52 protein-coding genes (2 of these 52 cut by a window edge) are annotated in these 57,671 nt (G+C 38.1%); 42 read left to right on the forward strand and 10 right to left on the reverse strand.

Features of this window, described 5'->3' with window-relative positions; all coding sequences use genetic code 11:
• The 5 genes from ISU02_RS09345 to ISU02_RS09370 form a co-directional block, all read left to right on the forward strand.
• Positions 1-311: the 3' portion of a beta-glucoside-specific PTS transporter subunit IIABC gene (locus ISU02_RS09345; RefSeq protein ID WP_194701564.1), read on the forward strand. 1,552 nt of this gene lie to the left of the window's left edge; only the last 311 of its 1,863 coding nucleotides appear in the window; the start codon falls outside the window, past its left edge; its stop codon occupies positions 309-311.
• Between the two features lie 10 nt (positions 312-321).
• Positions 322-1,746: a 6-phospho-beta-glucosidase gene (ascB, locus tag ISU02_RS09350; protein ID WP_194701565.1), complete on the forward strand. Its 1,425-nt coding sequence runs from the start codon at positions 322-324 to the stop codon at positions 1,744-1,746.
• 379 nt (positions 1,747-2,125) lie between these two features.
• Positions 2,126-2,605 (forward strand): 23S rRNA (pseudouridine(1915)-N(3))-methyltransferase RlmH, encoded by a 480-nt coding sequence (gene rlmH, locus ISU02_RS09355; protein ID WP_194701763.1) that lies wholly within the window; start codon positions 2,126-2,128, stop codon positions 2,603-2,605.
• A 345-nt stretch (positions 2,606-2,950) separates the two neighbouring features.
• Complete coding sequence (avs4, locus tag ISU02_RS09360; protein ID WP_194701566.1) at positions 2,951-7,630, forward strand: AVAST type 4 anti-phage nuclease Avs4; 4,680 nt, start codon at positions 2,951-2,953, stop codon at positions 7,628-7,630.
• A 570-nt stretch (positions 7,631-8,200) separates the two neighbouring features.
• Positions 8,201-9,184 carry a Fic family protein gene (locus ISU02_RS09370; RefSeq protein WP_194701567.1) on the forward strand — a complete coding sequence of 328 codons (984 nt, stop codon included), beginning with the start codon at positions 8,201-8,203 and terminating at the stop codon, positions 9,182-9,184.
• Between the two features lie 6 nt (positions 9,185-9,190).
• Here ISU02_RS09370 and ISU02_RS09375 read toward each other — a convergent pair whose 3' ends face one another.
• Both ISU02_RS09375 and ISU02_RS09380 read right to left on the reverse strand, forming a co-directional pair.
• A complete protein-coding gene (locus tag ISU02_RS09375) occupies positions 9,191-10,129 on the reverse strand; it encodes an FAD:protein FMN transferase (RefSeq protein ID WP_194701568.1) in 939 nt (312 codons plus the stop codon).
• Between the two features lie 2 nt (positions 10,130-10,131).
• Positions 10,132-11,070, reverse strand: a complete 939-nt coding sequence (locus ISU02_RS09380) for a LysR family transcriptional regulator (protein WP_194701569.1) — start codon at positions 11,068-11,070, stop codon at positions 10,132-10,134.
• A 166-nt stretch (positions 11,071-11,236) separates the two neighbouring features.
• On the opposite strand from ISU02_RS09380, the gene ISU02_RS09385 reads away from it, so the two are divergent.
• The 7 genes from ISU02_RS09385 (at position 11,237) to ISU02_RS09415 (ending at position 19,686) form a co-directional block, all read left to right on the forward strand.
• Entirely contained in the window at positions 11,237-11,836 is a 600-nt protein-coding gene (locus ISU02_RS09385) for an NADPH-dependent FMN reductase (RefSeq protein ID WP_194701570.1), read from the forward strand.
• Positions 11,837-11,844: 8 nt separating this feature from the next.
• The gene (locus ISU02_RS09390) at positions 11,845-14,268 is read left to right on the forward strand and encodes a flavocytochrome c (RefSeq protein ID WP_228727777.1); all 2,424 of its coding nucleotides are present in this window, start codon (positions 11,845-11,847) and stop codon (positions 14,266-14,268) included.
• 678 nt (positions 14,269-14,946) lie between these two features.
• Positions 14,947-15,402, forward strand: a complete 456-nt coding sequence (locus ISU02_RS09395; RefSeq protein WP_194701571.1) for a zinc ribbon domain-containing protein — start codon at positions 14,947-14,949, stop codon at positions 15,400-15,402.
• Positions 15,403-15,416: 14 nt separating this feature from the next.
• The gene (locus tag ISU02_RS09400) at positions 15,417-16,448 is read left to right on the forward strand and encodes a zinc ribbon domain-containing protein (protein WP_194701572.1); all 1,032 of its coding nucleotides are present in this window, start codon (positions 15,417-15,419) and stop codon (positions 16,446-16,448) included.
• Between the two features lie 335 nt (positions 16,449-16,783).
• Positions 16,784-17,260, forward strand: a complete 477-nt coding sequence (locus tag ISU02_RS09405) for a hypothetical protein (protein WP_194701573.1) — start codon at positions 16,784-16,786, stop codon at positions 17,258-17,260.
• A 94-nt stretch (positions 17,261-17,354) separates the two neighbouring features.
• Positions 17,355-18,656: a CapA family protein gene (locus ISU02_RS09410; protein WP_207736244.1), complete on the forward strand. Its 1,302-nt coding sequence runs from the start codon at positions 17,355-17,357 to the stop codon at positions 18,654-18,656.
• A gap of 13 nt (positions 18,657-18,669) precedes the next feature.
• Positions 18,670-19,686 carry an asparaginase gene (locus ISU02_RS09415; RefSeq protein WP_207736245.1) on the forward strand — a complete coding sequence of 339 codons (1,017 nt, stop codon included), beginning with the start codon at positions 18,670-18,672 and terminating at the stop codon, positions 19,684-19,686.
• A gap of 10 nt (positions 19,687-19,696) precedes the next feature.
• Here the strand turns inward: ISU02_RS09415 and ISU02_RS09420 are convergent, their stop codons facing one another.
• Positions 19,697-19,855, reverse strand: a complete 159-nt coding sequence (locus ISU02_RS09420) for a hypothetical protein (RefSeq protein ID WP_194701575.1) — start codon at positions 19,853-19,855, stop codon at positions 19,697-19,699.
• 166 nt (positions 19,856-20,021) lie between these two features.
• Between ISU02_RS09420 and ISU02_RS09425 the strand changes: the two genes are divergently transcribed.
• From ISU02_RS09425 to ISU02_RS09495, 15 genes are all read left to right on the forward strand, one after another.
• The gene (locus ISU02_RS09425) at positions 20,022-20,159 is read left to right on the forward strand and encodes a hypothetical protein (protein WP_194701576.1); all 138 of its coding nucleotides are present in this window, start codon (positions 20,022-20,024) and stop codon (positions 20,157-20,159) included.
• Positions 20,160-20,180: 21 nt separating this feature from the next.
• Entirely contained in the window at positions 20,181-20,333 is a 153-nt protein-coding gene (locus ISU02_RS09430; RefSeq protein WP_194701577.1) for a hypothetical protein, read from the forward strand.
• Positions 20,334-20,413: 80 nt separating this feature from the next.
• Positions 20,414-20,770, forward strand: coding sequence for a YciI family protein (locus ISU02_RS09435; protein WP_194701578.1), 357 nt, complete (start codon positions 20,414-20,416; stop codon positions 20,768-20,770).
• Between the two features lie 184 nt (positions 20,771-20,954).
• The gene (gene thrC, locus ISU02_RS09440) at positions 20,955-22,454 is read left to right on the forward strand and encodes a threonine synthase (protein WP_194701579.1); all 1,500 of its coding nucleotides are present in this window, start codon (positions 20,955-20,957) and stop codon (positions 22,452-22,454) included.
• Positions 22,455-22,705: 251 nt separating this feature from the next.
• Complete coding sequence (locus ISU02_RS23910) at positions 22,706-25,021, forward strand: LuxR C-terminal-related transcriptional regulator (protein ID WP_194701580.1); 2,316 nt, start codon at positions 22,706-22,708, stop codon at positions 25,019-25,021.
• 136 nt (positions 25,022-25,157) lie between these two features.
• Positions 25,158-25,796 carry a hypothetical protein gene (locus tag ISU02_RS09450; RefSeq protein ID WP_194701581.1) on the forward strand — a complete coding sequence of 213 codons (639 nt, stop codon included), beginning with the start codon at positions 25,158-25,160 and terminating at the stop codon, positions 25,794-25,796.
• Between the two features lie 159 nt (positions 25,797-25,955).
• Positions 25,956-26,297 (forward strand): DUF3870 domain-containing protein, encoded by a 342-nt coding sequence (locus ISU02_RS09455; RefSeq protein ID WP_194701582.1) that lies wholly within the window; start codon positions 25,956-25,958, stop codon positions 26,295-26,297.
• A gap of 531 nt (positions 26,298-26,828) precedes the next feature.
• On the forward strand, positions 26,829-27,644 hold the full coding sequence (locus tag ISU02_RS09460) for a beta-keto acid cleavage family enzyme (protein ID WP_194701583.1): 816 nt from the start codon (positions 26,829-26,831) through the stop codon (positions 27,642-27,644).
• Between the two features lie 104 nt (positions 27,645-27,748).
• Positions 27,749-29,071: a short-chain fatty acid transporter gene (locus ISU02_RS09465; protein ID WP_194701584.1), complete on the forward strand. Its 1,323-nt coding sequence runs from the start codon at positions 27,749-27,751 to the stop codon at positions 29,069-29,071.
• 408 nt (positions 29,072-29,479) lie between these two features.
• Entirely contained in the window at positions 29,480-29,650 is a 171-nt protein-coding gene (locus tag ISU02_RS09470) for a hypothetical protein (RefSeq protein ID WP_207736246.1), read from the forward strand.
• A gap of 45 nt (positions 29,651-29,695) precedes the next feature.
• Positions 29,696-30,223, forward strand: a complete 528-nt coding sequence (locus ISU02_RS09475) for a flavin reductase family protein (RefSeq protein WP_194701586.1) — start codon at positions 29,696-29,698, stop codon at positions 30,221-30,223.
• A 534-nt stretch (positions 30,224-30,757) separates the two neighbouring features.
• A complete protein-coding gene (locus tag ISU02_RS09480; protein ID WP_194701587.1) occupies positions 30,758-31,546 on the forward strand; it encodes an EFR1 family ferrodoxin in 789 nt (262 codons plus the stop codon).
• A gap of 163 nt (positions 31,547-31,709) precedes the next feature.
• Complete coding sequence (locus tag ISU02_RS09485) at positions 31,710-31,892, forward strand: S-layer homology domain-containing protein (RefSeq protein ID WP_407646432.1); 183 nt, start codon at positions 31,710-31,712, stop codon at positions 31,890-31,892.
• Positions 31,893-31,960: 68 nt separating this feature from the next.
• Positions 31,961-32,665 carry a LytR/AlgR family response regulator transcription factor gene (locus ISU02_RS09490; protein ID WP_194701589.1) on the forward strand — a complete coding sequence of 235 codons (705 nt, stop codon included), beginning with the start codon at positions 31,961-31,963 and terminating at the stop codon, positions 32,663-32,665.
• Positions 32,662-33,921: a sensor histidine kinase gene (locus tag ISU02_RS09495; protein WP_194701590.1), complete on the forward strand. Its 1,260-nt coding sequence runs from the start codon at positions 32,662-32,664 to the stop codon at positions 33,919-33,921. Before ISU02_RS09490 ends, ISU02_RS09495 begins: the two co-directional genes overlap by 4 nt.
• Here ISU02_RS09495 and ISU02_RS09500 read toward each other — a convergent pair.
• Together ISU02_RS09500 and ISU02_RS09505 are read right to left on the reverse strand one after the other, a co-directional pair.
• Positions 33,911-34,075: a hypothetical protein gene (locus ISU02_RS09500; protein WP_194701591.1), complete on the reverse strand. Its 165-nt coding sequence runs from the start codon at positions 34,073-34,075 to the stop codon at positions 33,911-33,913. The genes ISU02_RS09495 and ISU02_RS09500 overlap by 11 nt on opposite strands.
• Before the next feature lie 81 nt (positions 34,076-34,156).
• The gene (locus ISU02_RS09505; protein WP_194701592.1) at positions 34,157-34,726 is read right to left on the reverse strand and encodes an accessory gene regulator B family protein; all 570 of its coding nucleotides are present in this window, start codon (positions 34,724-34,726) and stop codon (positions 34,157-34,159) included.
• A gap of 295 nt (positions 34,727-35,021) precedes the next feature.
• Here ISU02_RS09505 and ISU02_RS09510 point away from each other — a divergent pair, with 295 nt between their 5' ends.
• The 8 genes from ISU02_RS09510 to ISU02_RS09545 all read left to right on the forward strand — a co-directional run bounded on the left by ISU02_RS09510 (position 35,022) and on the right by ISU02_RS09545 (position 43,704).
• Positions 35,022-35,429, forward strand: a complete 408-nt coding sequence (locus ISU02_RS09510) for a hypothetical protein (RefSeq protein ID WP_194701593.1) — start codon at positions 35,022-35,024, stop codon at positions 35,427-35,429.
• Positions 35,430-35,494: 65 nt separating this feature from the next.
• The gene (locus ISU02_RS09515) at positions 35,495-36,175 is read left to right on the forward strand and encodes an ABC transporter ATP-binding protein (protein WP_207736247.1); all 681 of its coding nucleotides are present in this window, start codon (positions 35,495-35,497) and stop codon (positions 36,173-36,175) included.
• Positions 36,168-37,472 (forward strand): ABC transporter permease, encoded by a 1,305-nt coding sequence (locus tag ISU02_RS09520; protein WP_194701595.1) that lies wholly within the window; start codon positions 36,168-36,170, stop codon positions 37,470-37,472. The genes ISU02_RS09515 and ISU02_RS09520 overlap by 8 nt, the downstream gene beginning before the upstream one ends.
• On the forward strand, positions 37,469-38,287 hold the full coding sequence (locus tag ISU02_RS09525; protein ID WP_207736248.1) for an FtsX-like permease family protein: 819 nt from the start codon (positions 37,469-37,471) through the stop codon (positions 38,285-38,287). Before ISU02_RS09520 ends, ISU02_RS09525 begins: the two co-directional genes overlap by 4 nt.
• Positions 38,288-38,459: 172 nt before the next feature.
• A complete protein-coding gene (locus ISU02_RS09530; RefSeq protein WP_194701597.1) occupies positions 38,460-40,352 on the forward strand; it encodes a 7TM diverse intracellular signaling domain-containing protein in 1,893 nt (630 codons plus the stop codon).
• A complete protein-coding gene (locus ISU02_RS09535; protein ID WP_228727785.1) occupies positions 40,342-41,214 on the forward strand; it encodes a response regulator in 873 nt (290 codons plus the stop codon). The genes ISU02_RS09530 and ISU02_RS09535 overlap by 11 nt, the downstream gene beginning before the upstream one ends.
• Positions 41,215-41,262: 48 nt before the next feature.
• Complete coding sequence (locus ISU02_RS09540) at positions 41,263-41,433, forward strand: hypothetical protein (protein ID WP_194701599.1); 171 nt, start codon at positions 41,263-41,265, stop codon at positions 41,431-41,433.
• A 27-nt stretch (positions 41,434-41,460) separates the two neighbouring features.
• Positions 41,461-43,704: a U32 family peptidase gene (locus tag ISU02_RS09545; protein ID WP_194701600.1), complete on the forward strand. Its 2,244-nt coding sequence runs from the start codon at positions 41,461-41,463 to the stop codon at positions 43,702-43,704.
• A gap of 243 nt (positions 43,705-43,947) precedes the next feature.
• On the opposite strand, the gene ISU02_RS09550 is transcribed toward ISU02_RS09545, so the two are convergent.
• The 4 genes from ISU02_RS09550 to ISU02_RS09565 all read right to left on the reverse strand — a co-directional run bounded on the left by ISU02_RS09550 (position 43,948) and on the right by ISU02_RS09565 (position 49,728).
• A complete protein-coding gene (locus tag ISU02_RS09550) occupies positions 43,948-45,501 on the reverse strand; it encodes a hydantoinase/oxoprolinase N-terminal domain-containing protein (protein ID WP_194701601.1) in 1,554 nt (517 codons plus the stop codon).
• Positions 45,494-46,591, reverse strand: coding sequence for a DUF917 domain-containing protein (locus tag ISU02_RS09555; RefSeq protein ID WP_194701602.1), 1,098 nt, complete (start codon positions 46,589-46,591; stop codon positions 45,494-45,496). Before ISU02_RS09555 ends, ISU02_RS09550 begins: the two co-directional genes overlap by 8 nt.
• A 23-nt stretch (positions 46,592-46,614) precedes the next feature.
• Positions 46,615-47,937 carry a cytosine permease gene (locus ISU02_RS09560; protein WP_194701603.1) on the reverse strand — a complete coding sequence of 441 codons (1,323 nt, stop codon included), beginning with the start codon at positions 47,935-47,937 and terminating at the stop codon, positions 46,615-46,617.
• A 141-nt stretch (positions 47,938-48,078) separates the two neighbouring features.
• Positions 48,079-49,728, reverse strand: coding sequence for a PucR family transcriptional regulator (locus ISU02_RS09565; protein WP_194701604.1), 1,650 nt, complete (start codon positions 49,726-49,728; stop codon positions 48,079-48,081).
• Positions 49,729-49,936: 208 nt separating this feature from the next.
• Between ISU02_RS09565 and ISU02_RS09570 the strand changes: the two genes are divergently transcribed.
• From ISU02_RS09570 to ISU02_RS09595, 7 genes are all read left to right on the forward strand, one after another.
• The gene (locus ISU02_RS09570) at positions 49,937-50,632 is read left to right on the forward strand and encodes a FadR/GntR family transcriptional regulator (protein WP_194701605.1); all 696 of its coding nucleotides are present in this window, start codon (positions 49,937-49,939) and stop codon (positions 50,630-50,632) included.
• A 56-nt stretch (positions 50,633-50,688) separates the two neighbouring features.
• A complete protein-coding gene (locus ISU02_RS24130; RefSeq protein WP_267459421.1) occupies positions 50,689-50,817 on the forward strand; it encodes a hypothetical protein in 129 nt (42 codons plus the stop codon).
• A 72-nt stretch (positions 50,818-50,889) separates the two neighbouring features.
• Positions 50,890-51,678, forward strand: a complete 789-nt coding sequence (locus ISU02_RS09575; RefSeq protein ID WP_194701606.1) for an electron transfer flavoprotein subunit beta/FixA family protein — start codon at positions 50,890-50,892, stop codon at positions 51,676-51,678.
• Positions 51,679-51,687: 9 nt separating this feature from the next.
• Positions 51,688-52,872: an electron transfer flavoprotein subunit alpha/FixB family protein gene (locus ISU02_RS09580; RefSeq protein WP_194701607.1), complete on the forward strand. Its 1,185-nt coding sequence runs from the start codon at positions 51,688-51,690 to the stop codon at positions 52,870-52,872.
• Positions 52,873-52,881: 9 nt separating this feature from the next.
• A complete protein-coding gene (locus ISU02_RS09585; protein ID WP_194701608.1) occupies positions 52,882-54,282 on the forward strand; it encodes an FAD-binding oxidoreductase in 1,401 nt (466 codons plus the stop codon).
• Between the two features lie 129 nt (positions 54,283-54,411).
• On the forward strand, positions 54,412-55,599 hold the full coding sequence (locus tag ISU02_RS09590) for a MalY/PatB family protein (protein WP_194701609.1): 1,188 nt from the start codon (positions 54,412-54,414) through the stop codon (positions 55,597-55,599).
• Between the two features lie 127 nt (positions 55,600-55,726).
• Positions 55,727-57,163, forward strand: coding sequence for a hypothetical protein (locus ISU02_RS09595; protein ID WP_194701610.1), 1,437 nt, complete (start codon positions 55,727-55,729; stop codon positions 57,161-57,163).
• Between the two features lie 82 nt (positions 57,164-57,245).
• Here the strand turns inward: ISU02_RS09595 and ISU02_RS09600 are convergent, their stop codons facing one another.
• A protein-coding gene (locus tag ISU02_RS09600) for a LysE family translocator (protein WP_194701611.1) crosses the window boundary here: on the reverse strand, positions 57,246-57,671 show its 3' portion. Its footprint extends 189 nt past the window's final position; 426 of the gene's 615 nt are visible here — the last part of the coding sequence; the start codon falls outside the window, past its right edge — the gene reads right to left on this strand; it ends in the stop codon at positions 57,246-57,248.

Genomic DNA, 57,671 nt, shown 5'->3' on the forward strand with positions numbered 1-57,671 from the left:
GTGAAGTGGTCACGGTTTTTAAGACGAAGCATGCTATTGGTTTAAGGAACAATGATGGGGTAGAATTGCTCATTCATATAGGCATTGACACGGTGGCGCTGGAAGGCAAATACTTTACGGTCCATGTGAAAGATGGCGACGCTATAAAGAAAGGCGATTTGCTCATGACATTTGATAAGGCTATGATTGAGCAAGAAGGCTATGATTGTATATCCCCAATTATTGTCACCAATACGCAGGTGTATGCTGAGGTGTTTAGTGTGGATGAAGGTTCTGCTGATGCAGGCGATAGAATTATAACGGTAATTTAAGGCGGTGTTTATGAATTTGAAAGAAGACTTTTTGTGGGGCGGTGCCGTTGCGGCGAATCAATGTGAAGGCGCTTACCTAGAAGATGGCAAAGGGCTATCTCTAATGGATGTTTTGCCATCAGCAGAAGAAGGTCGAAAAGAGGCAATGTATCATCCCGAAGTGGCTTTGAAAAAAACTTATAAATATTATCCAAGCCATGAAGGCATTGATTTTTACCATAGATATCGAGAGGATTTAGCTCTGCTCAATGCAATGGGGATAAAGGCTTTTAGGACTTCTATTTCTTGGACGAGAATCTTTCCAAATGGGGATGAAGAAATGCCTAATGAAAAAGGCCTCGAGTTCTATGATCGCTTATTTGATGAATGCTTAAAATATGGGATTGAGCCTGTTGTGACCATTAGTCACTTCGATATGCCCATCCATTTAATCCAAAAATATGGTGCTTGGTCCAACAGGAGAACGATCGATTTTTATCTCAATTACTGTAAAGTTCTGTTTGAACGCTATGGGCAGAAAATTAAATATTGGATTACTTTTAACGAGATCAATATGATTACACATATTCCCTTTTTCGGTGGCGGCGTAACCGTTGGGGCAGATGAAAATGCCAATCAAGTGACATATCAGGCGGCACATCATCAATTGGTGGCAAGTGCACTTGCTACAAAAATGGCAAAGGGTATCAATCCGGAAATTCAAGTGGGATGCATGTTGGCGGCAGGTTCTTTTTATCCCTATAGCTGTGCGCCAGAAGATGTATGGGCGGCGACAGAAGCCAATCAAAACATGTACTTGTTCATAGATGTGCAGGTGCGCGGTAAGTACCCGAGCTATGCGGATCGAATCTTTAAAGCAGAAAATGTTGTGATCCGTAAAGAAGAGGGTGACGACGAAGTTTTAAGGGAAAATACGGTGGACTACATCGCTTTCAGTTATTATTCCAGCAGACTCATAGGCGTTGGACCAGAGGCGCTTAAGAATGTTGCAGATGGCAATGCAATTACAACGCTCAAAAATCCGCATCTCGATATTACCCCTTGGGGTAGGCAGATCGATCCGCTTGGACTGAGAACAACGATGAATGATTTATACGGCCGCTATGAAAAACCGCTCTTTATTGTGGAAAATGGCTTAGGGGCATTTGATCAAGTTAGTGAAGCGGGACAAATTGAAGATGATTATCGAATCGATTATATGAGAAAACACATTATTGCCATGAAACAAGCCATGGAAGATGGTGTAGAGTGTCTAGGCTATCTCGTTTGGGGCTGTATTGATTTGGTCAGTGCAGGTGGTGGCGAGATGGAAAAGCGATATGGCATGATCTATGTGGATCGAGATAATCGTGGCCACGGCACATTGGAAAGGAAGAAGAAAAAGTCCTTTTATTGGTATCAAAAGGTAATTGAGACGAATGGAGAAGTGCTTTAGTAAAATAGAATACAAGTTATTATGGGCTGATTCCTGTGTTTAATGGGGATCAGCTTTTTTATCGCTTTCGTTTTTTGTTCGATTTAGAGGAGGCTTGTTCAACCTGCTCATTCTATCTATTTTGTTGATCTTGCTCAGCCCGTTCTATGCGGTTAGATATTAAAACAACAAAATTTGAGCCAAAAGATCTTCTAAGAAGCTTCAATCAGCAAAATCATCAGAGAAAATGATTTCACGAATGAGTTGGTTTATTGATGATGCATATGATGGTTTCATGCAGGGGAGCTATATGAATATATTAAGGACGGCCCCCTGTTGAAGAGGGGTGGAATCTGATATAATGATCATTAAAGAGATGTCGGATGAAAGGAATTTAATAATGAAGATCACCCTTATAACCGTAGGTAAAATTAAAGAAAAATATTTTATCGGCGCCATCAATGAATATGCAAAACGACTTACGAAGTACTGTACGCTCAATATGATTGAAGTGCCCGATGAGAAGGCACCTGAGATGCTAAGTGAAAAGGAAATGGAACAGATCAAAGATAAGGAAGGCCAGCGTATTCTGAGTAAAATTAAGGAAACACAGTATGTGATCACGCTTGAGATCAAAGGCAAGCAATTGACTTCAGAAGGTCTATCGGAAAAGATGGCGGCACTTGGGTTAGAAGGCAATTCAGATGTAGTGTTCGTGATCGGCGGGAGCCTAGGCTTATCTAATCTCGTGCTGAATCGATCGAATTTTGCTCTGTCGTTTTCAGAGATGACATTTCCACATCAGCTGATGAAGGTGGTACTGTTGGAGCAGGTTTATCGGGGGTTTAGGATTCTTAAAAATGAACCTTATCACAAATAACTGCGGTTTTTTCAATAGTGTATGGGGATGTATTTGGTATATTGAATTTAGGAGAGAATATTCTGGAGCATGTTGCACCACGGTACACTTGAACTAGAATATTCAGATGTAATGGCAAGGTGACATTCCATTGGCAAATGACCATAATAAGGTTATAAGTCTATAACAGATATTTGGAGATAGTGGGGTATGGTTATTCCATACGGTTAGTGCACTCTTTTCGATAATCCAGTGCAGACCATCAGACGATTGAGTCCGGGTCTTCAAAGTTATACTATGCTCAGATTTATAAGTATAGAATAGATTATTGAAGGAATGGATAAGCATAAATCAAAGGAGGTTGTGATGATAAAACCTAATTGGGACATATTTAATGCAAAGTTTAGTGACTCAACGACAAGTGATTTCGAGTGGTTCTGCTATTTGCTGTTTTGCAAGGAGCATGGTATAAAAAACGGTATCTTTAGATACCTTAATCAGGCTGCAATTGAAACAGACTTGATCGAGGTGGATGCACAGCATATTGGATGGCAGGCAAAGTACTATAGTGGAACACTTTCAACTCATGCAGATGAGTTGGTCGAGACAGTAGAGAAAGCGAAGAGGCTTTATCCTTCAATTGACAGGTTGGTTATATATACCAATTCTGAGTGGGCTCAAAACAAAGGCGAAGAGCCGGTAGGTTTTAAAAGGGTTAAGGAAGCAGCTGCAAATAATAATATTACTCTGGAATGGAGAGCAAGATCTTATTTTGAGAGTGAATTTGTTACAGCGACGGCGGAGAATATTTCTAGATACTTCTTCACGCTTGAAGAGGGGGAAACGGAAGAACTAAAAAGACGTATGAGCCATACAGAAAATCTATTGGCAGAAATCAAGAACTCTATACCCTATAAGGAAAGTGAGATACATATACCGAGACAGGAAATATTGGACGAGATTAAAAAGTCATCACAACAGGTTGTTGTCTTAAGCGGTAATGGTGGTGTTGGTAAGACGGCTGTTATCAAGGATTATCATAGCGGCTTAGAGAAGGACTCTGTATTACTGATGTTTAAGGCCACTGAGTTCGAACTGTCCAATGAGGAGCATATGTTCAGGTCTACGAGCTTTGATAAGTTCTTTGATATGTTGAAAGAAACGGAAAAAAAGATTGTTGTGATAGATTCAGCAGAGAAACTACTCGACCTGAGGAATACGAATACATTTAAGGTATTCCTTACCAGAGTTATAAAAGATGAGTGGAAAATTGTGTTCACATCAAGAAACCTGTATGTAGACGACCTAAACTATGAGTTCTTGGATACTTATGGTGTTGCACCTATGAACGTTCACATTGATGATGTTTCAGAAGTAGAATTACTGAAGCTCTCAGAAGAGAATGGCTTTAAGTTACCTAAAGACTATAAGCTGGTTGAGCTAATCAGGAACCCATTCTATCTAAAAGAGTTTCTGAAGTATCATGATTTCAGAGATTCATGGGACTATGTGAGTTTTAAGCAAAACCTTTGGTCCAGGAATGTTAAGAAAGCAAAGCCGGTAAGAGAGCAAAGCTTTATTAAACTGGCCCATTTACGTGCAAACACCGGGCAATTCTTTTTGGAGCCGGAAGGTGATCTAGCAATTCTGGATGAAGAGTTTATTCCTGATGGACTAGTTGCTTATGAGACAGCAGGCTATTTTATTACACATGATATATATGAAGAGTGGGCATTGGAGAAGTTGATTGACAAGGCTTTTATAAGATCAGCGGATACTGCTGAGTTCACCAAGATGATTGGTGATTCTATAGCGGTCAGAAGGTCTTTCAGATCTTGGTTATCAGATAAATTGTACAGTAGCCCTGAAGATGTGTCTTCGCTAGTAGACGGCATAATGAAAGAGGAAAGTCTAGAAAAGCATTGGAAGGATGAGCTGATTGTGTCAATTATGCTGTCTTCCTATTCAATCACCTTTTTTGAATCCTATAAAGATTCTTTATTGATAAATGACATGCAGCTTCTGAAGAGAACCGGCTTCCTTCTAAGACTGGCCTGTAAAGAAGTGGATGATAGATTTCTTGAACTAGATGTGACAAAGATTCCTGATTTATTTAGCGCCTCTTTGGTTTTCACAAAACCAAAAGGTTTAGGTTGGGCTTCCTATATAGAGTTTGTTTACAATAATCTGGATGAGGTTGGCTGTGATAGGCTTTTGTTCACCATTCCAATCTTAAAGGCATGGTCAAGTGATATTGGCAGGACAACAGAACTGGCAGGCAAAATAGCCCTTAAAATTTATGAGTACTGTACCTTCGACAGTCAAGTCTATTTGGGAAAGGATACTGAGGAAGAACTGATAAGTATCATCTTCAACTCCGTTAAAGAGAATAAGCAATTGCTAACAGAAATTGTAGATAAGATTATTGAAAATCAGTGGTGGGAGACAAGTGAACCGTATTATACCTTCAGTAAAGCCATGACGACTGGTAAGTATGGAAATATTGTAGCAAGAGTGATCCCCAGAAGTGTTATGGCTGTTGTCAAACTCTTCTGGATGGCGCATGAAGATAAATCATCTTATGGATACTATCGTTCTCATTCGCTGCATAGAAGTGAAACCAGCTTTGGACTTTCAAGTGGTTCGGATCGTTACTTTCCATCAAGTGCATTACAGACACCTATGTATGCTTTGCTGCATGCTGAACCAAGAGAATCCATTGATTTTATCATAAAATTTATGAATGTATGTGTAGAACGCTATGTGAAAAGCGGTTATGATGCAGGTGTCTACAAAATCCAGCTTCACCTAAGTGATGATGAAGTCAGTGAACAGTATATTGGTAATGCTCTCTGGAATATGTATCGTGGTAACGGATCACCTGTGAGCCCTAATTTACTTCAGTCAGTTCACATGGCACTCGAGAAATTCCTGCTAATTGTAGCTGAGAAGACAGAACAGAAGGTATTGGAAGACTTATTCATCCATATGCTGAGAACTTCAAAATCCGCCTCAATAACTGCGGTAGTTACCAGTTTAGTTCTTGCATACCCAGATAAGCTCTCTAAAATTGCCCTAATTTTGATAAAGACGTATGACATACTGAAGTATGATGGTGGTCGATGGGCAGGCGAACGTGGTCTTCGATCTTTGTACTCTATAGGATATGGTTTGAATTGGAAAAACGAAGTATACCAAAGAGAAAGAATTGATACCCTTGAAGAGGTACACAGAAATAAGTCTCTGGAGCAGATCATTATTAACTACCAGTTTTTTGCCAAAGAAGGATCAGATGAAGGCGACTTCTATGACAGACAGAAGACTGTGTGGGACATTTTAGATGCATATAATAAAGAAATTGAGACTTCGGATACGACCGAAGAGTTTCCGATGAAGGAGCTCTTAATCAGACGGATGGACCGAAGAAACATGGAACCGAAGCTTGAAGAGATCGATAATCAACAGTGCATTAGCCTAACCCCAAAGCTTCCGGATAGGCTAAAGAAAGAGGTTGAGAGATCAAGAGAAGAATCAGATGAAAAAATGAAATATATGGCCTTGAATCTATGGGCAGAATTCAAGCATGACCATAATGAACAGGCTAACAATTATAGAGAGTATGATGAAAATCCTCAAAAAGCACTTGAAGAGCTTAAAAGCTTGATGGAAGATTGGGATAAAGAAGGGTGCGAAGATTATCATTTGCTTTATCGATCTGTCTTGCCGAATGTCAGTTCATTGCTTGTAAAAGAGTATTCTTCAGAATTATCGGAAGCGGATTATGCCCTTTGCAAAGGATTAATACTGGAATTTGCAGGAGCGCCTGTAAGAGAGAATTATACTTATCAAATTGGTGATGGGGTTGAGGGGGCTGTGAAAGCCTTGCCATACCTTATAGGTGAAGAAGGTGGTATGGATGATGCAGCTATCTTTACATTGATGATGCTTCTTCTGAACACAAGGGAAATTGGTCAGTATAAACGGATATGTGATTTTGCCATTGAAGCTATAAACGAATCTCTTTGGGATAAGTACCCAGAAGATACGAAACTCTTGGTGCTTTCACACCTGAAATTATCAGAGGCGTTCGAAAGCTATGTTGAACAGATTAGGACAGAACGTTTTGATCATGACAGTTGGAATGATAATTCAGTTTATATGAGATTTATGGAGCACTGTGAGTCAGATTTTGATGAATTGATCGTAAGTGAAGCATCATCTTTCGATATTCAGAGTATAAATCCTTCACTAGAACTCTCTGCAAGTATACTTGCTTTAATACCGGTAGGAACATCTGATGAGCAATTACTGGGATTGGTAGAGAAGATACTTGAAATTATGGCAGAAGGTGTGTTCCGGAAGTCAGATGCTAATGTGTATTCTGACAAATTGAGATTATTTAAAACTTACAGCAGTTTTATTCTGGCAAGAGAAAAAAGTGAAATTGAACGATTTAATCATTACTTTGTCGAGGCGTTCGAGATGAACGAAGAAGCGGATCATTTGTTCAGTGAACTATTGCTGGCTGAAGATCAACTTGCAACCCATGGTGTGTTTTGGAAGTTATGGTGGTCCTATTATGATGTAGTAGTCAATAGTATAAAAGATCGAAGACACTATTACCGTGAAGAAGCACTTCATTCATATTTACTTGACTTCAGGTTTTGGCGCTCTGGGGTAAAGGAATGGCACAGTCTTAAGGACGAAAATGTTGAATTCTACTGGCGAATAACGTCAGACTTATCAAAAAATCCAGATGTGTTAGCTGCTGTGGCGAAAATTCTACACTCAATCGGCTCAGGATTCCTTAATGAAGGTGTTGGCTGGATTTCTAAAATGATTGCAAGTAATACAGAGGTACACCAGAAAGAAATGGACTCCAACACTAGATTTATTATAGAAACTATATTGAGGAAATACGTAAACGTCAACAGAGAATTGCTTAAGATAAACATTTCAAAAAAGACAGAGATCTTGGTTATTTTGAACTGCTTGATTGAGAATAATTCTGAAGTCGGTTACTTAATTAGAGAAAGATTGTTGTAGATCGTTGCATTGGACAGGAGTGAAGTATCATTCTAATCTTATAGATAAATGATATTATGAGCAGTAATTGCATATTTCAGTTTCAGTATTCTCCACCCATTGTTTACTTATTGTCTTGATGGAGTCTATGACAAAAGACCGGCAAATAGATTAGCTTCGGAACTTCCACATACAAGAGAGAGTCGAGAAGTAATCCAACCTCTAATTCAAAAAGGTCTAACAGAAAGCGAAATTGATGAGAATATAGAGAACATTCTGCTTGCAGATGGAAAAGGGATTTGGTAATTGCGAGAAGAGTTTTAGTTCATTTGGGCTGCTTTGTGCAGAAAATATACTACTCTAAATTTTCAAGTATAGAATTTATGTTGCATAGAAAAAAACGCAGTTTAGTACAGTACGGTGAACCGTATCATAAGTAACGGTAAACCGCGGATTCACCCATGATGATTATTAAAGCAATAAGAACTTGATTTCAAATTTTGAAGTTGATTTTCATAAATAAAACTTTTTTAGTTTATTGTTTTATACTTATACGGTATAATTAGAACAAGTAAAATTTGGAGGTGAATCATGACTTATAATCCCCCGTATACAATCACTGAAAAAACAGTAACTCTAATTGCAGATATAATGGAATTGATTACTAAGATTGCGATGAGTGAAAAAGTTGAAATTAATCCGAAATTGAGACGAATATATAGAATTAAGACCATTCAAGCCTCTCTTGCAATTGAAAACAATTCTTTATCCATTGATCAAGTAACGGCAATCGTCAATGGGAAAAGAGTTCTTGGCCCGGGGCAAGATATAAAAGAAGTACAGAATGCATATGAAGCATATGAAATACTGTTGACTCTTGATCCATATGACATTAATTCATTATTTACAGCCCACAAAATATTGATGAATGATCTAACAAAGGAAGCTGGTAGATTTAGAAATGGTAATGTAGGTGTTTTTGCAGGCGAACAGTTAGTTCATATGGCACCGCCAGCACATTTGGTTCCAGAACAGGTTAAAGCACTAATCCAATGGGTTATGTCATCTGAAGCTCACCCATTGGTGAAAAGTTGTGTATTTCATTATGAATTTGAGTTTATTCATCCATTTTCAGATGGAAACGGGCGGATGGGTCGCATGTGGCAGACGTTGATTCTATATAAATGGAAAAAAATATTTGGGTGGTTGCCAGTGGAATCCTTAATCAAAGAAAGACAAGATCAATATTATGAAGTGTTGGGTATATGTGATAAATCCGCTGATTCTGGAAAGTTTATCGAATTTTTACTTCAAGCCATTTATGATACCTTATGTGACCTTGGACAAACCGAACAAGTCTGCGTACAAGTAACGGAACAAGTCTTAAAGTTACTTGAAGCTATGGAAAATGAACCGTTAAGCACCAGTGAATTAATGGAGCGTGTCGGGATTAAACACAGACCAACATTCAGAAATAATTACCTTTTGCCTGCTATGGAAAAAGGAATGGTTGAAATGACGATACCAGATAAACCAAATAGTAGCAAGCAGAAATATATTAAAACTAAATCATGAGATGACTCAAACGCTGCTGTAATGGATTTTCCCCTTAAGATTATGGGTATGTGCCATCCTACCATCTGTAGTGATGACGATTGCCGCCATGCCCTCAATATCATTTACCTTTTGTAAGATTGTACGGATATCAAGGCCAAAAAATTTTGTCGTATAGAGATCACAATCTAAGGAATGATTGGTAATGATGGTCAGTGAGGCAATATTCGTTTCTATTGGATAACCCGTTTCACTGTCGAAAATATGGTGGTAGGTCTTTCCATCAATTTCAAAGGTGCGCTCATAAATGCCTGAAGTGACCACTGATTGATTTCTAACGCTGACACTGGCAACCAAATTGCCCCTTGGTAGAAAGGGGTTTTGAATCCCAACTTGCCATTCTGCATTGCCTTTAGGAGAATCGCCATAGACGAGTACGTTTCCCCCTAAATCGACCATGGCTGAAACCGCATCATTTTCCTTAAAAAATGCCATAACTTTATCACAGAAATAACCCTTGGCAATGGCGCCGAGGTCTATTGTCATGCCCTTTTTCTTAAAAAAAACAGTTTCATTTTCTTCATCTAGGGAGATATTTTCTGATTTTATGAGATTTAGCACGGCTGCAATCTCTTCTTGGCTGGGGACGCAGGCGTCTTCAAAGCCTATATGCCATAGTTTTGTAAGGGGTCCGATTGCAATGTTTAAAAGGCTATCCTCTGCTTCACTGTGTGTTTTGCCAATCTTTATAAGGTCAAATAAGTCGGAATCTACCTTCTGGGGGGCTTTGTAAGCGGTCTCTTTTAGGTTGGCAAGTGGTGAGGTGTCACTATTGGCACTAAAGACCTGTTCGAATCGACTCAGCATCTTTGAAGCCTCATCTATGAGTGCTTCAGCACCTTGGCTTGTTAAGTAGAGTTTAATGACTGTGCCCATGAGGTAAAGTGTTTTCTTAGAAGTTTCCATACTTATTCTCCTAAACTGAAAGCATTTTCTGTGTCAATAGAGAATGCGTTTATGAGTGCCAAATCTGTTTCTGAGAGTGACCTGTCTGAGTGATAGGCTATAAAAAAATCCAAACTCAGCTCATCTACTGGCAGTGTGTAGAGGTTGTATTTTTCTGGACAGGGTGATACGCGAATGCTCTCAGGGACGAAAGTTAAGCCTATATTGTTCATAGCAAGTCTTTGAATGGTGTAAATTTCAGTGCTTTCCAGGATAATTTTAGGTGTGATTTTATAAACACTCAAAAGCTGATCTATTTGACTTCTTATGGAAGACCCCTTACGGGTTAAAATGAGGTTTTGGGAGAGCAAGGTCTTCATATCATAAGTCCCTGCATCAATAATGGCAATCCCTTCTCTATAAAGCGCACACGAGCGCGGGATAATGACACTGTAGCTGTTTTTTCCCAAAATGGTCGAGCTCAGATTTGGAGAGATGTTTCTAGAGTTTTGTCCTATCCAAAAATCCAGTTCACCACTTAATGTGCGTTTTTCATTTTTTTCAGGTAAATCTTCAAAGAGCTCAACTTTGCAGGTCGGATGGGTTTTAAAAAAATTTGGGAGTAGTAACGGCAAGAGGTAAGTCCCAAGACTCGGGAGAATCCCAATTTTAATCACCTGCTTGTCTTGGCCAGCAACAGCTGCTATTTCACGTAAAAATCTCGAATAACGATTTTCTAGTGAGGTTAAGTACTCATAATATATTTTACCCTGTTCTGTTAAGCGATAAGGGAGTTCGCTTCTGTTAATGAGTTCACATTCAAGTTGCTTTTCAATGCGTTTGATAACCTGTGTTAGGTAGGGCTGAGAGACATAGAGTGCCTTGGCGGCCTTACCATAATTGCTATATTTGAGTATAGCGTCAATGTAATAAAGGGTGTTCTGAGGACTATTTTGTGACATATGTACCGCCTCTCTTTAAGGATGGGTAGATTTTATTTATAACTGATGATAACAAATTTGTTATTAAAGTTCAATATATAACTATTAGATAGACTTTTGTGAATGTGTTAAAATTATATCAATAAAATGCAATGGCTATTATTTGCCATACAGAGAGGGGAAACCAATGAAATATTTAGCAATTGTAGGCACAAATGCGGATGTATCGACGAATCGTATGTTGCTTCAATTCATGCAAAAGCATTTTGCAAGTGATGTAGACATAGAGCTTTGTGAAATCAAGGCATTACCTGCTTTCTACGAGCCAGAAGGTGAAGAAGTGCCTGAAACCGTCGTGGAATTATCGAAAAAAATCATAGATGCGGATGGCGTTATCATCGCAACACCAGAATATGACCATGCTATTCCAGCAGTACTGAAGAGTGCACTTGAATGGATCAGCTATACAAGTCAGGCGCTCACAGACAAACCGGTTTTAATCGTAGGGGCGTCTCATGGTGTTTTAGGGTCTTCTAGAGCACAAGCTCACCTCAGACAAATCCTTGACTCACCTGAACTTGCAGCGAGAATTATGCCAAGCAGTGAATTCCTTCTTGGCAAATCACAAGAGGCATTTGATTATGCAGGGAAGTTAAAATACCCTGATAAATTAGCAGAGCTCAATGAAGTTTTTAGAGAATTTTTACTCTTTACCAAAATCACTACAGAGTTATTAGCAGAAAAAGCAGTCATTAAAAAAGATAAAAAATATACTTGGCAAGAATAGGAGAGCACATGATGAAATTTATTGCGATTGCTGGAACGAGTGCGAAAAAATCATATAACCGTTCACTCCTTCAGTTCATGAAAAAGTATTTTGAACAAAAAGCTGAAATTGAAATTATGGACATAGCAGATGTCCCTATGTTTAACCAATCAGATGACCAGTCTAATACAGAAATTCTACAGATGTTTAATGATAAAATCACTGAGAGCGACGGGGTGATCATTGCAACGCCAGAATATAACCACTCAATCCCATCAAGCCTCAAGAGCCTTATCGAATGGCTTAGCTTTGAGCTTCATCCGCTTGTGGGAAAGCCCGTGATGGTTCTTGGAGCGTCAAGAGACGTACAGGGGTCGTCACGTGCACAGTTACATCTTCGCCAGATCTTAGATGCACCGGGTGTGGATGCTAATGTCATGCCGGGTTACGAGTTTTTACTCGGGAATGCTCACAAGGCTTTTGATGAAAACGGAGATCTTAATAGCGAAAGAACAATTGATTTCTTAGAAATATGTTTCTTGCGTTTTATGCGTTTCTCAAAAATATCCAACCTTTTAAATGAAGAAGAAGAATTTGAGTTTAACCCAGGAGATTATGAAGTCAGTACACTGGGACATGGTGGCAGTCTACCCATGAAGGTGACTTTCAGTGAAAAGCGTATTGAGACGATAGAAATTGACAGAGAAGGTGAAACAGAAGGCCTTGCAGACGTTGTTTTCACAAGAATTCCTGATCGTATTATCGAAGGACAAACTCTGAATGTCGATGCACTTTCAGGTGCTTCGGAAACGAGTAATGCTGTACTTGATGGCGTTGCAAAAGCGATTAAACTTGCAGGGGTTAACCCTGATATCTTAAAGAGACGCCCTAAACCACCAAGTGCTCTAAAGAGAGAGGATGAAGAATATACCTGTGATGTGGTAGTCGTAGGTGGGGGTGGTGCAGGACTTAGTGCTGCGGCTACAGCTCTTCAAAAGGGTGCAAATACAATTGTTATTGAAAAGTACCCAGCAGTGGGCGGTAATACCATCCGTTCAGGTGGTCCGGTCAATGCAGCTAATCCAGAGTGGCAATCTGGATTTGAGGAAAATCCAGGTGAGAGAACGACTATAGAAGGCCTGCTTGCCACTGATGAAAAATTGATTCACGCTGAGTATTTAGAAGACTTTAGAGCTCTAAAGAAAGAATTTGAAGCCTATGAAGAAAAGTTTAAAGGCACAAAAGGACATCTCTTTGACTCACCGCTACTTCACAGAATGCAGACTTATTTTGGCGGCAAGCGAACAGACCTTAACGGCAATGATATTTACGGTCAATATGATTTGGTAAAAATTATGACAGACCATGCGCTTGAAAGTGTCAAATGGCTTGAAGAAATTGGTGTTGAATATGATAAGAGTATCGTTTTTGCACCAGTAGGCGCATTGTGGCGTCGTGGACATAAGCCTGTTAAGAGCTATGGTACAGCATTTATTTTAGCCCTAAGAGATTATGTTGAAGCCAGCTCTGGCAAAATCATAACAGATAGTCCTGTAAAAGAATTCATCCTAGAAGATGGCGAGATTAAAGGTGTGATTGCAACAGGGGAAAATGGTCAAAAGATTACAATTCATGCTAAAAAAGTCGTACTTGCAAGTGGTGGCTTTGGTGCCAATACAAAAATGCTTAAAGAATACAACACATACTGGCAAGAAATTGACGACAATATCAGAACCACAAACTCATATGCAATGACTGGCGATGGGATTTTACTTGGACAATCAGTGGGCGCGGCACTTACAGGTATGGGCTTTACACAGATGATGCCAGTTTCTGATCCAGAAACGGGTGAACTCTTCAGTGGTATTCAAGTACCTCCTGAAAACTTTGTGATTGTCAATACAGAAGGCAAAAGGTTTGTCAACGAGTTCTCGGGCAGAGACGTATTGACCAAAGCGGCAATTGAACAAGGGGGCTTATTCTACCTCATAGCGGACAGTGAAATCAAGAAAACGGCTGCCAATACAAGTGAAGAAAAATTAGAGCTTCAAGTGGCAGCAGGAACACTCTTTAAAGCAGATACAATTGAAGCACTTGCTGAGAAAGTAGGTATGAATCCAGAGAGCCTTGCAGACACTATTAAAAAATACAATTCATATGTTGATGCAGGTTTTGATCCGGAATTCCACAAAGATACTTTCAGCTTAAAAGTAGAAAAAGCACCTTTTTATGCAACACCGAGAAAACCAGCGGTTCACCATACGATGGGGGGCTTAAAAATTGATACGTCTACGCGCGTATTAGATGAAAAAGGCAATCCAATTAAAAACCTATATGCGGCTGGAGAAGTTGCAGGTGGCATCCATGCGGGTAACCGTCTTGGCGGCAATGCACTCACCGATATCTTTACATTTGGTAGAATCGCTGGAAGAACAGCAGTTGAAGAAATGTAATAGAGAGCTCTAAAAAATCATAAAATAGTCAATAGCTTAAAAAGTTCTGATCGTAAGATATGATCAGAACTTTTTTTATATAAATAAGTGATAGGTCCTATTTGGCATTTATAGGATGCTATGTAACTTACATTCACATAGATGGATTTGTCCATAATGCCGCGAGTTATTTTGAAGAGCGGAAACTTGGATGACGAATAGATGATGTTTAAAAGTCTTCTACAGAAGACAAAAATCTAAATATTGAACAAAAAGTCTTTCACAAAAGACTTTTTGTTGGTAGAAATCATTCATTTTATTTTGCACAAATAAAACAATTGTATATAAATAATCATAATAATATATTGATATTTCTTAGAGCGTACAATATACTATATGGTAACAACTGTTAAAACATGAAAATGAATGGAAATATGTGTATCTACTAGGAGATTGCATTGGTATTTCGATCAATAAAATACTGTAAGGTTAATTTTGAATTTTTTATTTATACATAAAATTACAATTTTGACATTGACAAGATATAAAGTTATATATTATGATTATAGAAATAAAATTACAATTATTTTGTTGAGCTGTTTTGAGAGGTTAACAGAGGGGTTGTAGAGCCTAAGATACGGGCACTTTGTTATTAATTGGATGATTTCAAAGAAAAAGAAAGGAAAGAGAGGAAAATTCATGTCACTATTTAATACGCTGAATACTTTAGCTAAAAGCCTTGGTGATGTAACCAGTGATGCGCTTGAGGGCAACAATGTGGGTAGTAAGTTGAGCAAAGAAAGAGCAGAAAGAGCTGATATTTTGGCTGAAATTGGTGGATTCTATTACGAGCAGTACCAAGAGGGTGCTCAATTTGATGGTGTAATTCTAGATTTTATGAAAAGGGCTGATGTGCATACGGCAAATATTCAAAACTTAGAAAGTCAACTTAGTGGATTAAATAATCGAAATCAGCGTCAAGGGGTTAAATGTAATTCTTGTGGGAGTATTAACAGTGAAGGCAATAAATTTTGTCGGGAGTGTGGGGGCAATTTAATTCTAGAACCAGCGCCAATGAAAAATTGTCCGAGCTGTGGTGTTGTTGTGGCAAATGAGTCCGCTTTTTGTGGCGAATGTGGCACTAAAATTGAATAAAGGGGGAATTGAAAATGAATGCAAAACAAATTTACAATCAAACGATGCCTTTTAATATGGCTAAATTGGTATTAGGTCTTATTACGGTGGGGTTGTCTTTGATTCTTTTGGCAATACTTGAAGGCATCGGTTGGTTGTTTGGAAGTAGTGGCATAGTCGTTACATTTTTTTTATGGCTAGCAGGTGCAGGTGCCATACGTTTTTTTATCATGCATTATATGGGCTATTTGGTCAAAGCCGGTCATATCGCTGTTGTTACTGAAGCCGTGATCAAAGGCGTGATTCCAGAAAATCAAGTAGAATATGGTAAGCAAAAAGTGACCGAGCGCTTTGTGACATCCAATGCGTTTTTTGTGATTGATAATTTGGTCACTGCATCTGTTAGACAGATACAAAGAGGGATTGAAAAAATGGGTGGTGCACTTGATTTCATTCCTGGTATTGGAGTAATAACAAATCTTGCACAATTCTTTGTATCGATATCACTTGGATATGTTGATGAATGCTGTTTAGGTTATACATTTTATAAGAAGGAACAAGGCGCGTTTGAAAGTGCTACAGATGGTGTTGTTATATATGCTCAAAATTGGAAAGAGTTACTCAAAAGTGCTGTAATCACAATGATTAAAGTTCTTGTTACCCTTTTAGTTTTAACCTTACTGACTTTCCTCGTAATTGGCATGTTATTTAAAGCGCTTCATTGGAGTACTCTCATAGCCTTTTTAATAGCTTGCTTGATCGTTTGGGTAATTAAATTTGCCTTTATTGATAGCTACATAATGATAAACATGATGACGACTTATATGAGTACAGCAGAAACGACAGAGATTTCTTATGATCTTTACGATAAACTTTGTGGACTTTCTGGGAAGTTTAAAGAGCTGTTTAATAAAGCCAAGAATGAATCCGTTGGTAGTAGATCTAGTGAGAATAGCTTCGTTGCTCAAAACTCACAAAAAGATACTAATACTAAATTCTGTGGAAAATGCGGGGCAAAAAATAGTTTTGAAACAAAATTTTGCACGGCTTGTGGAGATAAGATATAGATGTCTGGCAGTTAACCCATATAAATAATTGAGTTGTTTTAAAGTGATTTCCAATAAACCAATGACTAGAACGGAGGAAACTAGATTTGTTCTAGTCATTTTTATATCATAAGGATTGTTTGCTTTGCTTCAATTAGAAGTGCAAATGATCATTGAGCAGTGCATTTGGAAGAGAGTTGTTTATTTTTATAATTCCAAATTATATGTTGATGATTTCAGAGAGAGCTTAAGGTGGTTGATATAGCAGGAGAGCATATGGTTTCTAAAAAATCAAAAAAAATAGAAAAGAAAATAAAAAAAGAAGAGAAAAGAAAAAAAGAATATGGGAGAAAAAGATGTTCTCACATTTTAAAAAGGAGTTCCATTTTTTTACTAAGCGTTCATTGGAAGTCGTTGGGTTAACAAGGCTTAAATGTAAACAAGGGGAATATTCATACGGTGGCAAAAGCGATATTGAATTTTTAGAGGTCGTTTCTCAAGAAAATGATTTTGAAGGTATATTGGTGCGACTGAGCAAGACAGCAGAAGAAGACATAAAGCCAGAAGCTGATCTGGGCACTTTTTATGTAATAAAAAATAGAAGAGGCGATATTAGATTTGTAGAAATTGGTATTGAGGATGATCCCATTTGCACTGTTGTTAAAAGAGCAAGAATTTGTTATTTTCTTTACATCGTATTACCACGTATCCTTTTGGGGACCGCTTTTGCGCATATGGCACTAGTTGTTTATTTTTCACAAAAAATTTTGGACAGACAACATTCCTTTTATATTAAATGGCATGATTTGAGCATATTAAAGACAGAAAATTAGGCGTAAAGTAAAGTTAAAATAAAATGCTTACTGCCATAAGCGTTACAGCTATGGCAGTAAATTTGCGTTCATGCTTGAAAAAAGGAGGTATATAATGGCAATTTCTATTATTGCAACTGGGGACACCTTATTGACACAGCGTTTGCCTCATACAGATGAAGAATGTTTGAAGATAAAACGCATGTTTGAAGCGTCCGATGTTAGGCTGACCAATTTTGAACTTCTGCTTCATGATTTTGAGGTTTCTCCGTCGGCTGTAAGTGGGGGAACTTGGGTAGTTGCACGTCCTCCAATTATAAAAGATTTAAAATGGTTAGGCTTCAATATGTTTTCATGTGCGACTAATCACTCTCTAGACTGGGGACATGAGGGACTTCTCACGACAATGAAGCATTTAGATCATGCAGAGTGCATATATGCGGGTATAGGAAAAAACATGGCTGAAGCATGTCAGCCACAGTATTTGGATACCCCCGAAGGGCGAGTGGCCTTAATCAGCGTATGTTCTACGGGCAAAGACTGGCATATTGCAGGGGAACAAAGACCCGATGTGAAGGGGCGTCCTGGCATTAACATGCTCAGGTTCAACAGTATACACTATTTGCCTAAATCAGATATAGAAGCTTTGAAAGATATTGTGAATAAGACAGATGTCAATGCGAGACGGATGCAGTTGGAGCGAGAAGGATTTGTTAAACCGGAGACGGGTTTTGCTATAGGCAATACCCGATTTGAAGTTGGAAATACGGGCACAGTTACGACATATAATCAGAAAGATGCAGATCGTATAGTCAAAGCAATTGATGAAGCGAAACGTCAAGCAGATGTCGTTCTGGTGAGTCATCATGTTCATGAGTTCAAAGGCCCAGAAAAAGATATCTCTGCAGATTTTGTCCGTGACTTTGCAAGATTATGTATTGATTGCGGCGCACATGCGTATATTGGACATGGGCCACATATTTTGAGAGGCTTTGAGGTATATAAGCAGCGTCCGATATTTTACAGCTTAGGTGATTTCATCATTCAAAATGATTCGGTTGAAAGACAACCAACGGAGTTCTATGATATTTATGATCTGGACTCTGGGCATACACCATCAGATGCTTTTGATGCACGAAGTAAAAATGGTACAAAAGGGTTGGCTGCCAATCGCAAGGCCTTTGAGTCTGTCATAATCTCTTTTGAAGTTGAAAACAATGCTATTGATTGTGTAAAAATTATGCCCATCACACTTGGCTTTAAAGAGAAGCGTTCGAGAAAAGGCAGACCGACCATTGCAAATGAAACAGATGCAGTTCGAATTTTAAACGATTTAATTCAGCTTTCTGATGAATATGGCACTATAATTGAAATTGTAGATGGCTGTGGCTATATTAATTTGAATGCTTTTGAATAGGAGGAGGCTGATCATGCACGCAAGAGAGCAGAATAAACCCAATATAAAAATTGTAGCTACAGGTGGAACAATTGCAAGCCGAGGTTCTAACAGTTTGTCACTTACCGACTATGGTGCTGGACTTGGACTGCAACCCATTGGAATTCAAGCTTTAATAGATGCAGTCCCTGAAATAGAGGCATTCGCAAATATTTCTGGTGAGCAAATCTTCAATGTAGGCAGTTCTAAATTGAGTATTGAGAATTTGTTGGCGCTTTCAAAACGTTGTAACGAATTGCTTTCTTCAGAAGCTGTAGATGGAATGGTCATTACGCATGGCACAGATACATTAGAAGAAACAGCCTATTTTTTGAACTTGGTTGTTAAAAGTGACAAGCCCGTTGTTCTGGTTGCTTCAATGCGTCCAGCTACTGGATTGAGTGCAGATGGCCCTTTAAATTTGGTCAATGCAGTTGCGCTTGCCGCGAGTGTCGAGTCAAAGGGCAAAGGTGTTTTAGTATGCATGAATGATCAAATTTGTAGTGCTTTTGGTGTATCAAAAGCGCATACAACGAACGTCTCCGCGTTTCAATGTCCAGATACAGGTTTTCTGGGGTATATGCAGAACTCAAAGCCTTTCTTCACCTCAGCACCTTTAAAAAGACATACGTATCAGTCAGAGTTTGATATCTCAAATCTGGATACGTTGCCACGTGTAGAGGTAAACTATACAACCCTTGGTTCAGATGGCCTAATTATTGATGCAGTTGTAGCTTTTGGCGCTAAAGGGATCATCAATGCAGGTGTAGGGCATTCCAATATGCCTGATGCGACATTGAAAAGTCTCGAACAAGCACGTGAGAAAGGGGTTATTGTTGTAATCGGTTCAAGAACAGGCGCTGGGATTGTGACGCCAATGGGCAAATATGACCAATTCGATTTTGTAAGCGCAATGATGCATAATCCTCAAAAATCTCGAATTTTATTGATGTTGGCACTTACCAAGGCAAGCGATACAAAGGCAATTCAAAGGATATTTTCAGAGTATTAACATACACGTGTTAGACATCACCTTTATAAAATAGTGGTATGCCGCCCTCTATCGTCTGTAACTGCAATTGCAATAGCTCATCCATTTTTTTCAGCCTCAGCCTCAGCTGCGCTGGAAATTTTTTTGCGACTTCAAGTGTCAACATGGCCTTCATATATAATTTTTTCATAATGATTCCTCCATATACTTTATTACCGATCGGTGCACTTATTAGCAGTCGTAGGATTGCTTATTATAGGATTTGCTCTTCTAGTAATCTTCAGATTTGTGCTGAGGATTTCAGATATATGATACAATTAGGTATAACATCCAAAGTCGGTATACAAGGAGTTCAAATGATAAAGATATCATTGAGTAAAAAACAGAAAAAAGAGCTAGAAGATCTGCATTATAAATGGTTTGAAGACTACAAAGTATCCGGCTATACGAAGCTTGTTAAAAATGTGAAAACCAGCATTTCCAAAGCTCTTTAAGAGTAAGCTTGAGCGCTTGCCATGCATAAGATCGACAAACTCATTGCTCTACTGGATAAAGAAGAATTGAGTTCGGAGGAAAGACAACAGTTAATAGATGCAATTGGAGAACCATTGGTTAGAAATAAGTTGAAACAAATGTTTAGCGATAAGTTCATGGATTTATTTATGTAAAGAGGCAATAGAATCACATTACCAATAACAGCTATTTTTTATGATACAAATTGTGATACAAAACTAGGAGGTAAAAGGTCATGCTATTCATGTTAATTGTAAAGGCTTCTAAAAATTCAGAGAAAGAAAATTTGCCAAGTGAAGCTCTGATGGAGGCAATGCGTAAATACAATGAGGAACTTGTTGAAGCAGGGATTAGAATTATGGCAAAAGGGTTGCACCCGACTTCCAATGCATTAAGGTTATATTATGATGCGAAGAATAAGATCAGTGATATTGTTGAAGGCCCATTTGAAAATGTGGATGAAATAGTGACAGGTTTTATTTTGATCGATGTAAAGTCTAGAGAAGAAGCGATATACTGGGCGAAAAAGATGCCTGATCCTCAAGGATACGGTGAAGGTCAAGTTGAATTACGTCAGATCTATGAATTCTAGGCGAAATTTATGGCTCGAAGAACGATCTGTAATTATAGAACGGACAATTAATGCCCATATTAAAACGCACTTTTATATTTTGAATATGCACTTGTAATTATTGTGAGGGCATTGTATCATGTATAATAAAAAAATGGTATAAGTAAGATACAACATATCAATTAAAGGTAAAATGGAGGTAAAAATGGTCTTAAAATATGAAAGTACTCGAAATAGAAGTGTAAATGTACGCCCCTCAGAGGCAGTTGTGAAAGGTCTTTCAGACGATGGGGGCTTATTTGTACCTAGAGCTCTTGATCAATTTAAAATAGATATCAAGGAAATGTGCACGTTAGGGTTTCATGATACGGCTAAGAAGATACTCAGACTTTTTTTTCCGGACTTTACAGAAGAACAAATCAACGACTCTGTTATGAATGCATATGACAGTAAATTTGATGATGAGGCCATTGTCCCAGTAAAAAAAGTGGGTGATCAGTTCATTATGGAACTTTTTCATGGCAGTACAATTGCATTTAAGGACATTGCACTTTCGATATTGCCGCATTTAATGAAGAAGGCCCAATCCAATTGTAATATGGAAGAGGATATTGTCATTCTCACTGCCACTTCTGGTGACACTGGAAAAGCGGCGCTGGAAGGCTTTAAAAATGTGGAGGGCACAAAGATTATCGTCTTTTACCCAAATGATGGCGTGAGCCCAGTTCAGGAAAAGCAAATGGTTACCACAGAAGGTGAAAACACTTATGTCGTAGCTGTGGAAGGCAATTTTGACGACGCGCAAACTGCTGTAAAAGAAATCCTTAATGACAGTGCGTTAAGAGAAAAGCTTGGTGACATGGGCATGAAATTTTCATCGGCCAATTCCATTAATATTGGGAGACTTGTGCCTCAAATTTCATATTATTTTTCAACTTATGCAGACCTTGTTAAAAGAGCGGAAATTAAAATAGGTGAGGCGATTAATTTCGTCGTGCCAACAGGTAACTTTGGAAATATCCTTGCATGCTATTTTGCAAAACAATTGGGGCTTCCAGTGGGAAAACTCATTTGTGCCGCTAATGAAAATAATGTTCTATATGACTTTTTAAGCACAGGCATCTATGATATTAACAGAGCATTTAAAAAGACGATGTCACCTTCTATGGATATTCTTATCTCGAGCAATCTCGAAAGACTTCTCTATTTTATGAGTGACAAAGACAACGCTTATGTGGCAGAGCTTATGAAGGATCTTAAGACAGAGAAAAGATATGAAGTCAATGATGCGATAAAAGTTAAACTTAAAAATGAATTTTGGAGTTCATATTGTTCGGAAGCAGATACGGCGATGACAGTGAAGGCAGTGTACGAGGCTTATGATTATGTCCTCGACACACATACAGCTGTGGCGTACAAGGTCTATGAAGACTATTTGAGTGCAACGGGTGATCCGCGTAAAACTGTGATTCTTTCCACAGCAAGCCCTTTCAAGTTTACGGGAAGTGTTTATAAAGCTCTGTTTGGCGAAACGGAAACAGAAGAACTTGAGCTTATGCAAGCGCTTTCGGCTAAGACGGGTGTCAGCGTACCACAGCAAATCGAAGGATTAGGCGAAAGAAAAGTGCTTCATGATAGATTTTGTACACCGGAAACGATGTCAGATGAAATCCTCAAAATTTTAAGTGACAAAGAGCAAAAGTAAAGCGCGCATTAAAAGTGAAGCGCCATCTGAGACCTTCATCGGCAGTCTCAGCAGTATTCAATAAACTAAATCTATGACAAAAATCAGATAAAATCTCATAGGATATCCCTATGGGATTTTTAATTAAAACACCGTCTGAGTCATCGAAAGATGGCTCAAATATTGTTTTATAGAGAAGAATCACTGGGTATCATCTGTATAGGTGAGGCTGGTATTTTGACTCATATTACTTTGTAAACAGGAGGAGGCGCATGGAACCGTTTATTATTCCCAGCAAATTGAATAAACCGAGACTGGAAAGGCATTTTATTGAGAGAGCGCCTTTAATAGATCGAATGAACCGAGAAGGTATCGCATGGATTACAGTGTCTTGTCAAACGGGATTTGGGAAGAGCACGCTTGTCAGCCAGTGGTTGGATACACATAATAAAGAGGCTTACGTATGGTATGCATTGGATGCTTATGATGACGATATACAAGTTTTCCTAACTTACTTTGCGCATGGGATACAAAGGCGAGATGAGGCAATTGGGAATCAGCTGTTGAATTTATTAAGTCAATTTCATATGACGAAACCGGATCGATTCTTTCGGATGTACATCAGTGTGCTGTATGGTTTGGAGACGCCAATCCAATTTGTCGTAGATGATTTTCAGTGGATCACGGATCAAGCGATTCTAGACTTTATAAATTTGGTCATGATGTTTTTGATGGATCAAATTACAGTGGTCATTATCTCGCGCGAAAAGATACCCCTGAATCTGAATAAAATTCGTCTCAGTGGGCATCTTCTAGAATTGACAGATAGAGAGATGAAGTTAGATAGAATAGAGATCCAAGCAATGATATCACAGGCAAATGGCTTTGATTCTTTAAATGATTTTGAGTGTTCTGTTGAATCCTCTATTGGAAGAAGTGAATCCATATACGCGTTAACGGAGGGCTGGATTGCAGGGGTGCAGTTGATTTTGATGGCATCCAAAGGGAGCAGAAGTCAAATTTATGATCAAAAGGATTTGGCAAGAAATCATGGCCAATTGAGTGCATACTTGATCGGTACAATTTTAAAGTCACTTGCGCCGAAGCAAAGAGACTTTCTCATGCTCAGCGCAATCCCGGATTCGTTCTCAGCGGACATGTGCGATGAAGTCTTTGAACACTTTCTCAAAGAGAGTAAAAAATGGATGTGGGAAATCATTGATAAGAATATGTTCGTCATGGCGTTAGATTCTGAAGGGAATAAATTTCGCTATCATCACATGTTCAGAAATGCGATTCTATCTCACCTTAAAAATCAAATTGGAGCGGATTATGACACGCGGTTCAATGGTGTCATGTTGGCAGTTGCCGAATGGCATATGACCTCTGAAAATTACTATGAAGCCTCTCGAATATTCATGAAGCAGAGTGCGTACCATAAGGCGGCAGTATGCTTAGAGTACTTATGGGCACCTATGGATTTGAATCTGACCAGTGGCATATGGTTGGAGATGATTGATGAGCTCCCAGAGCGGTTTATTTTAGATAAACCTGTTTTATCCATGTGTTATGGCTGGGCATTGATTGATAACAATCGCATTGAAAAGGCTGAATTTTGGTTAGATAACGCGCAGAAGATCTATGAAAAGGAGTCGCTTAAAGTACTTAAAAAGAAAGAACTTATTGCGGATGTCCAGCAGTATGATTTATTTGAAATCCATATCCTGATGGCGAGAGCTTATATCGCCGCAGCAGAGGGCAATCTAGAGGCACTTTTTTATTATGGCAACAGTGCTAAAAATGCAATGGCACATAAAAATCTCAAAAAGCACGGGGTCATCATGATGACGCTTGCCTTTGCCTATTGGAATCAGAAAGACTATAAAAGGGCTGCTGAATGCATAGAAAAGGGCATTCAGTACGAACGCAAATATGGTGAGGCCATCAATGTGGATAATTATTGGATGGTTCTATTCCATCTGTGGTTGCATATTGGTGAGTTCTCTTTACTAGATCATAAAGCGCAGGAACTCATTGACGATATGGAAAGTGACAGACGCTTGCCGATTATTCTGCCAACGCTGTATTTGATTTTGGCCTATAGCGCCTACAAGCAAAATCATATCGATCAGTGTAAGTCACTGATGAAAAAAGCTAAAAACATAGGGGGTAAACTGGCAATTAATGATTTCGAGTACCGATACTGGATGCTCAAGACCAAATTGTGCTTGGACCAAGAGGCGTTATCAAAGGCTAAATTGTACTTGGAAGCGGCCAAAGAGCAATATTTTCCAAATCCCATACCAGACCTTTACACCATTGAGCAGCTTGAGTCGGAAATAAAAAAACATGAGAGCGGCACTAAGGTTACCAGTCACTGGAATGCTCAGCTGAGAGAACCCTTGACCCTGAGGGAAATGGAAGTGCTCGAGTTGATTGAATGCGGCCTTTCCAATAAGGAAATTGGACAAAGACTCTTCATTGCACTCAGTACAGTTAAAGGTTACATTCAAAATATTTATGGCAAGCTAGAAGTCAAACGTCGAACAGAAGCGGTGGCCAAAGCAAAGGCACTTAATCTTTTATAATCGCAAAAACCCTACTTTAGTAGCTACTGTACAAATCCTTTCTCTGCTAGAATGTTAAATCATAAGCATATGAACACAGTACATCGTAACAGTACATCATAGAGATGTAGAATGATACAGAGAAAGGAGTCATAAAATGAAACAGACAAAGATTGGTGGTTTATCAAGTATCGTATTAGCATTGATTTATCTCGTTGGCATTGTCATGCAGATGACGTTATTATCCCTGTCCTCAGTGGGCAGTGTTCAAGAGCGATTCACATTTATTTCGGAGAATAGTGGGTTAATGATTGCGTGGATTTCGCTACTCTATATTGTATTTGGCATTATCAAACTTCTCCTGACGGTAGCCTTACACGACTTAATTGCTGTGCACAGTGGCTATATGAGTCGACTCGTTTTGGGTTCAGGAATCATATGGTCAACGCTTGTCATTGCAAGCGGTATGATCTTTAATACGGGACTTCTAACAGCCATGCAAGAAAACTCAGTGTCACTCTTTCAATGGATTGAAACGATTCACTCGGCTATTGGTGGGAACAATGAAGTAATCGGGGCCTTTTGGATGTTGATCATAGTCATAGCAGGGTTCCAATTCAGATTGTTTCCAAACTGGATGAATACGCTGGGGCTTGTTGTTGCCATTGGAGGCGCACTGACCATGGTACCCGCTTTTTATAATAGCGTGATTATGATCTTTGCAATGGGTCAAATGATTTGGTGGATTGCACTCGGTATCTATTTGTTGAGAAAAAATATTGCCTACGCGAAGTAAAAAAGGCCTTAAAACATCACGAGAGATGATTTAGTGAAGCAAACGGTTACGAGACAATTATATATTGACAAAAAATAGACAGAGTGATATTATTACGTAAACAAGATTCATTCTTTATAGCGTTCAAAATTATTTTTGATGGTTTAAAAGGAGATTTAGATGGTGAAGTACAGTGATGATACTGTATATTTCATTTCTTATGCTAAGCTTCCGAGTGAAATTTCAGCGGCGAATTTGCATAAAGTAGTTGGTGTTGGTCTGGTAATCAACTATAAGACTGGCGTTATTGAAGACTCTTCTTGCACTTTAATCACTGATGAGGCAAGAAATTTTTTAAAGCAACTGCTACTTTCGCATAATATTCATGAAGAAGGTGTAGAGGGCATGATCAATGCTGTTAAAAGCAGATATCATGGCTTAGCGGAAAAGGCAATATGTGTGTCTTTAAAATCAAGTTATGAACGTTACATGATTTGGCGAAATGATAATAATATGAAATAACTGCTTTTCTTGCGGTGATTGTGAAACCCACAATGATTGAGTGAGTAAAATCCAGTGTGAAATGATTAAGAGAAATTCTTAATTTATTTTGTTCTGGATTTTTTTATTGTCAGAATCGCTATGTATAATGTGTCGTGAATACGTTATTACCATGTCAGTGTGACGTCATAGAAAGATTAAAAGCATAAGAATGATTGCAGTCGTTAGAAACAATGATTAGTTTGAGATGATGGTCAAGTGGCATCGTTTCAAAAGAGGGCATTTGGAAGATGACCTTTTGTAAAGCTCTATTAAAGAGATAAATAATTTACTGCTTTTCTTGCGGTGGTTGTGAGTCCCACAACGATCAAGTGAGTAAAATCCAGTATTAAAATTCTAAGAAATTGGTTTCAGTTTCTCGGGGATTTTTGTGCTGGAATTTTTTTAGGCGCATTTTATGGTTGATTTGAAATGAAAGGAGGGCAAATGAAATAAAGCTTTTGAGTTAAATAGAAAAGTGTTATAGTTATAATTTTTAGAGGGAGTATAATGATGGAAAAACTTATAATTACAATTGCACCAACTGGAAATGTCCCAACAAAAGAAATGAATCCGAATACGCCAATAACAGTAGAAGAAATTCTTAAAGACATTAAGGCTTGCAGTGAAAAAGGCGCTTCAATAGCGCATATTCATGTCAGAGATTTAAATGGAAATCCTACAAGTGATAAAGCGATATATCAAGAAGTATTGAAGAGACTGGATGAAGAGCATATCGACATCATACGACAATTGTCAACGGGTGCAAGAGGTGGAGAGAACTCTATTGATTGGCGTGGTCAAATGCTTGACTTAAACGCTCAAATGGCGAGTTTAGCAACGGGTTCATCAAACTTTGTAAGCACCATTAATGCAAATTCACCAGAGCTTATTGAGGCTTTAGCCAATAAGATGAAAATGAACAATATAAAGCCTGAAATTGAAGCTTTTGATGTTGCAATGGTTTCTAATGCAGCAAGATTGTGTAAAAAAGGCGTTTTAAAAGGACCATTACATTTTAATCTTGTTATGAATGTACCGGGATCGATTATGGGTACGCCTAAAAATCTATTCCACATGGTTGAAAGTCTACCAGAAGGTTCTACTTGGACAGTTTCTGGTATTGGAAGTTCTCAAATTAAAATGCTCACTATGGCAATTCTCATGGGAGGACATGTGAGAACGGGTTTAGAAGACGTACTGGAATTAAAAAAGGGCGTGTCCGCCACAAATATATCTTTGATAGAGAATATATTAAATATTGCGAATGCATTGGGGCGTGAAATTGCCACTGTGGAAGATACAAAAAGAATACTGGGTTTATTGTAGGGCTTATAACCTAGTATCTTATCAAAAGCATGTATGTTTGGCTGGCAGATCGCCAGATTAATAAAGGTTACTATGTCAATTAAAAACTTTAAGGGGGCAAAAAAATGATTAAAAGGTTAACAAGCGCGTTGGTGTTAATGGTAAAAAAATATTTACCTAATCCATATATTTTATGTTCATTATTGACACTTTTTGTTTTTTTAGCAGGTATAATAGTTACTCATAAGACACCATATGAAATGACAACATTTTGGGGAAATGGATTTTTTAATCTTCTAAAATTTACGATGCAAATGATTCTAGTACTATTTACGGGTCATGCATTAGCCAATGCACCAGTGGTAGTCAAAATATTGAAAAAGCTCGCCAGTGTGCCGAAAACAAGAGTTCAGGCGGTTATGTTTACATGTGTCATTGCATATATTTGCAGTTATTTAAATTGGGGCTTTGGACTAATCGCAGGGGTTTTAATCGCTAAAGAGATTGCAGTTCAACACCGTGGCAAGGGCATTCACTTTCCATTGATTGTTGCGGCGGCTTACAGTGGCAATATTGCAAGAGGGCCATCCACATCGATCCCACTCGTCATTGCAACAAAAGGTCATTTCTTAGAAGATTCTATTGGGATTATTCCCGTATCGGACTCGCTATACAGTTCTTGGAATATTATTATTACAATAACATTGATGATTGCCATTCCATTGCTGTTTAAAGCCATGATGCCTTCAGTTGAAGATTCAGTAGAAGTTGATTTGGAGTTATTTGGAAAAGAAGAAAATATAACTGCGAAAAAAAGCAGTGAAATGACACCAGCAGAAAGAATTGAGAATAGTAGTGTCTTAACATGGCTTATTGGTATTCTGGGATTAGTTTATATAGGCAATTACTTTGTCACAAAGGGTTTTAATTTAGATTTAAATATTGTAATTATGATATTTATGACTTTGGGGATATTAGGACATCATACACCTATAAACTATGTTAAAGCCGCAAATGAAGCCATAAAAGTTTGTGGTGGCATTGCACTTCAATTCCCATTTTACGCTGGTATAATGGGCATGATGAAAGACTCAGGCTTAGCAATTGTAATGTCTGAATTCTTTATCAGTATTGCAACGCAAAGAACCTTCCCGCTGTTTACATTCTTAAGCGCTGGTATTGTGAATATTTTCATACCTTCAGGCGGTGGACAATGGGCAATTCAAGGTCCAATTATGATTCCTGCTGCAAAAGCTTTAAATGTAGACATCGCTAAAACTGCCATGGCATTAGCTTGGGGGGATTCTTGGACAAATCAAATTCAACCATTTTGGGCTCTTCCAATTTTAGCGATTGCTGGACTAGATGTGAAAGACATCATGGGTTATTGTGCAATGGTGCTCATTTTAGCAGGGGCAATTTTAGGTGGCGGGTTCTTGCTGCTTTAGTTAAAAAAGTCCTTGAATTATCAAGTATTTATAAAGATTTTACTAAGTATTTGTCAATGGTTTACGAGGCGTTTAGCGAGCGCATAACAAGTATGAATTTCTAGTGTTTATATTTTAGTGCTTAATAGATGAAAATGAATACGATGCAATATTTAGAAATCCCCTTATAATCGTCAATGTAAAAACATTGGCGTACTCTAAGGGGATTATTTTGTTGTATGCTCTTATACAGACAAATAGTGGATAAATATGGTATTATATAACATGAAGCGTATTAATAGATAAGATGCATAAAGATGTATGTTCCTATAAAGGCGGTTTCCATTTAATGAAAATTATTTTGACATTGGACAGTTTTTTATTCTCAGAAAATATAAAAACTTGGGCGTTGGAAGAGAAGCCTTTAAATTGTCTGTTAACAAATATCCTGGTAAATGGCTTACCAGAGTTTTACCCAACAACGATGGCGCATATAAATTCTGGGAGAAAGTAATTTCAGAGGTTGCAACTGAACCGCCAGAAGTTAAAAAAGAATTGTATATGGGCAAAGAAATGGTTTATTTTTATTATAATGTTTAAGGAGAATGAGATAATAAGCTTATACGAATAGAGGAGAGTAAAGAGATGGATGTTAAATTAAGAGAAGTTGAGTTTGAAGAGGTTCAGGATACCATTTTAAAACAGTTAAAAAAAGGTGTATTTCTCACAACCAAATCAGGTGAAATATCAAATACCATGACGATTGCTTGGGCAATCAGTGGTCGTATGTGGGAGGAGAACAGTTTCGCGGTTGCAGTGAGACATTCTAGATATACTTTTGAACTTATGGAAAAATCAGAATATTTTACAGTGAGCATTCCAAAAAGAGACACTATGAAAGAGGAACTTGCCTTTTGTGGCACTGTATCTGGTCGTGATCAAAATAAGTTTGAAGAAAATGGCATTACGGCAAAATACCTAACGGGTTGTCCCGTGCCCGTTATAGAGGCATGCGAACTGCACGTTGTGTGTAAAATAGCCTATAAGCAGTCTATGGACCCTTCACTTATTAAAGCGGATTATGTCAAAGATAGGTACAAAACAAACGATTATCACACGCTTTATTATGGTGAAGTGATAGGGGTTTATGAAAATAGTAGCCAAGCATTATAATTACTAGGCGGAAATGTAAAATAGTTGAAACTCACTATAAATTGTTCTATGGATCAATGGAAAGACAGATCGATTTTTACGATTTAGTTCAAGCGAGCATCTCTCAAGTATTTGTCGCCATTGTTAAAGCTTTAATTCAAAGCTGAAAAATCCCTGCGGATGTAGATTTGCAGGTCTTTTTTAGGACTTACTTTAATTTACTTTTTTTAAGAGGCTGTATTGGATTTGAGCGACTTCAGCACGTGTGATACTATGATCAGATGTAAATAAAGCGGTGTTTAAAAATAACTTGAGTCATCGTCGTATCTGAAGTTATAAAAAGTTTTTTAGGTTCTAGTCTTGTTTTGTCAGGGATAAGGACTAGAATAATATAGGAAAAGAGGAGATCGCATGGAAATTATATATTTTGCGGGTGGATGCTTCCAGAGAGATTGCTGAATAAGTATAATAGCAAATAGAGGAGACTAATACACTAATGACAAAACATAGCTTGTTTTGGTACAATAAATTTAAAAGAGACATTGGAGGTATAGAATGAATCAAAATGTAAATATAATTTACTTTAGCCCTACGGGAAATACTAAAAAAATTGTTCAATCAATTGCAACTGGTATATCGGATCGTGTTAGGACATATGATCTAACATCGCCCCAAAGTAGACTTGAATTGGAAGTAACTCAATTCGGTAGAGAAGAGATCGTTATTGTAGGCGTTCCAGTATATGGTGGGCGGATGCCTTCTATAGTCAATGAGAGTCTTGAAAAATTTAGAGGTGACAAAACATTATTGATTCCTGTTGTGACATATGGCAATAGAGCTTATGAAGATGCGTTGTTGGAATTAAGTCATTTAATGGGTAAAAATGGTTTTATCAGTATCGCAGCAGGTGCGTTTCTCGGTGAACATTCATACACCTCAAAGGTGGCAACGGATCGCCCCAATAAAGAAGATTTAGATATAGCGGTTCAATATGGCCAGCGTGTGGCGAAGAAAATATTGGAGTTAGATCCCCTAAAGATAGTATCGATAGAGATTCCAGGTCAAGTGCCTTATAAAGCCAATATGGTAATGCCCGTGTTTGTGCCTTTAACATCGGATGCATGCACTGCATGTGGTGTGTGCGCTAAGGTATGTCCTTCAGGTGCAATTAACCGGGTAAACTTTACTGAAATAGATTCAGAGAAATGTATTAGATGTACAGCGTGTACACGCATCTGCCCTGAAGACGCTAAATTTTTCAAACATGAGTCTTATGATTTTATCGTGAAACGTTTGGTAGATCATTTTTCAGAAATACAAAAAGAGGCTGAATGGTTCATTTAGAATTAATACTGTACCGTTAAAGTGAGAAGCTTATGGCAGTCGGTACTATAAATTTGAGTTTAAATCACTTTAATTAAAGTGGTTTTTTCTTTATATATATCGCTGTAAGGATTTATGAGTTGCTGTCCAAACAGGAGATTTCAGTGGATACGAGCTCTCTTTTATAGATACCAAAGCTCTTTATGCCTTAAAGGGTGCCACAGTGGGCATAACCAGTGGTAAGTTTGGTCCAAATGAACTATTGACTAGAGAACAATTGGCGGCTATGATGGTGAAAATATTAACTATGTACAAGGAACTTGGATTCAAGGAAATAGAAAGATATGATCTTGCACGCGTGATATGATTAGAATTTTAAGACGCATAAACTTGCTTATTTCAAATGTGAACGATTCAAGCCGATAGGAGGTATAAATGATCCATATTTTAATTGTGGAAGATGATGCCATAATTGCAAAAGGGTTAAGTGATTTGATTTTTAGCTTTGACTCTCGATGCAAAGTGAAAATTACTGGTAGAGCTGATGAAGCTTATAAATATATTTGTGAAAATAAAATAGACTTGATTTTATTGGATATTCAGTTAGAAGATGCATCTGGCTATGAACTTGCCAAACAGATCAGATTGTTAGATCGATACTTATTAGTACCAATTGTTTTTATTACGGCAATACCGTCGAGAGAACTTTTGGCTTTTAAAGAAATTCATTGTTATGACTACATCATAAAGCCTTTTCAGGATGAAGAAGTCATTAAAATTATAAAGCCCTTTATTTCACAAGGTGAGAATGTAGAGTTAAATGATCGCATACTTCATATTAATCAAAAGCAATGTACATATGTCGTGAGACAAAGTGAGATTTTATATATTGAGAAAGTGAATCGATATATTGAAATGGTTACAGTAAATGAAATTTTAAAAATCAGTGGGTATACATTAAAAATGCTGCTGGATGAATTGACAAGTGTATTTGTTCAATGCCATAAAGGTTACATAGTCAATAAAAAGCAAATTGCTCATTTAAATTATTCAGCGAATTTAATCCAACTGCGGCATTATTCTAAGTCAATTCCCATTGGTCGAAAATATAAAGAATTATTTAAAGGTGGCTTTCAATGAAGTTACTAGAATTCATATTTCTCGGTATTTTTGATCAATTGGCAGGAATTGTTCTTTCCGTACATCTTGTGGGCATAAAAGCCGTAAAGGTTTACAAAGTTTTTGTTTTTATGATCTTAATGGCATTAGCTTCAAGTGTGATGTCATGGATGAACTCGTTGGATTACTATTTCATCCCAGGTATAGGTGTTACCTATTTTATCTTTTTATGGTTGTACAAGCAAAAATGGATGGATACCCTGTATTTAACCATTATCACTTCAAGCTTACTCGCGTTGATTCAGTTCATTATTATTATGGTCTTGCGATTTTGGATTGATTTGAACCATGCGGGGTTTTTAGTGGGCATGTTTGCACAATTGATATTTTTTATGATGGCTTATGTGGTTGCTACTAAGCTTAGAGTGGATGTCATTTACCGTTTTGTAAAGGACAATAATAAAATTTTTAAATTGATGCTAATGAATTTGTTTACATTGATAGCGCTTTCTATTTTGTATTGGAAATTGGAGTCGGGTAATTTTTTAGAAAAGAGCATCATGATGAGTTCAGTTATAACACTGGTTTTGGCACTAAATCTGGTTTTTTATAAAAAAGGATTAGAAAATGAGTTTGAGAGAAAGCAGCTTGAAGTACAGGCGAAATATCTTAAAATTCTAGAGGAGTTAATAGATGAGATCAGAATGATTCAACATGGTTTTGATAATCAAATACAAGGGCTCAATATGGCATTAAAGTTAAAGGGAGATCAAGAACCACAATCTTTAATAATTGAAGACTTCATTCAAGATTTAAATCAAAAAAATCAAACCAGTCAATTGATTAAGCTTGAAAATAAAATATTGGCGGGATTGCTTTACAGTAAAAAAAATGAAGCTAAGCAAAGAAATATTGAATTTTCAATTTGTATACAAGATCCATTGATACAAACAAAATTAAAAGATTATGAAGTCATCGAAGTCGTTGGAAATTTAATTGATAATGCTTTTGAAGCACAGTCAGGATCAGCAAAAGTGAGGTTTGAACTGTATAAAGCAGACGGTAAATCTGTAATCTGTGTGAAAAATAGTCACCCCTTTCTAAACCATACAATGATAACAGAATGCTTTAAAAAAGGGGTATCCACAAAAGGAAATGGCAGAGGGTTGAGATTACATGCCATTTCAAAAATAATAAATTATTACCAAGGAGAGATATTGGTTTCTAATGTACCTGAAGGTGAAGAAAATTATGTGGTTTTTGAAGTTAGAATTTAGAGCTTTGTATATCCTTTGACAAGATTTCAGGACATGGAGGTTCTCCCCATAGATAAAGTGATGCTGTTTTGGTTAATGAAAGTGGAGCCATTCCAATTAAAAAGGCACAAAGGCCTCTTCCAATTTTAAAGAACATGTGTTGATGTTTTTTCATTTTTGATTCCTCCTATTTTGTCATGAATTTGTATAATATCGTATAGTGTTAACAGAACACTCTGTTGAGAAAAAGGATGTCTTATAGAGGTGACTTATAAAGTTGTTTGGCCATAATCAATTGTAGAGAATTTAAAGTGATCACCCAATTAGCGTTAATCGAGTAGATCGAGTGATTAAATTTGAAAAGTAAGAGAGCATGAAAGATCACAATTAATATTGCAGTGATTTGGAATGTTCTTTTTTTATTGGACTGAAATGGTGGTCTAAACAAACTGGTGATCGGTGCAAATCTTCGGATCACAATAATATTGAAAAGCAACATAAGTAAAATTGTGAATGTGTGAAGTTGGATAAGCTTAGATAATAAACAAACACTCATTAAAAAGCCAAAAGTAAACATTAGACATTTATAATATTGGTTAAAATGGAGACCTCCAGTAAATGTACGAATCATTGCCAGTGTTAAAATTGATAATACAGCGGATTCAAGACCGCCTAAAATTCGAAAACCGATCCACAGGATGATAAGTTTTGAAAGTTCACTGATTAAGAGAGTCAAGATATAGTTTAATTTGGCAACTTCAAGGGGTGAAAATGCATAAAGGGTGTCCAGTTTTACACAAATCGAAGTGGATAAACGTTGGATCAAAATGTCCTCCTTGTATAATTTAGGTTATCGCCTCACTTAAAAATAACGAATAGAAAGCAACACGTAAATAGAAAATGTTCAAACGGTAGTTAAAAAGGTATAAAAAGCATTTTAAGGGAATTGGTGCTGCTTAAACCTAAATTAATGTCGTTTGCGCTCGTCACCTGTTTGATATAAATATATTCTGTTACAATGTTGCTGACACTGCAGAATATAAGTTGGAATGAGGTGATTGGATAAAAACTTTGGCAGTGAACTATACTTAAAAAATGATTCTAAAATTTGGAGGCTATTTATGAAAAAAATATTAACACTGGCTATGGTAAGCGCGTTAGTGCTTTCACTTTCTGTCTTATCATTTGCAACAACCTATACTTCATCACTTTCAATTTCAAATAACAGTACACTAGCAGGTGCTACACGCAGTTATACGGGACAAACACATAACTTTGTAGGGACTTTATCTAGTGTAGTTTCCTATGCTTATGATGATACGAGATCAAGAATTTACTTAGATAAAGATGTATGGTTTGGCGAAGATCAAGTCTATAATTCAGGGATGATAAGTTTTACAAACATTGGTGATTCTTCAACTTTTACAAGTAGCAATATTCCAGATGGAAACTATTACTACTTTTTTAGCACACAAAACCTAGGAACAAATGCATTTTCATGTGATACTGTGACAATGACAAGCAACTAAGCTAAATAGAGCCATCTTTTATTTATGGTGGCTCTATCATTTTAAATCAAAATTCAGAGAGGGTGATGAAGATTAGTATGCTAAATTTAAGCCACGTGAGCAAAAATTACAAAGAGGTCAGTGCAGTAAATGATTTTAATTTTGAATTTAGAGTGGAAGAGGGCAGAATTTATGTAATTAAAGGTAAATCTGGATCTGGAAAGTCTACATTGCTTAATCTAATAGGCCTGATTGATAGCCCTTCAAGTGGCACCATCAATATAAAAGGCGTCACAAATTACTCGAAAGATATCGTAAAATCAGCGTTTAGACGAGATGAAATCGGATTTGTTTTTCAAGAATATAATTTAAATGGTGCTTTTAAGGCGTTTGAAAATATCATGGTACCAATGCTGATAAAATCAGATGAAGATTTAAAGACTATAAAAATTAAGGCATTTGAGCTTTTGAAGCAAGTTGGACTTGAAAAGAGAGAACATCATTATCCGAATCAATTATCTGGGGGAGAGAAACAACGTGTGGCAATTGCTCGAGCTCTTGCGAATAATCCACCATTGATAATAGCAGATGAGCCCACGGCAAATCTAGATCAAGAAAATGAACAGCAGGTTTTAAATATTTTTAATGAATTGAAAAAAAAAGGAAAAGTGGTGATCGTTGCATCTCATAGTGAGGCAGTTTGGGAATATGCAGATGTCCTTTTGACGATGCAATATGGCAGTTTGGTAGAGGTTAAATATGAATAGGTTCAAATACAGTTTTATGATCAAACGCAACATAAAATTTTGGAAAAAAACATGGCTTAAAAGCTGTTTCATTATGATCTTAGTAGGATTTTTGATGATAACTGTAGGATCATTAGCAGACAGTTTAGTTGAGCATGCAAATACAAATATATTTAGAACGCCAGGATTTAGATCAATAATGGTTTCTATGGATGATCAAGAGAACTGGCCAGTCGTATTAGATAAACTAGAAGTTTATAAAAAGTCAAATCCCAGTGTGCTCAGCCTCAAAGAAGAAACTTGGGGAGCCATTGTAACCGTTAACAATCTTTTCGATTTTGTTAAGGACGAAGATATAAAAAATCAAATCAGAATTGGAGAGTTATTCACTAGTGACGAATACTATATAGATGAGCGTTTTTTATTGGATGGCCGGTGGTTTGATGAAGGAGAAACCGGTGTGGTCATAATCCCTAAAACATTTAGTTTTAATGCGATTTCTGAATCTTATTTCAAGTTGGATATTAATTATTTAGATGGCAGTGATTTCATCGGTCAAACTTTTAAGATCAGCTATTTTACTTATAAAGAATCAAATGGGAAATTAGTGCCAGACCAAGAGTTTAAAAGGGATTTTAAAGTGATTGGTGTCTATGACAATACAAAAACTTTTAGCCTTTCATGTGATATTATCCTTAAATATGATGATTTAAAGTCCATGGTTCAAACAATTCGTACAGGAGAAGTTTATTCTGGTGGAAGTGAATTTCACACCTATAGAATGATGGTGGATCAAATTGGAAACGTCGACAAGGTCATATCGGATATAGATACCCTCATAAAGCCATATAATGGTGTCGCTATGTTGAAATCACGACCGGGATCTGGTTTTGATTTGATCAATCCGTTTATAAAATCAAGTTTTGTAACCAGTTTATTCTTATTTGGTGTAAGTATGATTTTACAAATTATATTGATAAAACAGATGTTGAATCAGAGAACACGAGAAATCGGTTTGTTAATGGTATTTGGATATACTAAAAAACAGGTGGTTCGCCTTTACTTAGCAGAAATTGCGGCTTGGGGTGGTTTGTCATTCATCATTGCAACTGGCATGAGTGCGTTGACATTAAGTGTGATTAGGCTATTGATCTTCTTCAAAGGGTCACTAAGGTATAAGAATATGGTAATTGAACTTTCAGGGAATCAACTGCTCTATATTTTGAGTGTTATGTTGATTGTGTTAATGGTTTCAGCACTTTTGAATTTGAAAAGAATTATGAGAATAGAGCCCAAAGAAGCAGTGGTGTTAAAATGAAGCTTATTTATAGACTAAAATATCTGCAATTATGTTGCAATAAATCTTGGATATATTCGATTCTATTATATGGAATCAGTTTTTTGGTGCTGATGATTGCAATCCATATGACTAGGTATGTCAACAAAGGGTTAGACCATCAATTGAACTCAAATATAGAGGTGAACAGAGTGGTAATCTGGCACTTTGACGAAACCGATGATTATGAAGGTATTCTAGTGACAAAAATGATCGAGAATTTAGAGCAAAATAGTTTTATAGAAAAAGTTGAGTACAATCAAAGCACATTAGAGGTGTTGATTCTTGTCGAAGATTATAGATACCTAGAAGAAGTGGCTGGTAATATGGATGCCTTGGGTATTGGTGAAGTTCAAATTCGGGAAGAACATTTCCAAGATGTTGAAGTCATAAATGGCATGAGACAGTTTTTGATTTTTACAAGTATATTGACTATATTGGTCTTTTTTATCATTTTAAAGACGATTACAAATCGATTCATAGATCATAAAAAGCGAGAAATAGGTCAGTTACATGTTTTGGGTTGTTCTAAAAATGCAATCCGTAAAGTGGTTAAAAATGAAAGTGTATTGCTAATGACTATAGCAGCTGTGGTCAGCTTTGGCGTCTACTTTGGGTTGGAAAATATGATTGCAAGAGGCTTATCACAATTTCTTAATTTAGATTTTAAAATGGAGACCCATTGGATTGATCTATGTATAGTATCACTGATGCTTATTCTAGCAAATTATTTGTTGATCTCTATACTGGTACTTTATAAAATAAAGAGGGCCAGAATTGTTGACCTTTTAGAGTAGATTTATCTAAACAAGGTGCACTAAAAAATATTGAAAAATAGATATAAAAACGTTGTAAACCCATTCCGTTTGCAATGTTTTTTACCATGGAACATTGTTTAAATATAGATATTATGAGATAATGTACTGGATAGAATAATAACAACAGGTGTATTTACAATTGGAGATTTTAATGAAAAAGTATCTTAAACTGCCATGTGGCATTGCATTATTGATGGGATTGATATTCGCACTATTTTACATACTTGAAGAACAAGAAATACATACAGACATATCATTTGAGTATTTGGAAGATGCAAGCGGTGAACGGACAATTGATGAAATTGTAAATCGTGCTGACTTTAAAACGGCTGAAAGTGAATATATGTCTTTTGGAACGAGCAACTCTGCTTGGTGGATTCGGTTTAAAACAGCAGAAGATATCTTTTTGGAACAGGGAGAGACTTATTTGACCATATACAATCCAACTGTTGGCAGTGTGGATTTCTATAGAGTCAGTGAGTTATCATCTGATCAACATTCACTGAGATCACCCGCAAGTGATCAAGCAAACGACCAATTGGTGTATGAGCATTACAAATCTGGATGGATGAATGGCAATGAAAGTAATGATGAGGGGTATTTTTTCCCTGTATTTAAACTGGCGTCTGGCATAGAGTGTGATAACTTCTGCTATATAAAGCTACACTCACCGTTCACACAGAATTATGTCATTAGATTTTTAAACGCGGCACAGTATAAAAAAATACAAATGATTCAGTTTATACTTTTGGGATTATTATCTGGAATCATTTTGGCGGTTCTTGCACATAGTTTAATCATCTATCTTGAATTAAAAGAGAAAAGCTATCTGATTTACTTCTTTTATACATCCGTTATGCTATTGTATCAATTGAATTTATTTGGAATATACTCTATTTTCAAACCGTTTTTTTATCAAAAGCTCATGTCCTTGACAATTTCACTGGGCTTGATTGCACTAATCCTATCCATTGTATTTTTTAAAAGCTTTTTTTTAACAAAAGCGCATCGCTATAACCGTTTCTTGAATGTTATGATTGTTTTGTTAGCTTCTGGAATTGTCTTGAACCTTTTTTACGCTCATAGTATGGTTAATACTTATTCACATTTCGTTTCACTCGTTTATTCAATAAGTGTTTTATATATGGCAATAAGCATTTATAGACAAGGAGTCAAGGAAGCGCGCTTTTATATTTGGGGATGGGGCATGATTACAGGTGGTATTGCGGTAACTATGTTAAGACACTATGGTATTATTCCCAATAACAGTTTAACGTTGAATATCATATTTTTTTCAGTCGCCATGAATGCCATTTTTATATCCACAGCACTTGTTGATCGCGTGAAGTTTTTGGCGCGAGAAAAAGAACGTGCTCAGTTGCTTCACAAGGAGGCAGAAATAACAGCTAAAATCAATGAACTTGCATTTTTACAAGCTCAAATTAAGCCTCATTTTTTATATAACGCACTTAACGTAATTGCCAGTATTTCAGTTATTGATGGTGAAAAGGCAAGAGATCTCATTATGGACATCGCTGAGTATTTGAGACATACATTTGACTTTAAGAACCTATCTCAATATGTCACTTTAGAGGAAGAAATTGAATATGTGGATGTTTATTTTAGCATTGAACAAGCTCGATTTGGCGATCGCATAGAACTTTTCAAACAGTTTGAAGACTTGGATTGCGTTAAAATACCGCCTCTTGTTATACAACCTTTAGTTGAAAATGCGATTAAGCATGGACTGTTTATGTCAAAAGGCAAAGGGATTATTGAAATAAAAGGATACCGTGAAGGCGATTATTATGTTTTAGAAGTTATGGATAATGGTGTTGGCATGACTGCCGAAAAGATTGAGACGATACTGACAATGGATACAACTGAAAACGAGGGCATTGGACTTATCAATATCCAAAAAAGACTACTGAGTTATTATGATCAATCATTAGAGATTATCAGCGTGGTAGGTGAAGGCACTCGTATTATTTTAAGAATTCCAATAAGGACAGGAGGACGCAAATTTGAAAATCATGTTAATTGATGACGAGTATTATGCGCTTCAAGGGATCAAGTTTGAACTCGATAAAATGCCGGAATGTGAAATCGTAGGCATGTTTCAAGATGCCTACGAGGCCATTTCAAAAGTGGAAAGTCTCAATCCAGATGTGATCTTATTGGATATAGAAATGCCTGAAATCACTGGAATTAAATGTTATGAGAAGCTTATGGAAATCAATGAGGATTTAAATGTAGTTTTTGTCACTGCCTATGATCATTATGCTGTCAAAGCTTTTGAGCTCAACGCAGTGGATTATTTGCTCAAGCCTGTAAAGCGCAATAGACTTGAGAAAGCCCTTTCAAGGGTTTGGATGGAGACCAAGACGACTGTTGAGCCAAGTAAAATCTTTTTTAAGTGTTTTAATCATTTTGAAATTCAGTATGGTAATCAAGTGCTTAATACTAAATGGCGGACGAAGAAAGCGGAAGAACTTTTAGCACATCTGGTGTGTGAGAAGGGACATTTGATCTCCAAAGATCGACTGGCAGAGGATTTATGGCCAGATCTTGATGGTGAAAAGGCACTGACCAATTTATATGTTGCGCATTATTATCTCCGAAAACAAGAAAAAAAAAATGGCATTTATTTTTCAATAGAATCTCAAAGAGGCAGCATGCGGATTTTGTATGATGAAATCGAATGTGATCTGAAAGTTTTCGATCGTGGTGTCAATGTAATGAAAAAATCAAGTAAGAAAATGAATGAGGTGGAGGCTGCATTAAAGGTATATTCTGGTCAGCTTTTGGGGGATCATTATTATAGTTGGTTGCCTGAGTATCAGGGTATCTATGAGCAGGAAGCTGAAAAAATGAAGAAGTATTTGATTAGGAGAGAGCATAAGTGATTGTGTTCTCTTTTTGGTTGGAAAGCTTTTGTTAAGGAGAGAGGTCATTTGACATTTGCTAGAGTTGTATCAGGGTCGAGTTACTGGTATTCAAAGAGAACAGAAGTGTGGTATAATGTCAATGGTCGCAGTCAAATTTTTTTGACTTTTGCGATATGGCGTAAAGGCGTGGCAGCCTCTATGAACGTCGGCAAGACGAAAGCGATTATATGCTTTTAATAATCTATAGGTGATTAGGAGGAAGAAATGACTGAATTGTTGGCACCAGCAGGAAGTATGGAAGCTTTAAAAGCTGCAATTTCTAATGGCTGTGATGCAATATACTTAGGAATGCAAAAATTTGGTGCGCGTGCCTACTCATCTAATTTTGATTTTGAGTCGCTAAAAGAGGCTATTCAGTATGCACATCTGAGAAATGTTAAAATCTATGTTACAATGAATACCATTATTTTCGAAAACGAGATTGAAGAGATGAAGGCACAGATGGACGCACTGAATGAAATGGGTGTTGATGGCCTCATTGTTCAGGATTTGGTGGCCTTTAATTATGTGGTTAATCATTTTTTGGACATGGAAGCGCATTGTTCAACGCAAATGGGCATAGATGATTTAGATGGTACGTTATTATTTAAAGAATTGGGTGCTAAAAGAGTGGTGTTGTCACGTGAGGTTGAAATTGAAAAGGTAAAAGAGATCAAAAGAATGGCTAAAATACCACTTGAAATTTTTGTTCACGGCGCATTGTGTATCTCTTATTCTGGAAATTGTCTCATGTCAGGATTAATCGGCTATCGAAGCGGCAACCGTGGCAGATGTGTGGGCTCATGCCGTAAGGTGTATGAACTCATTGATACGACAACAGGGGCAGTTATAGCAAAGAATTACCTTTTATCTACAAAAGACTTAAACACCATTGAACATATTGAAGATTTAAAGGAAATGGATTCTTTAAAAATAGAAGGTCGAATGAAAGAGCCGGCGTATGTTGCCAATGTCGTATCTAGATATCGCAAGGCCTTAGATGGTCAAATAACTGAAGAAGATAAAGAAAATCTGAGTAAAACATTCAACAGAACCTTCACAAAAGGTTATCTGTTTCATGAAGATCATAAAGAAATTACCAACGTTTTAAGACCGAATAATTTTGGTTATGAAATCGGTAGAATCAGCAAGATTTTTAAAGATAAGTATGAAATCACACTGACTCACACTTTAAATCAGAATGATATCATACGCATAAGCCATAACAATGAAGACATTATTTTAAATGTTGTAAGGCTGTATGATAAAGAGGATCATTTGGTTAACAAGGCGGAGGATGTCTGTTATATCAAAGTCAAAGAAAAGATGTCTAAGGGTGATTTGGTCTATTTAACAAAGGATAATCTTTATTATAAAACACTGGAATCTTCACTGGAAAAAGAATTTAGACGTTTTGACCTCAGCATTAGAGTACAAGCTTATCCAGGCTCAAAGTTGATCGTCGATGCAGTGGGATTAGGGGTTGACTATGCTTACGAAAGCGAAGAAACGCTAGATGAAGCCATTAATAATCCAACGACGAAAGAGCAGGTTATAAAGCAGTTTTCTAAACTCAATGACACGATATTCGAACTTAAATCTGTGAATTTTGAAACGCATAATGCTTTTGTTCCGGTGAAACTTTTAAATGCCGCAAGAAGAGATGTTGTACAAGGTCTATATGACTTGAAGCTCAACAGCCAAAAGAAGAGAACTAAAGTGGTTAAGGCACAAGAAAAGATAAGTTTTCCCCCTAAAAAAGCCTATCTGACGGTCTCTGTAACAACTCAAGAGCAATACGATGCCTGTGTGAGTTGTGGGATCGAGGAAATCTATTTTGAAAACATTGTCAGAAGAAATCAGAATGATTATGATGTAAAAGAAGGACAATTGCTCATTGGTGGTTATGGCGGTATTCATCACTATAGAGGGACAAATGATTTTGTTGCAGACTATTCCCTGAACGTGGTCAATGCCACCAGTTGCTATGAACTCTATAAATTGGGTGCGAAACGTGTCACCTTGTCCTATGAGCTCAATAAGAGACAAATTGAAGATTTAATAGAAGCCTATTATAAAGCAAATGAGGGTTACCCTTCTTTGGAAATGATCGTATACGGCAAGGCGCCTCTTCTGTTTACTAAATATTGTCCACTGAAGAAAATGAATCAATGCGGTGTTTGTAAAACCAAGCAATATGAGTTAAGGGATGAGCACGGGACGTTTCCGATCATTTCTCATGATGATTGCACAACGACGATTCTCAATGGAAAGACGCTTAATCTTCTGGATGAGCTACAAAGTATAAAGGGAATCGAGGCATTTAGATTAAACTTTACAGTGGAATCCAAAGAGCAAGTTGTGGATGTGATTAACAAGGCTCTTAGTCAATTAAAGGGTTCTGCGAATCAATCCGTCTTTAATCAAGAAACCGACACAAGAGGTCATTTTAATAAAGAAATTTTGTAAGTGAACAAAGGAATTTTGTAGGCAAACGGTACAAAAATATAAAATGTGGGATCAGCTATAAGGTGCCGACTTGGCAAAGTTTTATTGGATCATTGAATTGAGGCGTTCTGATGACTATTTTATCAGATACAGGTCTTATAAATAGTAATAACCCAATGCCATTAGGTGAGGTTTCATGAAATGGCACTGGGTTATTTTTTTAGATTATAGATAGCCTATAGTTCATCCCAGAGTTGGGAGGTTCTATATTTTTAGATCCCCAGCAGCTTTGATTTTGACACGGTTGGTGTTGCCAGGATAGTAGGCTAATGGCACATCTTCCACATCAATAATTTCAACGGATGATTCTATAGCTCCTGATAAAACGGCCATTTGAATGGCTTCTTTTTTGGCAGATTCAATAGCAGTATCTCGAGGACATTTTTCATAGTCTATAAGTTTTTCGAAAGTGCCGCTGATTTTAGATATGGCTGAGCCAATGGCATTTGCAGTACCAAAGTAGTTTGGTTTGAGTACAGATTTTGTACCAGATAAGTTTTTAGGAACAATGATTGAACCACCGCCCACTAATATAACATCGGCGTCCTCATTTGAAAGCTTCATGCTATCGATGCCATTTTCGATCATTTTTTGAATCTCACTCATTGCCCTTTGAGCAAAGGCGATGTCAATGGCATTCAAAAGCTCAGGATTTCCGATCGCGCACATGCCCAGTTTAACGGCAATATCCGTTGTGGTGAGCGTATCTCCACCAAAGACCAATGCCTTTTGAGTGATTTCATAACCCACACTGTCGGGGCCAATGGATATTGTCCCGTCTGATTTTTGACGTACGATAGAACCGCCACCAAGTCCTATGGATAGAACATCGGGCATTCTAAAATTAGTCCTTACGCCGCCAATGGTCACCGCAACACCTGATTCTCTGGGAAAGCCACCTTGAATGACGCCGATATCTGTCGTTGTGCCTCCGACGTCAATGACGATGGCTTCTTTCAAATGACCGAGATAACTTGCGCCTCTAATGGAATTGGTTGGGCCACATGCAATGGTTAAAATAGGGTATTTTTGAGCATAGGCCATGGTCATCAAGGTACCATCATTTTGTGAGATATATACTTTTGCTTCTGTGATACCATGTTCTGCAAGACTTTTTGAAAAACCAGTGGTGAATTTCTGGGCGACTTTGTAAAGTGATGCATTGAGCACAGTGGCATTCTCTCTTTCAATAAGTCCCATGGAGCCAATTTCACTGGAGATGGAGATTTGTACATCATCTCCCATGATTTCTTTGCAAAGGCGTGCCGCTTCTTTTTCATGTTCGTCTCGAATACTTGAAAAAGCACAGGAAATGGCAATGGAGTTCACTTTACCTTTGAGATTTTTAAAAAAACGTGTTGCATGATCGGTATCAAATGCGGCGAGTTCTTTGCCATCGTATTCAAAGCCACCGCCGATCACTTCTGAGGATATGGCGACTTTTGAAATATCTTCTGCCCAATCCACCAAAGGCGGTACGCCAAGAGTGGCAGGGGCACCAATTCTAAGGAGTCCTATAGGTTCAAGATTTTTGCGTTCAACAATGGCATTTGTACACTGAGTGGTGCCCAACATCGCAAGGTGAATTTTTTTAGGATCGATCTTGGAAATTTCTAAAATGGATTCAATAGCACCAAGTATGCCATCGTAAATATCGTTTGTTGTAGGATGTTTAATCTCGGCAATAACATTTAAGGCCTCATCGATTAAAACCGCATCTGTATTCGTACCCCCGACGTCTATTCCAAGCCTATACATTTGTAGTTCCTCCTTTCACCAATGCTTCAATAGGATGATAATCTACATCACAACCAAAGTAGCGAGGGCCAACGAGTTCAAGGCCTTTTTCTGATCGCCATAATGGGAAACACTTTAAGCCGACAACAATGACGCGCTTGCCATATTTGAGTGCATCTGTGGTCACTGGAATGAAAGTTTCCGAATCCACAAGGCAGATTAGATCTGGTGTTGTCGCTAAAACCGTACCATTCACTTCTGCAATGAGATTTTCATTTTGAAAAGTGATCACGGCGTTTTGACCACGATCATGGTCGATCCCTTCCAGGTGAACTTTACCAAAGTTAAAACCACCTTTGGTTTCGCGAAGGACATCGGAAATTTTACCTTTAAATAATTTGAAGCCTTCTGTTGCCTTGAAGAAGTTTTCTTCTGGTGTGTTTGGGCTGTTTTTTAGAGTTCTAATGGCAGCCCCTAGCTGTTCACTACGAGTGATAATATTTTTAACGGCATATTTTCGAAGGGTTATGCCATCCATACAGTACAGGGATACGGATACTGAACCGCCGCAACTCATGGTGACGGCACGTGCTAACTCTTCCGTCCATTTGTTGGTTATGGTATCAAATATGGCGCAATTTCCCTTTTCATCCGTCAAGGCCATTGGCGTTGCCTTGATGCCACCTATGGTAAACGTCACCATTTGCAGTTCTGGAAATGCACGGCCCATGCCGTCTGCATCGACCATGGGAATGCCCAGTCTAGCGCAAGCAGCTATAGGCAACATGCTGTTGACGCCACCTGCTTCAATGGGCATAAAAGCATAGATTTCCTTCCCGTAAAACTGTGAAACCATTCTGTGAAGTGTCTTATATTCTTCGCCACCAACCCCTTTTTCAGATAAGATTGTAGGCGCACCCATCATGGCAATGGGCACAATCAGTGCATCATCTGGAATTTCTTCAGGATCTAGTAGGGTTACTTCGCCGCAGTCCTTTACGGCACCCATTGCGATGAGTTTACCGATGTAGGGGTCTCCTCCGCCACCAGCTCCAAGTAGTGCTGCACCAAGTGCAATATCTTCAATTTCTTTTAGACCTATTTTTCTCAAAGTATTATCATCCTTTCTATATTTTAGTTTTCGTTATAGCTTGGATTGGGTCCTGGAATTACTTTAACGATTGCAATGTAAAGAAGCATGGAAACAACGATGCCGTTTATCGGTCCAATGAAAAAGGGCATATTGAGAATCGGGAACGCTGCAACCAAGCTTGGGAATGACGCAAAAGTGCCTCCTGTAATACAAGCGACAAGCGCGCCCACTAAAAATGAGATCATTCCTGGTGCAAAGACACCCTCTCTGAGTTTGAAGGCTTTAGGATCGCCTTTCCCAATGAGCCAGTAATCTGCTATGAGTACGCCCACAAGTGCAGGTACAAGTGCGGATAATAGTGTTAAGAAAGCGGTAAATTTGCCTAGTAATCCAAGTGCGGCAAGTAATGTGCCAATGCCGCCGGCAATTGCAGTAGTTACCTTATAGTAGCTTTCATCTAAGCCCAAAAGATTGGAAAGAGATAATCCCCCGCTGTAGGCATTAGTCACATTGGTTGTCCAAGTGGCTAAAACAAGCGCAACAAGGCCAATAGCAGGAACGCCTACTGCAGTGAGCACAGCACTGATGTCATATTGTCCTGTGACGATACTCATGACAGCACCGATTAACAACATGGTCAAACCTGCTGGCAGTACACCGAGAACGGATGACTTGATCACATCTTTTCGACTTTTTGCAAATCTACAGTAGTCACTGCTAATCGCGCCGCCCACTGCAAAAGTTGCCACAACCAAGCTAATGCCAGTTACAAATGGCATGGGATGAGGTGTCACATAGTTTGCCATAACTTCGAGACCATTGAATTGGACCATGGCAGCCCAAACGCCATAACCGCAAACGATGAGCAGCAATGGTACTGCAACAAAGTTGAGCCATTTAAGGCCTTTAAAACCGTAACAGGCTGTGACCAGCATGATGATACCCCAAAGTGTTGAAGAAAGCCATGTTGGAATTGTGATCCCCGTCATGGTAGCCAACATAGATGAAAATGATGTGCCGCAAACAGCTGATTGGATACCAAACCATCCAATGCAGGCGATTGCCAGAACACTACTGATCACGTATTGGGCCCCTTTTTTCCCCAATGCCCCAGAGGCCATTACAGCTGTGGGTAGCCCTGTATCGCAACCTTGAATACCAATTAAGCTCATATAAATGCAAATAATACTGTAGCCAATTAAGATGGCCATAATTACTTTGCCAATAGACATGCTACTGCCAACCAAACCGCCAATCATGAGGCTTGGCACACAAATCATAGATCCGATCCAGACCATGGCAATGGATTGCCAATTTTGCTTTTCTTCAGGTTTGACTTCAAACCCAGTTAATTTTTTAGCCATAAGACAGCCCTCCTTTTTTATAATTAACCTTGATTATAATGTTTTATTACAATATTGTAATTGGTTCAAAAGCAAAAAAAAATCGTCTCTAAATTGTCCTTATGAACAAAAAAGAGCGATTAATTGCTTTATTTATGGAAATTAGTCTTTATTTGGTGTCTGGGGTAGGCTTTCTAATAACCTTTCAATAGCGACAGCACAGTAGAGATCGTAATGTTCGGGCATTTTATTGATGTCAAAGTGTAGGTATTCATTAATTTGATGGATTCGATATTTAATCGTATTTTTATGGACATACAGATAGTCAGCGGTTAAAGCCACATTGGAGGCAGCATCTAACAAATAGATCGCCAGCGTACTTTTTAGAGCATCACTGGAATGGTTGCTCTGATCAAGCGGTAGTAAGATTTTAGTTGCTTCGAGGATGCTGTTTTCACCATTTGAAATAATATCATAACAGTGTTTTGTAAAACGCAATTCTTGCAGTGAAAGAATTGTTTTTAGAGGAAAAATGATCTTTGCAGCAGAAAGATAATCTGAGTAGAGGAGATAGCCATTTCTAACATCTGTGGTATTCGCCTGTCCATAACATGTGACGAGCACATAGGGTTCAGGGGATTGCTCAGAGAGTGCCTCTTCAAGAGCTTCTTTAACGACTTTGCAGGCTTGTTTTACTTTGTCACTGCCCAAAAAAATGACGAATGTATCGTTGTATGTTCCAGTAAATGTGACGTTAAAATAGAGTCGAATGACATCTTCAACAATTTTTTGCCATTTCTGATAGAGGTCATGTCGAAGGGCTTGGTGATCAATGGGTTTTTTAGGCACCAGCATAATCAGATGATGGATGGCGAGAATATTTATATTTAGAATCTCTGCCAAGCGCCTCATTTTGATGGGTTCATCGTTTAAGATGGCTCGAATAAGTTCATCAGTCCCTATTTTACCATGTCCCTTACTCCATATGTTTATAAAGAGCTGAACAATTTCTGAGGCTTGATTACAAAGTTCTTCAGAGAGAATGCCATTTTCTTTGGCCATAATGAGATGAAGTGGTGAAGCATTTTCGCTTTGAATGGCTTTATTGCAGACGTAAATACTTCGTCCTATTTCAATAGGTGTTGGTGTCGTTGGTAAATTGGCAATGCTGGCATGGTAGTAAGATGAGATCTTTTCTATGCTCACATTGCTGATCACTGGCCAATTGGATAGATTAACGCTGTTGAAGTGATCGTCCACAAGGTAGATGGAACTGGTTGTATGATCGCAAATCATCTTTAAGACGGTGTCCATATTGCGTTGATGATCAGACAGTTTGCTGATGCGCTCTAGCATTTCAGATACAAAGTTGGGATCGTGCATTTTATTTTTGATAATGGCTTCAATAACTTCGTAAATCACTTCGCTGTATTTCAAGTCCATTCTGTTTTCGGGCATGCAAATCAGAGCAAAGTCCAGCTTGTTGGCCAGATCAATTAAGCGTTGATCAATTTCGGGCATAAAGATGCCCACATAATAAAGAATTATGCCCACTTCACCGCTTTTATGCAATCTGCGAATCGTTCGGCATTGTGCTTCCACATCATCTTTTATATTGATGAAGCCAGTGATTGCAATTTCATTTCCGAGAAATTCGTTGCTGTCAAAAAAAGTTTTTTGAAGTGCAGTGGGTTCAGCATATTCTAAAACAGAAATGGAGTCGACGGTTTTATCCAGTCCCTTTGCGCCGGCGATAACTTTGGCGTGACTCAATGAAGGCAAGTCTAAAAGTGTTTTTATGGTGATGCGCATGTGACCCTCCTAACGGTTAGATAGCCGTTAAATAGCGAATAATTATTAAAAAAAAGTAATAATACCATTTTATCATATTCCCCAAGTGGAAAAAACATCTTAAAGTAGAATATATGCCATGAGAAAATGCTTTTGAATACTAATTACGTCAATAGTTTGTTATAATGGTTTTGTATACAAACTCAAATTGGAAAAGGTGGTGCATGGTTTGTTTCAACCTGTAAAGACTAAAAAAATTTATGAAATGATCATAGAGCAAATTCAAGAAATGATACTATCTGGGGCTTTGAAAACAGGAGACAAGCTTCCATCAGAGCGTATTTTAGCAGAACAGTTCAATGCATCTCGTGCGTCTATACGTGAGGCCATTCGAAGTCTTGAAATATTAGGGGTTGTAGAATCTCGTCAAGGTGGCGGCAATTTCATCAGCGACTATAAGAGTGCAAACTGGATCGAACCCATTTCACTGATGTTTAAACTCGGCGGGGGCAATTTCGATGAAATATTAGAAATGAGAACTGTGATAGAAGTAGAAGCGGCACGCCTTGCAGCCATCAGAATTACAGAGGACCAGAAACAAAATTTGATTCATTTAGAGCAAAGGCTTAAGGCGGCCACTTCTGAAGAAGAACTTTCATCGCTTGATCAGCAATTTCATATTATTGTTGCTGAAGCTTCACATAATGTTTTGATTGAAACGATGATGCGCGCTATACAAGCGATATTGAAAAACTTTATAGGTGAAGCACGTCAATCCATTAACACATGGGCTCAGGATTCAGGTGTCCTTTTAACCCAGCATCTTAAAATTGCCGAATCAATTCTCCAAGGTAAAAGCGAAGAGGCGGCTTTGAATATGAAAGCACATTTTGTTATGGTCGTTAAGAGCCGTTCTAAGGCATAGATTGGATTTAGAGCTCAGATCAAACAATCAACAACCCAAATCAGGGTTGTTTTTTTATGCCAAGAATTCGAAAAAAAATATGGATAAAAGCGTTGAGAAGTGATATGATGATTTTAAAAGTGGTAAGACCAGTAGACCAAAATGCTGAAGTACTTGAACATAATATCGTAAATAGAGAAAAGTAAAAGACTAAAATGGTAAAAAGGATTGAGGCATTTGTGAATTTTGAGGTAAAAGCCAGTTCAGAGGAGGGTTATATGGAAATATTAGTGTGCATTAAGCAAGTGCCAGGAACAACACAAGTGGAGATTGACGAAGAAACAGGTGTTTTAAGGCGTGATGGGGTTGCTTCAAAGATGAACCCTTATGATCTTTATGCGCTTGAAAGTGCAATGGTTTTAAAAGAAAAGTACGGTGCAACTGTTCACGTGTTGACAATGGGCCCCCCACAAGCAGAGCACATTATCAAAGAAGCCTATATGATGGGGGCAGATCACGGCGCTATTTTAAGCGATCGAAAGTTTGCAGGAGCAGACGTTTGGGCAACGGCGTACACCCTTTCACAAGGCGTTAAAAGATTTTGCAAACCAGATTTGATTATTTGCGGAAAGATGACCACGGATGGCGATACTGCACAAGTTGGGCCAGAAATGGCTGAATTTCTGGGGATTCCGCATATTGCAAATGTTTCTAAGATCGTAGATGTAACAAGGTCTAATATGACAGTTGAGATGGATATGCCACAGACGGTGGAAGTGGCAAAGGTTGAATTTCCTTGTCTCATAACAGTTGAGAAGGGGATTTTTCAGCCTAGATTACCATCTTATAAATTAAAAAAATCAACGGCTCAATTGAATGTACAATATTATGCATTCAGAGATTTAGAGGATCAAGATGAAATGAAATATGGTCTAAATGGCTCACCAACACAGGTTAAGCGCATATTTCCACCAGTGGGCAATGATGCTCACGAAATATGGGAAGGTGATAGTGACACTCTAACCAACCAAATGTTCAATGCGTTAATGCGATTGAAGTTTATTTAGGAGGCGGAAATGGCGAAAATTATAATTCACAATGAAAAGGTTAAAGCGCATGATGTGCTCGTAAACTTATGCCCTTTTAATGCGATTGAGTTTATGGATTCGAAAATAACGATCAACAGTGGCTGCAAAATGTGTAAACTGTGTGTGAAGCAAGCGCCAGACGTTTTTGAGTTCTTTGAGGAAGAGGTAAGGCGTGTCAATAAATCGGAATGGAAAGGGATCGCTGTTTATATAGATCATGTGGAGGGCGATATTCACCCAGTATCCTTTGAGCTCATAGGCAAGGCGAGAACCCTAGCTGAGAAAATTAATCATCCAGTACATGCAGTACTCATAGGCGAAAATGTGATGCAGGCAGCAGAGGAAATTGTGAAGTATGGTGTGGATGAGGTTTTTGTTTACGATGAAACGGAGCTTAAAAATTTTAGAGTTGAACCCTATGCCGCATGTTTTGAAAACTATATTGAAAGCGTCAAACCGAGTATTGTACTCGTTGGGGGTACCACTATTGGTAGATCGCTTGCACCGAGACTTGCAGCGAGATTTAGGACAGGGCTTACAGCGGATTGCACAGTGCTGGATGTTCAAGAAAATACGGACTTAGATCAAATCAGGCCTGCATTTGGCGGCAATATCATGGCTCACATTCACACTCCAAATCATAGACCACAGTTTGCCACAGTGAGATACAAGATCTTTGATGCGCCAGAAATGATAGATAAGCCTTTTGGAAAAATTACGAGGTACACTGTTTCGAAAGATTTACTGAAATCGAAGATTGAGGTGCTCGAAGTGCACGATAAGGCAAAATCAGAGAGTATAGAAGAGGCGGAAGTGATCGTGGTGGTCGGATCGGCATTTAAGAAAAAAGAAGACTTGAGCATGGCTTTTAAACTTGCGGCACTTTTAGATGCTAAAGTGGCGAGCACAAGGCCGCTAATTGAAAAGGGTTGGATGGATGCAAAGTTGCAAATCGGTCTCAGTGGACGTACGGTTAGACCTAAGCTCATTATAACCTGTGGGGTTTCGGGTTCTGTACAGTTCGTGGCAGGGATGAAAGGTTCAGACCAAATTATGGCCATCAATATAGACAGAGAAGCCTCGATATTTAAGACTGCGCATTATGCAATTGTCGGTGATATTTATGAAGTTCTTCCAAAGCTCATTGAACGCATTGAAAATGAAAGACTGTAGGAGGTTGATATGAATAGGGCATATAAAAAAATAGATCAAGAGGATATTGAGTTTTTCCAATCCGTCATCCCAAAGTCGAGACTTTTTATCGGTGAAGAAATTCATGAGGACTATTCAAAGGATGAACTTGCAGGTGTGCACAGATACCCAGATGTAGTGGTGGAAGCACTCTGTGCCGAAGAAATTTCAAAGTTGCTGAAATATTGCAATGAACATGATATTCCTGTGATTCCCAGAGGACAGGGAACGGGTTTGGTTGGGGCCAGTGTGGCAATTCACGGTGGTCTCATGATTTCCACAATTAAAATGAACCGCTTCATTGAACTGGACAAGGAAAACTTGACGTTAACGGTTGAACCTGGGGTACTTTTGATGGAAATATCAAAATATGTTGAGGATGAAGACTTATTTTATCCGCCAGATCCTGGGGAGAAATCAGCTACGATAGGCGGGAATATCTCCACGAATGCCGGTGGCATGAGAGCTGTAAAATATGGCGTCACAAGGGATTTTGTACGCGGTCTTGAAGTGGTGCTCATGAGTGGAGAAATCATTCAGATTGGCGGTAAAGTTGTGAAAAACGCGTCAGGATACAGTATCAAGGATCTGATGGTGGGTTCTGAAGGGACACTTGGATTTATCACTAAGGCCATTTTGAAACTCTTGCCCTTACCGAAAGTTGCAGTCAGTCTTTTAGTGCCTTTTCCAACTTTGGAACAGGCTGTGGAGACGGTACCATTGATTATCAAATCCAAGTTTATTCCAACGGCAATTGAGTATATGGAAAGACGCGTCATCAAAAATGCAGAGGATTTTTTAGGTAAAAAGTTTCCAGATGCTTCATCAGATGCCTATCTCCTATTGACCTTTGATGGCAATGCTCTGGATGAAGTGGAACGGATCTATGAAAAGGTTGCCGATGTTTGCTTGGAGGCAGGGGCCATAGATGTATTTATCTCCGATACGCAAGAGCGGCAAGAATCCATTTGGTCAGCGAGAGGTGCTTTTCTCGAAGCAATAAAAGCTTCCACCACTGCAATGGATGAATGTGATGTGGTGGTGCCAAGGAATCAAGTTGCGAAATTTGTAAAGTATACAAAAGAAGTGGAAAGTCTTGTGGATATTAGAATTGCAAGCTTTGGTCACGCCGGAGATGGTAACCTCCATGTGTATGTCTTAAAAGATCAGTATTCAGATGAGGTCTATACTCAAAAGCTAAAAGAAGCATTTGACCTGCTCTATAAAAGGGCGGCTGAATTGGGTGGTCACGTCTCTGGAGAACATGGGATTGGATACGCAAAATTACCTTATTTAGTAGCACAACAGGGACCTGTTTATATGAACTTGTTAAAAGGGATTAAATTTGCATTTGACCCAAAAGGGTTGCTTAATCCTGGAAAAGTTTGTTAGAGTTTTGGTGACAAGATAAGATGCAAGCGACGGTGTTATGATGTCAGCAAATCTTGTGCTTTGTCAATTGTTTTACTTTTAGTATAGTGATATAGTAAAATAAAATGACATATTGCAGGAGGAGACCTTATGAAACACAATTTTGACGAAGTCATTGATAGAAAGAACACGAACGCGATGAAATATGAGCCAAGTGTATTAAAAGAAATGTTCAAATCTGAAGATGTATTGCCTATGTGGGTGGCGGATATGGATTTTAGATGCCCTGAGGTTGTTGTAGACGCTATTTCAGAGCGAGCAAAACATGGTATATTTGGTTATTCAGGTGTGGATGATGCTTACTATGATGTCTTTATAGATTGGAATAAACGCCGAAATCAATGGCATATTCATCGTGATTGGATCTGTTACACACCTGGAATCGTACCTGCTGTACACTATATCATCAGGGCATTTTGCCACACTGGTGACAAAGTTATCATCCAAAACCCAGTTTATTATCCATTTGCCCAAGCGATTGTGAATAATGGTGCTCAAGTGGTCACAAATCCGCTTAAACGTGAAGGCGGCCAATATATTATGGACTATGAAGACTTTGAGGCCAAGGCAAAAGATCCAAGAGTGAAGCTCTTTATTTTATGCAGCCCTCACAACCCTATCGGTCGTGTTTGGAGGAAGGATGAGCTTGAGAAGATAGGTGAAATCTGCTTGGCGAATAATGTATTAGTCGTATCAGATGAAATTCATTCAGATTTGATTATGAGTGGTCATAAACATATCCCGTTTGCAAGTCTTTCAGAAGCCTTTTCAGAGCACTCTATCACTTGCATGGCGCCTTCAAAAACTTTTAACATTGCAGGATTACAGGTCTCCAACATTATCATACCCAATGCAGAGTTGAGAATGGCTTATCAGACGATTCTTGAAAACAATGCCATTAGACATGCAAATACGTTTGGCATCGTGGCGCAAAAAGCGGCGTACGGCATGGGCGAACCTTGGTTAAATGAAGCTCTGGAATATATAGAAGCCAATATGGATTATATAGCAGATTTTGTTAAGGCGCGTTTGCCTGAAATTACATTTGTCAAACCTGAGGCCACTTATCTCGCATGGTTAGATTTTAATCAATTGGGGATGTCGCCAAGTGAGCTTGAAACCTGGATGCAGACAGAGGTTAAATTGGCACTTGATGAAGGCTATATCTTTGGAGCAGGTGGCGAAGGTTATGAGCGTATCAATGTTGCTTGTCCGCGTTCAATTTTAAAAGAAGCTTTAGAGCGCATTGAGAAAGCTGTGATCAAGAGAAGAGCCTAAAAAACAGGAAACTTGTAAAAAATATATAACATCCATTGGCAAATTTGTGCTGATGGATGTTTTGGTTATACTTGATATGCCCTTAGTGTGCTGTGGGTATTCGAAAATTTAGCGAGGAGAATCCGTAATGAGAAACAAATGGACAGGGCTTTATATTGTAATAGTAATGCTGCTCATTTTAACAGGATGTAATGATCAGCAAACTGAAGATGTCTCAGAGCATTTATTAAATTTAAATGATACAGCCCAAGATCAAAACCTTCAAGAGGACAAATCTCAAACAAATGATTCTCAGGAAAAGAGTTCTTTGGAAAATGAGTCTGAGGGTCAAACTTATTCGAAATCGATAGAGACGAATAATACACCCGCTTTGCCAAGTGAAGGCGAAAATATCCAGTCATTTATTCCAAATGGCTGGCTACTGCTCGACGCCGTGGAATTAGACTTCAATAATGATGGCTTTATGGATGCGGTTGGGGTCTTGGAAATCGACGGTTCAGATATGACCGAAGATGATCTCTATAATTTCCCACGGATACTATTTGCTATAAAAAACAGTGGTGATAAGCGATATGAGTTGAGCTTCCAAGATGCAAATTTGATAAGGACAGAATTTGAAGGGGGTGTTTTTGGCGATCCGTATATAGAACTGGATGTGACGGATCATAACTTTTCAACTCATGCTTATGGTGGTAGTTCATGGAAGTGGTCAGAAGATTACACTTATAGTTATCGAAATGACGAATGGTACTTGATTAAATCTGTTGAGAGTTATGGACAAGGACCATATATCACAGAGTATAGAGAAGACGATTATGATCTCGGCATTGGAAAAAGAAGCTATAACAGCGAAAATGATGAAATTATGATGCAGAGAGAGATGTCGTGGGATGCATATGATTTGGATTTCGACATCGTTCTTGAAGCGCCACCTAGATTGAAGGCTTTCAGTGCCAAAAACATTCGGGCAGGCGATCGTCTTAAAGATATGCGTGCAGAGAGGGTAGTTGTTTCGGAGATGCTGAATTTATCGGATGCTCAAAGGGCGGTTGTAGAACAAGAGGCGATGTCTATTAGGCAGATTTGCTATACGGATGAAGATTACATTGCGTATACTTTCAAAAGTGAGGCTGAAAAATATGAGTATCTAGCAATTTATGACAGATATTTGGGAGTGTCCACTGTAGTGGATCGATGTGAGCGATGGGAAGCGGATTGGCTATCCAAATTTGATCATGTCGTTATGGATCAAGAGTATATTTATTATCATAGTTATTATGCACCGAATAGTATGGATGCTGAGAGCAGCGAGTTTGTGGGGACAGCTAATGAATTGGCATTCACTTATCTGTACCGAGAAAAGCGAGATGGCACAGATAAAAAAATGCTCTTTAAGTATGAAAATGAGACAGACGCAAGGGGAGACTATCCGTATGTGAGCATTACATTTGAAATACATGCGGGGAAGATCATTTTCACTTTATTCAGTGGACAAGAGTATGCTCATTACAAAATGAATTTAGACGGTGATGCATTGGAACTTTTGGGGCGCTTGGAAAATTAAATGAAAAAGCGCTCCCTTTTATCTTGTTTAGGCCTATGCATTCTAGTATGAGCTGAAAAGAACCTATTTGTGACAGCAGAGGTTAGTGCCAGAGCCCAGAAAGCGTTAGAGCACTGTAAATCAAGATGAGTCCCATTATGATATTGAAAGGCTTCTCATAGTTAGAGAGAAAACGATTAAAAAGCGAACCAAATAATGCCCAACTGGAATTTGAAAGAAAGGCCACGAACGCTAAAAATAAAGAGAAGAGTACGAGTTGGTAGCTTGATGAAAAATATGGGATTATGAAATTGGACGTGAGTGTGATGCCATAGAGAATCACTTTGGGGTTGATAAATTGAAGGATCATTCCAGATTTATACGAATTTAATTTTGAAGCGTCAGAGTGATCCTTGTGATTTTCATGAGAAGTCTTTTTGATATGAAAGCCCATTATTTGTAGTGCCAGGTAGAGCATGTAAAGTGCACCTATGACACTCATATAAGAATTGATTTTAGGTAAAAAAGC

Source organism: Fusibacter ferrireducens (assembly GCF_015352425.1).
In the GTDB taxonomy this organism is placed as follows: Bacteria; Bacillota; Clostridia; order Peptostreptococcales; family Acidaminobacteraceae; genus Fusibacter_A; species Fusibacter_A ferrireducens.

Bases quoted from the DNA above. Each gene is read 5' to 3' on its own strand.
- ISU02_RS09465 (WP_194701584.1), top strand. From the start codon at position 27,749: ATGATTAAAAGGTTAACAAGCGCGTTGGTGTTAATGGTAAAAAAATAT.
- ISU02_RS09585 (WP_194701608.1), top strand. From the start codon at position 52,882: ATGAATAGGGCATATAAAAAAATAGATCAAGAGGATATTGAGTTTTTC.
- ISU02_RS09425 (WP_194701576.1), top strand. From the start codon at position 20,022: ATGATAAAGATATCATTGAGTAAAAAACAGAAAAAAGAGCTAGAAGAT.
- ascB (WP_194701565.1), top strand. From the start codon at position 322: ATGAATTTGAAAGAAGACTTTTTGTGGGGCGGTGCCGTTGCGGCGAAT.
- rlmH (WP_194701763.1), top strand. From the start codon at position 2,126: ATGAAGATCACCCTTATAACCGTAGGTAAAATTAAAGAAAAATATTTT.
- avs4 (WP_194701566.1), top strand. From the start codon at position 2,951: ATGATAAAACCTAATTGGGACATATTTAATGCAAAGTTTAGTGACTCA.
- ISU02_RS09575 (WP_194701606.1), top strand. From the start codon at position 50,890: ATGGAAATATTAGTGTGCATTAAGCAAGTGCCAGGAACAACACAAGTG.
- ISU02_RS09560 (WP_194701603.1), bottom strand. From the start codon at position 47,937: ATGGCTAAAAAATTAACTGGGTTTGAAGTCAAACCTGAAGAAAAGCAA.
- ISU02_RS09375 (WP_194701568.1), bottom strand. From the start codon at position 10,129: ATGGAAACTTCTAAGAAAACACTTTACCTCATGGGCACAGTCATTAAA.
- ISU02_RS09525 (WP_207736248.1), top strand. From the start codon at position 37,469: ATGAAGCTTATTTATAGACTAAAATATCTGCAATTATGTTGCAATAAA.
- ISU02_RS09510 (WP_194701593.1), top strand. From the start codon at position 35,022: ATGAAAAAAATATTAACACTGGCTATGGTAAGCGCGTTAGTGCTTTCA.
- ISU02_RS09550 (WP_194701601.1), bottom strand. From the start codon at position 45,501: ATGTATAGGCTTGGAATAGACGTCGGGGGTACGAATACAGATGCGGTT.
- ISU02_RS09390 (WP_228727777.1), top strand. From the start codon at position 11,845: ATGATGAAATTTATTGCGATTGCTGGAACGAGTGCGAAAAAATCATAT.
- ISU02_RS23910 (WP_194701580.1), top strand. From the start codon at position 22,706: ATGGAACCGTTTATTATTCCCAGCAAATTGAATAAACCGAGACTGGAA.
- thrC (WP_194701579.1), top strand. From the start codon at position 20,955: ATGGTCTTAAAATATGAAAGTACTCGAAATAGAAGTGTAAATGTACGC.
- ISU02_RS09385 (WP_194701570.1), top strand. From the start codon at position 11,237: ATGAAATATTTAGCAATTGTAGGCACAAATGCGGATGTATCGACGAAT.
- ISU02_RS09400 (WP_194701572.1), top strand. From the start codon at position 15,417: ATGAATGCAAAACAAATTTACAATCAAACGATGCCTTTTAATATGGCT.
- ISU02_RS09410 (WP_207736244.1), top strand. From the start codon at position 17,355: ATGGCAATTTCTATTATTGCAACTGGGGACACCTTATTGACACAGCGT.
- ISU02_RS09590 (WP_194701609.1), top strand. From the start codon at position 54,412: ATGAAACACAATTTTGACGAAGTCATTGATAGAAAGAACACGAACGCG.
- ISU02_RS09405 (WP_194701573.1), top strand. From the start codon at position 16,784: ATGTTCTCACATTTTAAAAAGGAGTTCCATTTTTTTACTAAGCGTTCA.
- ISU02_RS09415 (WP_207736245.1), top strand. From the start codon at position 18,670: ATGCACGCAAGAGAGCAGAATAAACCCAATATAAAAATTGTAGCTACA.
- ISU02_RS09490 (WP_194701589.1), top strand. From the start codon at position 31,961: ATGATCCATATTTTAATTGTGGAAGATGATGCCATAATTGCAAAAGGG.
- ISU02_RS09565 (WP_194701604.1), bottom strand. From the start codon at position 49,728: ATGCGCATCACCATAAAAACACTTTTAGACTTGCCTTCATTGAGTCAC.
- ISU02_RS09460 (WP_194701583.1), top strand. From the start codon at position 26,829: ATGGAAAAACTTATAATTACAATTGCACCAACTGGAAATGTCCCAACA.
- ISU02_RS09435 (WP_194701578.1), top strand. From the start codon at position 20,414: ATGCTATTCATGTTAATTGTAAAGGCTTCTAAAAATTCAGAGAAAGAA.
- ISU02_RS09520 (WP_194701595.1), top strand. From the start codon at position 36,168: ATGAATAGGTTCAAATACAGTTTTATGATCAAACGCAACATAAAATTT.
- ISU02_RS09535 (WP_228727785.1), top strand. From the start codon at position 40,342: ATGTTAATTGATGACGAGTATTATGCGCTTCAAGGGATCAAGTTTGAA.
- ISU02_RS09380 (WP_194701569.1), bottom strand. From the start codon at position 11,070: ATGTCACAAAATAGTCCTCAGAACACCCTTTATTACATTGACGCTATA.
- ISU02_RS09595 (WP_194701610.1), top strand. From the start codon at position 55,727: ATGAGAAACAAATGGACAGGGCTTTATATTGTAATAGTAATGCTGCTC.
- ISU02_RS09450 (WP_194701581.1), top strand. From the start codon at position 25,158: ATGAAACAGACAAAGATTGGTGGTTTATCAAGTATCGTATTAGCATTG.
- ISU02_RS09395 (WP_194701571.1), top strand. From the start codon at position 14,947: ATGTCACTATTTAATACGCTGAATACTTTAGCTAAAAGCCTTGGTGAT.
- ISU02_RS24130 (WP_267459421.1), top strand. From the start codon at position 50,689: ATGCCAAGAATTCGAAAAAAAATATGGATAAAAGCGTTGAGAAGTGAT.
- ISU02_RS09580 (WP_194701607.1), top strand. From the start codon at position 51,688: ATGGCGAAAATTATAATTCACAATGAAAAGGTTAAAGCGCATGATGTG.
- ISU02_RS09370 (WP_194701567.1), top strand. From the start codon at position 8,201: ATGACTTATAATCCCCCGTATACAATCACTGAAAAAACAGTAACTCTA.
- ISU02_RS09430 (WP_194701577.1), top strand. From the start codon at position 20,181: ATGCATAAGATCGACAAACTCATTGCTCTACTGGATAAAGAAGAATTG.
- ISU02_RS09515 (WP_207736247.1), top strand. From the start codon at position 35,495: ATGAAGATTAGTATGCTAAATTTAAGCCACGTGAGCAAAAATTACAAA.
- ISU02_RS09500 (WP_194701591.1), bottom strand. From the start codon at position 34,075: ATGAAAAAACATCAACACATGTTCTTTAAAATTGGAAGAGGCCTTTGT.
- ISU02_RS09545 (WP_194701600.1), top strand. From the start codon at position 41,461: ATGACTGAATTGTTGGCACCAGCAGGAAGTATGGAAGCTTTAAAAGCT.
- ISU02_RS09420 (WP_194701575.1), bottom strand. From the start codon at position 19,855: ATGAAAAAATTATATATGAAGGCCATGTTGACACTTGAAGTCGCAAAA.
- ISU02_RS09480 (WP_194701587.1), top strand. From the start codon at position 30,758: ATGAATCAAAATGTAAATATAATTTACTTTAGCCCTACGGGAAATACT.
- ISU02_RS09475 (WP_194701586.1), top strand. From the start codon at position 29,696: ATGGATGTTAAATTAAGAGAAGTTGAGTTTGAAGAGGTTCAGGATACC.
- ISU02_RS09455 (WP_194701582.1), top strand. From the start codon at position 25,956: ATGGTGAAGTACAGTGATGATACTGTATATTTCATTTCTTATGCTAAG.
- ISU02_RS09530 (WP_194701597.1), top strand. From the start codon at position 38,460: ATGAAAAAGTATCTTAAACTGCCATGTGGCATTGCATTATTGATGGGA.
- ISU02_RS09495 (WP_194701590.1), top strand. From the start codon at position 32,662: ATGAAGTTACTAGAATTCATATTTCTCGGTATTTTTGATCAATTGGCA.